A 57671-nucleotide genomic window follows, 5' to 3' on the forward strand; every position below is an offset into this window, starting at 1 on the left:
CTTGGTGGTTACGATGAGCCAGAAACCCTCCCTTATCAAATCGCCTCAAAATGTCCCATGAGCGCTGACGTCAGACAACCTATTCACCGATCTGATGGCGGCAAAAACGAATTCTACGAGAACATGCGCAGAGTACGTGTCGGAGACATCGTTTTCTCATTTGCTAACACAAAAATTCAAGCGGTGGGCGTGTGCTCAGCTCCGGCAATATTTGCACCGAAACCAAATGAATTTGGAGCTGCTGGCGATGCATGGAGTGATGAAGGGTGGCGCGTGGCTGTGGCTTTCGATCGCTTGGCGAAGCCGTTGCATCCCAAGAAGCACATGAGCATTCTCGCCCCCGTATTACCTCAAAAGTACTCGCCAATTCGCTCAACCGGCGACGGTAACCAGGGCGCATATTTGGCATCCGTTCCTCAGGCAATGGCAGATGTCATAATTTCTCTATTGGGAGAGCAGTGGTCCGCCTTAGCGTCGCTGTCCAAAGATTGCCTCGAGACTGAAGAACTTGCTCTGGAACGGGCAGAAAAGACAGTCGAGAATGTAATCAGGAATAAAACTGACATTACTGAAACCGAGAAAATTCAACTTGTACGATCGCGTATAGGGCAAGGAATATTTCGTCGGAACCTGGAAAGCTTAGAAAGTGAATGTCGCGTTACGGGAGTTTCAAATCTCAGGCATTTGAGAGCTAGCCATATCAAACCTTGGCGAGCATCTACAAACTTCGAAAAGCTCGACGGCAACAACGGCCTTCTTCTGAGCCCACATGTCGACCACCTATTTGATCAGGGGTACATCAGTTTCACAGACCAGGGTGAAATCTTGATTTCAAACGAAACAGACAAAGAGACATTGGCACTCTGGAATATCGACGTTTCCGTCAAGTTTAGTGACTTTCGGACGGAGCAATTGTGTTATCTAGCCTTTCATCGTGAGAGCGTTTTTAGAAGCTGAAACCTACCGTCATTATGTCTGACGTCTCACCTAAGGACGCGGGTGTAGCTCAGGGGTAGAATAAGAGACTTTAGGTGCAAAAGCACCAAAGTCCTCGCCAGAGCAGCATGCTCTGAGCACCTTGCCATGTCTCTAGGATTCGAAATGAATAGTGATTTGGTCAAAATCTAGATTAGGCGTTCACACCCATTTGTGTGAACGTCGTTGATTTCGGTGGCAATTGGAGCTACACAAAGACCCGTAAGTCTTTGATTTAATTGGAGCGGGTGATGAGATTCGAACTCACGACATTTACCTTGGCAAGGTAACGCTCTACCCCTGAGCTACACCCGCGTCCTTGGGTGAGGCGTGAGATATAAACTCTGGCGGTTCCCTGCAAGCGAAAATCGCATCCGGGGTGGAAATTTTTCGATACGCGCGGTGCGATACGGCATGGCTCTTACAAAAATCGCCGAAAGCGGCCGTGTCCCGGCAATACCAAAGTCGCAGCGGGCTAGGCGATATCTGACTTCTGAAGAGGGTGGAAACGCGCTACGCTGACAGTCAGAGGCGCCGGGAAGGCGCGGTATGGACATAAGGGAGAGAACTATGGCCGTTTACCTAATTGCACAGGTCAAAGTTACGGATGATGCGTGGATACCGGACTACGCCGCGAAAGTGCACGACATTGCCGCCAAGCACGGCGGGGAATATCTGAGCCGTAGTGCCAATATCACGCCTTTGGAGGGCGATGCGCCTGATGCAGACGTGGTTGCCCTGATCGAGTTTCCATCCGTGGACGCCGCACAGGCTTTCGCCGCAGACCCTGAATACGCCCCCTTTGCCAAGGCCCGGCAAGACGGGACTGTCAGCAGCCTTTTCGTGGTGGATGATACTGATGCGACTGGTGGTATTCCATATCTTCCATCAGGCGCCACCTGAGACAAAGAAAACCGGCGCCCGCAACGGGGCGCCGGTCAGCTTGATGTGATTTACCCCGATCAGAGATTGCCGCGCGACACCTCGCCAGCGATATGTTCGGCTTGGCGGATTGCCAGGGCGACAATCGTCAAGGTCGGATTCTCGGCGGCCCCGGTGGTGAATTGAGAGCCATCCGAGACGAACAGGTTATCAATATCATGGGTCCGACCGTTGCTGTTGACCACGCCGTCCCTCGGGTTTTCCGACATCCGGTTGGTACCCAGGTTATGTGTGGACGGGTAGGGCGGTGTCGGGAATGTGCGTGTAGCACCCACCGCATCGTAGACCGCAGCGCCTTGTTTGTAGGCATGGTTGCGCATGGCGATATCGTTGGGGTGATCGTCGAAATGCACATTCGCCACCGGCATGCCGAACTGATCCTTGACGTCATGGTTCAGCGTCACGCGGTTGGTTTCCTGGGGCATGTCTTCGCCGACGATCCACATGCCTGCCATATTTTCATAGCTGTCGAGTGCAGTGGTGAACTCGCGCCCCCAACCGCCCGGATCAAGGAAAGCGGCCATGAAGGGTAGACCAAGGCCCAGTGTTTCCAACTCGTAGCCACCCACAAAGCCACGTGACGGATCATGTCGCGCCTCGTCCTGGATGATGCCCGCCATCGTCGTGCCGCGCCACATCCGGACCGGTTTGTCGAAAACACCGTAAACCGACCCGGTCATGTGACGCATGTAATTGCGCCCAACCTGGCCAGAGCTGTTTGCCAGCCCGTCGGGATACATTGACGTCGCCGAGTTCAGCAGAATGCGCGGGCTCTCATACGAGTTACCTGCAACGCAGACAGCCCGCGCCATCTGTTTGTGTTCATTGCCATCGGCATCGGCATAGATAACGCCGTTGACTTTGCCATCATCCCCATGCTCGATCCTGAGAACATGCGCTTTCTCGCGTACTTCCAGGTTACCGGTGGCCTCGCCGTTGGGGATGTCCGTGTAGGCCGCAGACCATTTGGCGCCCCATTTACATCCCTGGAAACAGAAGCCGGTTTGCTGACAGGCGGGGCGGCCATCATTGTCCTGGCTGTTGATCGCCATGCGACCGGTGTGAACCTCTTCATACCCAAGCTTTTTGGCGCCGGCCTCGAAAACCTTGTAGTTGTTGTTCCCGGGCAGGCCGGGCATGCCGTGGGTTCGCGTGACACCCAGCTTTTTCTCGGCCAGATCGTACCAAGGCGCCATTTCAGCGCCATCTATTGGCCAATCGAGCAGGTTTGCGCCCTGAACCTCGCCATAGGTCGTTTTCGCCTTCCACTCATGCTCCTGAAAGCGCAGCGAGGCACCAGCCCAGTGGGTGGTGGTGCCACCGACCGCCTTGACGATCCAGGCGGGCAGGCCGGAAAAGTCCTTGGCGACGCGCCAGTCGCCGGAGGTGGTGCGCGGGTCAAGCCAGGCCAGTTGCCCGAAGCTCTCCCACTCGTCGTTTACGTAATCCTCGGGCAGGTATCTGCCGCCCGCCTCAAGCGCGACGACGCTTACGCCGCGTTGCGCCAGCTCGTTGGCCAGAACGCCGCCACCGGCGCCTGTTCCGATCACGACAATTACATTGTCGTCGTTCATATCAAATGGTGCAGCCATAGTCTTAGTCTCCTTCGTTGGCTATGGCTTAAAGCCAGTTGATGTCGTCAAATCCGCGATCGATGTAACCGCCCTGGGAATAGGATTCGCCCTCATACCCAAAGAGTGGCCAAACAGCCTTTTGGTTATAAAGGCCGGTCACCAACCCGCCGCGAATCTGCTGGAAGAACGCGCTGTTTTCCATGTCGCGCAGGATGTCGACACGATCACGTTCCCACCCGATCGAGAGGTAATCGGCATGCCCTTTGCCGCGCGCCGCCGCATTAAGTGCGGCGATCCCGGCCTCGATCCCCTCAGCGGCCTCGGCGGTGTCATAGCCCTTGACGGCTGCCGCGTAGTATTCATCTGCCACTTGATCATGCGGGTAGATGTCGCGCGCCATCTGGATCAGCGTGGCCATGGTTTCAGGCTTCAACGCGGCCGTTTCCATCGCCCAGGCCGCATCGGCACCAGCCACAAAACCGCCGCCCACCACAAAGCTGGCGCCTGCCGTTATCGAGCGCGACAGCAGCTCTCGCCGTGTCAGCCCTTTCGGGTCTGCCATATCTTTCATATCGTTTCCTCCCTTATGTTTTGTCATTTGAAGCGCCCCCCGCGTTGCAACACTTCGATCTCGTAACCATCTGGATCGGCGACGAAAAAGAACTTTCCGACGAGTTCTCCATCGGGTGCGAATTCCACGATTTTTCTGGGGTTCAGACCTCCGGCAACAAACCGTGCATGCTCGGCTTCCAGATCTTCGACCAGAACAGCGAAATGGCCGTAACCATTGCCAAGATCGTAGGGATCGGACTGCCCCTTGTTGACGGTCAGCTCCAGCTCGAAACTGCTTTCGGAGTTGCTCAGGTAAACCAGCGTGAAGTTTTCGAAATCCAGCCGGTCGGCGACATCAAGGCCGAATGCGCGGTGATAGAAATCCAGCGATCGCGCTTCATCGAGCACACGAATCATGCTGTGGATGGCTTTGGCCATATCCTCCCTCCGGACTGCTATTGGTCCGGAAAGATTACCAACGCCTCAGCTTGCCGGGTAGTAAATGATTACTACGTGGGGGAATTCAGCTACTCAGCGGCGATCTGTGCGGTGTCGGATGCTTCGTTTGCTTCGCGATGGACCAGGCAGGTGCATCGCAGCAATGATGTGAAATTTTTGGGTTCACCATGTAATTCAAGCACTTCCGAGTGCAGTTTCGATACAAATGCCGGGGTTGTCAGGTCTTCGCTGCTGGCGATTTCGTCAATGATCCCCCAAAAGGACTTTTCCAGCCGGATGCTTGTGCTTTGGCCGTTCAGCCGCATACGGCGGGTTTCAAGCGCGTAACGTTCCGGGTCCTGTCCGGCAAATATTTGGCACATATGGTCTCTACTCCTGTGGCGTAACGGTCCGGTGATCCGGGCGCCGTGGCTGAGATAGAAAATAGCATGCTGGCAGAAAATTTCACCCGGAAAACCCGGTGCGGCTTTAGCCGCCTGCACGCCGACGCTTCTGGCGCAGCAGATTCAACCCCTCGACCGCACCGCCAAAGACCATCGCAGCATAGATAAAACCGCGTTCGACATGATAGTGAAAGCCGTCAGCCACCAGCGCCATGCCGACCATGACCAGGAAGGCAAGCGCCAGCATTTTCGTGCTGGGATGGGCCTCGACGAAATCGGCAATCGGGGTTGCGGCTATCATCATTACGACGATTGCCACACAGACCGCTGCAATCATCACTTCAAGGTGGTCGGCGATCCCGACCGCGGTGATGACTGAATCAACCGAAAACACCAGATCCAGAATCATGATCTGGAAGATGATCCCCAGAAAGACAGCCTCGACAACGCGCTCTTCGGCGGTGTCAATCTCGTCTCCTTCTACCTCATCGAATATCTCGGTGCTGGCCTTGTAGATCAGGAACAACCCGCCCGCGATCAGGATCAGGTCGCGCCAGGACATCTCCCACCCCATGATTGTTACGATGGGGGCGGACAGCCCAACAATCCACGAGATCGAAAACAGCAGAGCAATGCGCAGGACGAGCGCACCCATCAATCCCAGAAACCGCGCCTGTCGGCGCTGATGCTCCGGCAGTTTGGACGCGGCGATGGAAATGAAAATCACGTTATCCACACCCAGAACTATCTCGAGTATCGTCAGGGTCAGGAACGAGGCCCAGACCGCCGGATCATTCATTAATTCCAACATGGTGCAGGCCTTCCTTAACTAAGAGCGTGGCCGATATTCGCCAGTGCGGTGAGCAGCAACATCAGGAAAGTCAGTACCATGCCCACTTGGCGCATGGGCATCACCTGCGGTGTCGACCCCAATCCGAAGGCATGGATCAGGCGGCCTGCCAGCAGCATGACGCCTAACAGATGCAAAACCCATACCGGTGCGCCCTGCAATTCGGCCATCGCCAGCAGGATCAGCCCGATGGGCGCATATTCTGCGCAATTGGCCTGAACGCGCATGCGTTTGAGCAGGTTTTTGTCTTCGCCATCACCAAGTGAGACATGGGCGGCGCGCATGCGCAAAATGACACGTGCGCTGAGGAAAACCAGCAACAGGCCGATCAGACCGCCGTAAAGGGGGGTGATGGTGAGGCTCATGTCAACGACCTTTCGAAAAGAAGAGATGCGCGAACCATAGCGGATTCGCGCATCTTCGAAAGTTTTGACGTTAGGGAAAGCTGAACGCGCTTATTCCAGTTCGATCAGCAGATCCTTGGCATCAATCTGGCCGCTGGCCTGAACGTGCACGGCTTTGACCACCGCGTCACGTTCGGCGTAGATGCCGGTTTCCATCTTCATCGCCTCGATGGTCAAGAGCAGGTCGTCGGTCTTGACCTCTTGCCCTGCGGTCACGGCGACGCTGGCCACCACGCCAGGCATCGGCGCGCCCACGTGGTTGGCATTGCCCGGCTCGGCCTTGGGTCGCTGTGCGGTCTGCGATTTGACCAGACGGTTGGGCACGCGGATCACGCGGGGCTGGCCGTTGAGCTCAAAAAACACACGCACTTCGCCATCGTCCTGGGTTTCGCCCACAGCTTGCAGTCGGATTTCGAGGATCTTGCCGGGGTCGATCTCGACGCTGATCTCCTCGCCCGGCTCCATGCCGTAGAAGAAAGTGCGGGTGGGTAGGGTGCGGACCGGCCCATAGGTTCGGTGGCGTCCCATGTAGTCAAGAAACACCTTGGGATACATCAGGTAGCCGTTGAGGTCCTCGTCATCGACGGGCTTGCCCTCCAGTTCCTTGCTGAGCGCGGCGCGGGTGGCCTCCAGATCGATCGGTTGCAGATGCTTGCCGGGACGTTCGGTATTGGGCTTGTCGCCCTTGAGCACCTTGTTGACGATGGTGTCGGGGAAACCGCCTGGAGGCTGGCCCAGATTGCCACGCATCATGTCGACGACCGAGTCGGGGAAGGCCACGTCGACGTTGGCGTCCTCGACCTCGGCGCGGGTCAGGTTCTGGCTGACCATCATCAGGGCCATGTCGCCCACGACCTTCGAAGAGGGCGTTACCTTGACGATATCGCCGAACATCTGGTTGACGTCGGCATAGGTGCTGGCGACCTCGGGCCAGCGTTCTTCCAGTCCGACCGAACGCGCCTGCGCCTTGAGGTTGGTAAACTGGCCACCGGGCATTTCGTGCGAATAGACCTCCGAGGCAGGCGCAGCGAGGCCCGATTCGAACGCCACATACTGCGCGCGGACCTGTTCCCAGTAGTCGGACATTTCGCGCACATGTGCCATGTCGAGGCCGGTGTCACGCTCGGTATGGGCGAGCGCCTCGACAATCGAGCCGAGACAGGGCTGGCTTGTGCCACCCGAGAACGCGTCCATCGCCACATCGGCCGCATCAACCCCTGCATCCGCTGCCGCCAGAACAGAGGCGCCGGCAATGCCCGAGGTGTCGTGGGTGTGGAAATGGACGGGGATTTCGATGTCGTCCTTGAGCGCCTTAACCAGCACGCGCGCGGCGGCGGGTTTCAGCAATCCAGCCATGTCTTTCAGGCCTAGAATATGCGCGCCGGCATCCTGCATCTCCTTGGCCATTTTGACATAGTATTTCAGGTCATACTTGGCGCGGTCCGGGTCGAGGATATCGCCAGTGTAGCAGATTGTCCCTTCACAGATACGACCGGTATCATTCACCGCATCCATCGCGACGCGCATGTTTTCCACCCAGTTGAGACTATCGAACACGCGGAAGACATCAATACCGGTTTCTGCCGCTTGCCGGACGAATTCCTGCACGACGTTATCGGGATAGTTGGTGTACCCGACGCCGTTCGAGGCCCTGAGCAGCATTTGGGTCAACAGGTTGGGCATGGCGCGACGCAGGTCGCGCAGGCGCTGCCACGGGCATTCCTGAAGAAATCGGTAGGCCACGTCAAAGGTTGCTCCGCCCCAGCATTCGACGCTGAAAAGCTGCGGAAGGTTGGCGGCATAGCTGGGCGCGGCTTTCACCATGTCGATTGACCGCATGCGGGTGGCGAGCAGCGACTGGTGCCCGTCGCGCATGGTGGTATCGGTCAGCAGCAGGCGTTTTTCACCAAGCATCCAGTCGGCAACCGCCTTGGCGCCTTTTTCCTCCAGCAGCGTCTTGGTACCAACCGGTACCTCGCCTTGTGGGGCAGGGGGTTTGGGCAGTTTCACGTCCGCCGCTGTGCCGGCGCGCCCCTGGGTTTCGGGGTGTCCGTTCACAGTGATGTCGGCGATATAGGTCAGCACCTTGGTGCCGCGATCGCGGCGCTTGCCGAAATTAAAAAGTTCCGGCGTCTGGTCGATAAACTTGGTGGTATAGGTGTTGTCCAGAAACGTTGGGTGTTTCAGCAGGTTCTCGACGAAGGCGATATTGGTGCTGACCCCGCGAATACGGAACTCGCGTAAGGCGCGGTCCATCCGGGCAATCGCCGCGCCGGGGGTCTGGGCGTGGGCGGTGATCTTGACCAGCAGGCTGTCATAGTAGCGTGTGATCACACCGCCGGAATAGGCGGTGCCGCCATCCAGCCGGATGCCCATGCCCGTTGCCTCGCGGAAGGCGGTGATGCGGCCATAATCCGGTATGAAGTTGTTTTGAGGGTCTTCAGTGGTGATCCGGGTCTGCAGGGCGTGACCGTTGAGGCGCACATCATCCTGCGTCGGTTTGCCGGTCGCCTCGGCCAGGGTCTTTCCTTCGGCGATCAGGATTTGGGCCTGCACGATGTCCACATCGGTCACCTCTTCGGTGACGGTGTGTTCGACCTGCACACGCGGGTTCACCTCGATGAAGTAGAACTGGCCGCTGTCCATATCCATCAGGAACTCGACAGTGCCCGCGCACTCATAGTTCACGTGCTTGCAGATCTTGTAGCCAAGCTCGCAGATTTCTTTGCGCTGCAATTCGCTTAAGTATGGGGCGGGTGCGCGTTCAACCACCTTTTGGTTACGGCGCTGGACCGAGCAGTCACGCTCAAAGAGGTGGTACATGTTGCCGTGCTTGTCACCGAGAATCTGCACCTCGACATGGCGCGCTTTCAGGATCATCTTTTCCAGATAACCCTCACCATTGCCAAAGGCAGCTTCAGCCTCGCGGCGGCCTTCCAGCACTTTTTCTTCCAGCTCTTCAGGCTTCATGATCGGGCGCATGCCGCGTCCACCACCGCCCCAACTGGCCTTGAGCATGAAGGGATATCCGACCTCGTCCGCCTGCTGGCGGATAACGTCCATATCGTCGCCGAGAACGTCTGTGGCGGGGATCACGGGTACGCCAGCCTCGACCGCGACTTTGCGCGCACTGGCCTTGTCGCCGAGCGCGCGCATGGTTTCGGCCTTGGGGCCGATGAATGTAATGCCGTTGGCGACACAGGCATCAACGAAATCAGGGTTTTCCGACAAAAGGCCATAGCCCGGGTGGATCGCGTCCGCACCACATTCCTTGGCGACGCGGATGATCTCGTCAATCGAGAGATAGGCGGCAACAGGCCCCATGCCTTCGCCGATGCGATAGGCCTCGTCCGCTTTGAAACGGTGCAAGCCCAGCTTGTCTTCTTCGGCGAAGACCGCGACGGTGCGTTTACCCATTTCGTTGGCGGCGCGCATGATGCGGATGGCAATCTCGCCGCGGTTGGCAATCAGGATTTTCTTGAATTCTGCCACTGGCCGGTCCCCTGTTGTCCCAAATTTTCGCGTTAGGAACGGGGCTGGCGCGGGCTGAGATTTGCTGCGTTGCAGCGCCATTCCTGCCGCCTTGTAAGATTTGTGAAAGCTTTGCGCAATGCCCCAGCGTTAGCGGGTAACCCGTTCGCGACAGAACTTACCCGAAAGTGCGGTGTAAAAAGTCACAAGAGTGTTGATCAAAAATATTTAACATCAAATATATGAGTATCAAAGTTAATGTTTATAGGGTGGAGCGGACTACTCGCTCTCGATCACCCGATTACGGGCATCTGCCAGTGTCTTTGTCCCCAACTGCCCCATATTGGATTGCAGATCGGCGCGCAGAATGTTGATCAGATGCGCGGGGCCTTTGTCACCAAGCGCGGCCAGCGCATAGTGCCACGCGCGGCCCAGCATAACAAAATTTGCCCCCAATGCGACGGCACGCAAGATATCAAGCCCGCCCGAGAGGCCGCCATCAAGGATGATCGGCAGTTTTGTGGCTGCCCGAATGCCGCCCAGAACGTCAATCGTCGCCGGCACGGCATCAAACTGGCGACCGGCGTGGTTTGAGATCCAGATTGCGTCAATGTCTTCGGCTTCAAGGCTTTCCGCGTCCTCGGCGCGCAAGACACCCTTGATGATCATCGGGCCCTTCCACGCATCGCGTAGCCAGCGCAAATAGTCCCAGTCAGGCGAGGTGCGCAGCATATAGCCTGCGTGGCTGTTGGAGGGCAGGCCTTTGGTTTCACCTGCATAGCTGTCAATCAACCGCATGCGGGGCATCCCCATTCGCGCCATTCCCATGGTCCAGGCGGGGCGCAGTGCGATCTGCGCCAAAATGCGCGGGGTCAGGCGTGGCGGTGTCATCAGGCCCGATCGTACCTGCCGTTCACGTCTGGATGCCACCGGCACATCGACGGTCAGTATGAGCGTCCGAAACCCTGCAGCGCGGGCGCGGTTCAACATATCGGTTCGGATGTCGGGATCGCGCGGCGGGTACATCTGGAACCAGCCATGATCGCCCATCACAGGCCCAACATCTTCGGGCGTGCGGCTGGCCACGGTCGACAGGCAATAAGGTATGCCGGCATCGGCTGCGCTGCGCGCCAGAATACGCTCGGCATCCGGCCAGATCAGGCCGGACATTCCGACCGGGGCGATGCCAAAAGGCAGCGGTAGTCTCTGCCCGAGGAAATCTACGCTCAACTCCGGCTCAAACTCGCCATGCAGGATGGATGGCATGAGTAGTCGCGCATCCAGTGCCGTCCGGTTCCGGTCGCGGGCCTTTTCAGCGCCGGTGCCGCTATCGAGAAACTCCCAGACAAAATGCGGCAGTCGCTGTTTCGCCTTCTGGCGCAAATCGTCTAGTGCCGGGTATCTTGACATGAGGTCCATGCCCTGTTGTCCGTGCAGAAACGGGGCTTGTCCATATGGAATTTTACGGCAGGTTCGCTATTCCGCGCCCAGGCTGTGCGGCTTTTTCGGTGGCGGGTTCTGGGGCGTGGCTTCGGTGGGCTCTGAAAGCTCTGCGACAACCACCTGGTTACGCCCGTTATCCTTGGCTTTATAGAGCGCCTCATCTGCGACCCGCAACAGATCCTGCGGCATACGCCCATGTGCCGGATAGCTGGCAATACCAGCGGAAATGGTGATTTTGGGCAAGGCTTTCTCACCATAGCGAACCGATATCGCAGTGACTTCGCGGCGCAGGGTTTCAATACGTTCCTTCAAGTTGTCGAGGGTCAGGTTCGGCAATAGCAGCATGAACTCCTCGCCCCCCATCCGGCAGGCAACTTCATCGCCATCGCACTGCTTGATCAGCAGGTCGCCCACCGCCCGCAGCACCATATCGCCTGCATCATGCCCGTGGTTGTCGTTGAATTTCTTGAAGTGGTCCACATCGATATAGACCGTGTGGAGAGCTGACCCGTTGCCATCCGCCTGCGCGATCAAGCGACGCATGCTGTCAAGCATGTGGCGGCGGTTGAAAAGTCCGGTCAGAGGGTCCCGGATGGAGCGGTCCTCCAACTGGTCGCGCATGCGCACATTGGCGATTGCCATCGAAATCTGCTCGGCACACATCTGCGCCAGGCGGCGGCTGTCCTCGAACGCCTCTTCCGTGGCATCCGCGTGTCTCTTGAGATGCATGAGGCCAACAGTTTCCCCCAGAGCGAGGATGGGAAAGCAGAAATAGGGCCGCCCATCGTTCGGCTCGGTATGTTCGCAGGCGAAATCCACTTCGCTTTGTCCGTAGTGATAGGAACGCCCGCGCCGCAAACCCCAGCACGCTTCGGGGTGAATATGATCACGATGCGAGCCACCGTTCCACGAGGCGGAGCCATCCAGCACATCGCGCGAGTTTGAGTAGACATAGAGCGATCCCTCGCTCTCCGGCAGAATGTGCAGCATGAACCGGGCAACCATGTCAAAAAGCTCGCTCAGCGACCGGCTCGATTGCAGCCATTCGTTCAATTCGCCCAACAGCCGCACTTCGCGCGCAAGTCGCATCTGACGTTGCATCATTTCGCGTTCTTCGCGAGTGCGGTTTTCCAGGTTTTTCAGCTGGATGCGTGACGACCGGATGATCAGCCCGATGGCGATCAGCATGAGCGACAGGATGATGCCGACCGCGACGGATATCCAGCGGCTGACGCGATCAAGGAATATGTCGTGAATCGACGAGACGTCCGTATGGAATTTCACGGCGCCCAACCGGGTATCTCCATCCATGACCGGCACATAGATTTCATAGACGGTACGATGGTCGCCATCGTATAAATGCACCCCGTGCCCGTCCATCTCTTCATTCTCACCGTGATTGACATGCAGATGCAAAAGAACCACCTCACCGCGCGCGAGCGCCTGACCGGTTTCATGCGACATGTCCGATTTGCCGATGTCATCGGGATGGCTGGACCAGAAGGTGTTTCCTTCGGTGTCGATGAATGTGAACCGATAGTAGTCTGACACTTTCGGGATCATCGAAAGCAGTTGGATATCGGTATCGGTCAGGATCTGGTTTTCAAAGGTGCGGGTGCTGTTTTCCAGCTGCGATAATGTGCGCGTGCGCCACTTTTCCGCCAGCGACCGGAATTCCGTTTCCAAGAGCCAGCAGACGATCGGTTCTGGCGCATGCCGGACAACGACGAACGAAGCGCCCAGGCTTGCCAGCAAGAATGCTGCCAAAAAGGCGGGCCGAAACCATGAGCGACCCGTGCCTGCATCTGTGTTCATCGTATTCTCCTGCGCATGTCCGCAAGGGGGCAGAATGCCAATGCTCTGTGTGCATAGGCTTAACGAAATCGGGCAATCATATGATTGATCGGTTGCATTCGATGCAATTTTGCAAAGTATTCATCATGCGGAACATTCTGCGAACGTCTCTTTCCCTTCGCAGCGGGTGGCGCTATTCTTGCCGACATGAGCAGTTTTGACGATTCCGACGCCTTTGAAGGCGCTTCACTGGCCGCCCGGGCGATGGCGGCGCGCCCGATGCCTTATCTGGACGGGCTGAACCCGGAGCAGCGCAAGGCGGTCGAGACATTGGAGGGCCCGGTTCTGATGCTGGCGGGGGCAGGGACCGGCAAGACCAAGGCACTGACCAGCCGAATCGTGCATCTGTTGAATACCGGCACGGCGCGACCCAATGAGATCCTGGCGGTGACTTTCACCAACAAGGCCGCGCGCGAGATGAAAGAGCGTGTCGGACGGATGCTGGGGGAGGCGGTTGAAGGCATGCCCTGGCTAGGTACTTTTCACTCGATTTGCGTGAAGCTGCTGCGTCGCCATGCCGAACTTGCGGGTCTGAAATCTAACTTCACCATTCTGGATACCGATGATCAGTTGCGGCTGCTGAAACAATTGGTTTCGGCGGCGAATATCGACGACAAGCGCTGGCCCGCACGGGCGCTAGCCTCCGTCATAGACAATTGGAAAAACCGCGCCTGGACGCCCGATAATGTGCCCGCATCCGAGGCCGGGGCTTATGACGGCAAGGCCCCCGCTCTCTACAAGCTTTACCAGACCCGGCTGAAAGAGCTGAACGCCGTTGATTTCGGCGATCTTCTTTTGCATGTGGTGACGATTTTTCAGACCCATGACGACGTGTTGCAGCAATATCAGCGCTGGTTCCGCTATATTCTGGTGGACGAGTATCAGGACACCAACGTCGCGCAGTATCTGTGGCTTCGGTTGCTGGCGGGGGGGCACAAGAACATTTGTTGCGTGGGGGACGACGATCAGTCGATCTATGGCTGGCGCGGCGCCGAAGTGGGCAATATCCTGCGGTTTGAAAAGGATTTTCCCGGCGCGCATGTGGTGCGGTTGGAGCAGAACTACCGCTCGACCCCGCATATTCTGGCGGCCGCCTCTGGTGTGATCGCGGGCAACAAGGGACGTCTGGGCAAGGAGCTTTGGACCGATGTGGAAGACGGAGAAAAGGTCAGGCTGATTGGCCATTGGGATGGCGAGGAGGAGGCGCGTTGGATCGGGGAAGAGGTTGAGGCGATGCAGCGCGGCACCCGTGGTTTGTGCGCCTTCGGTCTCAATCAAATGGCGATCCTCGTGCGTGCCTCGCACCAGATGCGCGCGTTTGAGGATCGGTTCCTGACCATCGGATTGCCCTACCGCGTGATTGGCGGGCCGCGCTTTTACGAGCGGATGGAAATCCGCGATGCCATGGCCTATTTCCGGCTGGTGACGTCGCCCTCGGATGATCTCGCGTTCGAGCGGATCGTGAACACGCCGAAACGCGGTCTGGGTGATAAGGCGCAGCAGAAAATCCAGATGGTGGCGCGGCAGAACGGGGTGCCGCTGATTGATGGCGCGCGGATATTGCTTGATGAAAAGGGCCTGACCGGCAAGGGGGCGTCCGAACTGGCCAAGCTGCTGGAGGGCCTGACTCGCTGGGGCCGCATGACCGGTGACAAGCAGATAACCCATATGGAACTGGCCGAGATCATCCTGGATGAAAGCGGCTACACCGAGATGTGGCAGAATGACAAGACGCCCGAGGCCCCGGGGCGACTAGAGAACCTCAAGGAGTTGATCAAGGCGCTGGAGCAGTTCGAGAATCTGCAGGGCTTTCTCGAACATGTCAGCCTGATCATGGATAATGACAGCCAGGAGGCGGGCGAGAAAGTCTCGATCATGACGCTGCATGCCGCCAAGGGGCTGGAGTTTCCCGCCGTCTTCCTGCCGGGATGGGAGGACGGGCTTTTTCCCTCGCAACGCTCGATGGATGAAAGCGGGCTCAAGGGCGTCGAGGAAGAACGCCGGCTGGCCTATGTCGGCATCACCCGCGCCCAGGAGGTCTGCACGATCAGCTTTGCCGGCAATCGCCGGGTCTTTGGGCAGTGGCAATCGCAAATGCCTTCGCGGTTTATTGACGAGCTGCCCGAAGCCCATGTCGATGTGCTGACGCCACCTGGGCTATACGGTGGCGGATACGGCGCGGCGGGGATGGAAAGCACGATCGAGACCCGGGCCGCCGAGGCCAATGTCTATAACTCTCCCGGCTGGAAGCGCCTGCAATCGCGCGCGGGCCAGCGGCCTGTTGCGCAGCCCGCCGAGAGCCGCCATTCGGTGATCGACGCGGAAGCGGTCAGTTCGCACACCGTAGGAGAGCGGGTGTTCCACCAGAAATTCGGCTATGGGGCAATTATCGGGATTGAAGGCGACAAGCTTGAGATCGCGTTTGAGAAAGCGGGCACCAAGAAGGTCGTGGCCCGCTTTGTCAGCAGTTCGGATGATATTCCGTTCTAGCGGCGGACACGTGCAGCCTAGTCCGGTGTGACAACGTTGAATTCGATTGACGCGAACCATGCGGCGAGATCTCGCACGTCGTCATCTGTCAGCGGCTCGGAAATCAGTGTCATGCGCCGGTCCTCGCGGGCGCCGTCGCGGTAATCCTTGAGGCTTTTCTCAAGATAGAGCGACGGTTGGCCTGCGAGGTTTGGCACTTCGGGGTCTTTTGAAAGGCCGAACTTGCCATGGCAGGCGGAACATTGACGGGCAAGTTTTCGACCGTTTTCCACATCAGCCGCACTGGCCGGAAATGTCAGTGACGCAAACAGGAAAAGACAGATAAACAAGCGGTACATGGCGGCTCCGATGCGGGAGGCTGGCCGGGACATCGCCCCGGCCAGCCTGTTCATTTATTCAGAATAGCTGATCCGGTAGATCGCATTGGCAAAATCGTCCGAGACCAGGAGCGATCCGTCCTTCATCTGGGCGACATCGACAGGGCGGCCATCATATTCACCGTTTTCGTCGATCCAGCCTTCGGCGAAGGGTTCCATCGTAGCATTGCCCTCATCGTCGATGAAGGTCACCATGACCCGCGCCCCGGCGGGCTCTGTCCGGTTCCACGACCCATGCTGAGCCGAGAATATGGCGTTCTTGTATTTCGCCGGGAACATCTTGCCGGTGTAGAAGGTCATGCCCAGATCGGCGGCGTGGGCGATGGTTTCCACCGCCGGATGAACAACGTCGACAGGGACTTCCTGACCGGCATATTCGTTGGTACGCACGGTGCCGCCACCAAACCATGGATGGCCGAAATGCTGGCCCTTCTCGGTCTGGCGGTTAAGCTCGCCGGGCGGAATATCATCGCCCATGCCGTCAACCTGATTGTCGGTCCACCAGAGCTCTCCGGTTTCGGGGTGGAAGTCATGGCCGACCGAGTTGCGCACGCCATAGGTGTAGACTTCGCGGTTTGACCCATCGCGGTCCATACGGATGATGCCGCCGATGCCGGTCTCTTTGTAGAGCTCGGCCTTTTCCTCCGGTGCGACATTGAAGGGCTGACCCAGCGACACATACAGCTTGTCGTCGGGGCCAACCTTGATCACCCGCGCGGTGTGGTTATAGCTTTCCTCCTCGACCGGGATCAGTTCTCCCTGCGGCACGATCGGCACGGCCACCACATCCGGGCTTTCGTGGAAAAACTCTGCCGCCGGATAGAGCATCAGACGATTGCGCTCGGCGATATAGAGAAAACCGTCCTTGGTGAAGGCGACGCCGTTGGGGATATCGAATTCGAGGCTGGGGGCGAAGTCCTTGACCTCATCGGCAACCCGGTCGCGATTGCGGTCCATGACCGCCCAGACCTTGGATTTCTTGGTGCCGACAAAAAGCACGGTTCCTTGTGGGGCCATCGCCATGTGGCGGGCGTCTGGCACCAGCGCATAAAGCTCGATCTTGAAGCCCGCGGGTAAGGAAATGCCTTTGAGCACCTCGCGGATGCTGTCGGCTTCAGGTGCTTTCTGGTCGATATAGGTATGGTCCTTTGTCCCGGTAACCTTGAACGCCCCAAGCTTTTCCAGATTGGATTGTGAAACAGCGGGGGCAGCAAGAAGACCGATCAAAGCGGTGGCACTTAACAAATATTTCATAATTCACTCCCTTTTTTGTCGGATCGCAAAAGGTTAGCGAAAATCTCGTATTATGTCGTCACGTACATTTGTCGTAACTAAATTACTGCTTGTCTGACGGCTGACTTTATCGCTGGCGTGCTTTCAGCCAAGCGGACCAGTTGTTTGGGCTTCCGGCAAAGACGTTCAGATCAACTTCTTTGCCGATTCCGTCGATGAGGCCGGTACCGCTATATTGCCAGAAGCTCCAGCGCTGCTGGGGATAGGCCTGTGCCGGTGTTTTCGCGGTGCTGCGCAGCCAGAATTCCTCGTTCTTGAGGCGGTCGAGGCCCGCATCGCGGTAGAATTGCGGTGTGGTGTAGATGATCGGGCGTTGGCCATAGCGACGCTCAACCATGTCCATGAACACTTTCATCTGGCGCCGCACCTCATGCCCCGGGGGGCGGACCTTGGCGCAGGTGGGCGAAAACGGGTTCCATTCCATGTCGAGCACCGGGGGCAGGGTGCCCTTGTTTTTGGGAACATTGCGGATGAACCAGCGGGCCTGCACTTCGGGCGGGGTGCAGAAATAGTAGAAATGATAGGCCCCGCGCGGAATGCCCGCCCGTTTGGCGCCGCGCCAGTGATCCTTGAACAGCGGGTCCAGCAGGTCGCCACCCTCTGTTGCTTTCATGAAGACAAAGCTGACCCCGGCGCGACGGGCCTTGCGCCAGTCGATCTCGCCCTGAAAACGCGCGACATCAATGCCGTGTATCTGGTAGCGGTCTGGCGCGCGCCCGGTCCAGTTGACCGGCTTGCTATCCCCAAAGCGGACGGTTGCGGGCGTGCCTGCGTCGGCTCTGGTCTGGGCATAGGCCGGCAGCGCGGAGGCGCAGGCAAGCAGGAAGGGAAGAAGCAAATGTGCAAGTCGTGGCATCAGGGTGTCTCCGCTGGGCGCTCACTGATCAGGGTCAGGTTGTTGGCAGGCATGTCAACTGTTGCGATGAGCGTAAGCCCTGCGTCGGCCAACCAGTGCCGAATGTCATCCAGATCCTTGTAACCGATTGCGGGGTCTGACGCCCGCAGGCTGGCGTCAAAGCTGGCATCACCATCGGAGATGGCTATGCCGTTCCGCAAGAAAGGGCCATAAAGGACGAAGCGCCCGTTTGGGGTAAGCGCTTGGCCTACCTCTGAGATAAGCGTGCGGGCCTCGGGCGTGCTGATCAGATGCAAGAGGTTAACAAGCACGATCAGGGTCTGCGCTGCGTGCTGGTTGGCCCATCCGACCTTGGTGGCGTCAAGATGGGTCGCGGGCAGAATGTTAGGCGCATCCGTCGCCCAGGCATCAATGCTGGCGCGCCTTTGCCCGTCCACATCGCTGGGCTGCCAGATCAGGCCGGGCAGGAGCGGTGCCCAATGCGCCACATGCTGGCCGGTACCGCTGGCAATCTCGATCGCGTTCCCGCGTTTGGGTGCGAACCTAACGACCACATCACAGAGGGCCTGCATGTTGCGTTCGGCCGACGGGGCGTGCAGCCGGTCGCTGTCGATCTTTTCCGCGACCGACGCATTGGGTGGTACTTGCCGACTTTGGTTCATGGCCTTGTTGTCCCAGATGCGAGGCTTCAGACTGTCACGGAGGCGCCCGAAGGAAAAGGCCGTTTTCAGGCTTTCAGCGACTTCTCTCCAGCTGGCGATGTTCCAGGGTATTAACCTGCAATTTACGAAATTTTTTTTCAGAAACCCGCGGTGATCCCGTGAGCCTGAATTTGAATGCGTTGCCCAAATGTAAGAGTACGCATGTTTTTTTGAGGATTTTTCGTATCGAATGCCGGGTTTGCATGCCCTGTCACAATCTGTCCACACTCGTACCTAATTTCCGGCGTATTAACCCTGAAATGTTATTACTTGAAGGGTATTGGAGGAGCGGACGATGGGCTTTGTCGCGGAACTGCCGACTGCAACAAGAACAGATAAACGTTATTTGACCGGTTTATGCGGCGAGGCGAACGTACGCACCCCGCTGGGCGCACGCCATGTTGAGATCCTGCATCCCGGTGACATGGTCGTCACCCGCGACAATGGATTGCAACCCGTGCGCATGATCTGGCGCCGCACCGTGAATGCCGCTGAAATGCGCGAACGGCCTGATCTGGCGCCCATCCGTCTCAAACCGCGCGCCGTGGGTCCGATGATGCCGATGCGCGATCTGCGGATCGCCTGCGGCCACCGCGCCCTGATCCCCGGCTACCGGATTTCCGGCGTCGCCGATGTGCAATCCTGCCTGATGCGTGTTGGCGCCCTGGCTGAGGTCAGTGATGACGCCTTCGTCGATATGGGCGAGGAAACCGTGACCTACTACAACTTGATCTTCGACAATCAGGAAGTATTCTGCGCTGAGGGGTTGCCGGTCGAAAGTTTCCGACCGTCTCCCAAGTCGATCGCCGAAATGGACGTGGCGGCGCGCGATGAGTTGATGGAGATATTTCCTCATATCTCGCCCAAGCGCTGCGCCTATCCCGGCTTGCCGCATCCCACTGCCCAGGCGCGCGCCTACCGGCCCGATTGCGCCTGAGCAAGAACCGCCCGAGCTAGAGGCCCAGGTTCGTTTCCGGGCTTTCCCGGTATTGCGATCGCTAAGGCCGGTTTTCGGGCCGGAATACCGCTCAGCTTCGAAATCACCAAGAATCGAGTTAATCTCCTGAATCATCATGGAATTTCTTGGCTGACTCATGTATGGCTTACGTATGGATTTGAGCCGTATAACGGGCCAGTTTGCGCGGGTTGTTAACAGGGCAACCATAAGGGCAGTACGGCGGCGGGCGCATGTTTATCCGCTGGAAGCAGGGCGCCGCGCGAAAGGTGGTTAAGCGTAGAAAGCCACCGTCAACATTTGGCACAACAGAGGGAGGTGCCCGGCCGCGGGTAGGCATCGGGACGCCTAAATCTGCTGCTTTATTGCGAGGTACTCATCCAACAAATGAAGGTTGCATTACGTCTTGAAGGAGCCCGCCCATGGGGCGACCGGGCTCTGCCCGGCGGTGCAAGCGCCTTGATTCCGGGCCGGAGTGCGAAATACGCCAAGGGCTCACAGCGACCACAGGTGATTTTGCCGGGTTTAGGATCGCCGCCCTTCGCTAGCATTCCCCAAAGCGGTACCGATCTTGGGTGGTGACCAACGACGCTGACCGCGAAGGACGCGGAACAGGCCACCTGTTGTATGTTAGTCTACAATATCCGTTGGACAGAAACGTCGGTCACCGCTTTTCCGCGTCGCGGACATAGCTGCCATTGGCCTTCGACAACCCAATTCCTGCTTCAGATTGCGTACACTGAAATCACATCAATATCTGGGGCGCAGACTTAGCTGGCGTAGGTCATTGTTGCGCACGGTATTCCAAGCTCTTAGACAACGTGCATGGTAAATGTCATTCAACAGTTCGAAAGCGCATTCACATGTGATGAATTTCCGCATGCGATGTTCTACGAATTCGAGATCGGCCTCCGCTTCGAGTTGGGTGGCGAGGAAGTTTCGACCTCTCGTCCGATTAAACGCTTCATCCAAGCCTTTGAACGAGCTGATGCTGTCTCTTCAGAGCTGTTTGAGAAATCAAAGTCCCTTTGGCTACTGTCCTCTTCGTATAGTGATGACTTGCCAAAAAAGAAGCGTCTTAAGCCCTTTAAACTTTGTGGGATTCGTAGCGCTTCATTTAGATACCTTGGGGCTACTCCTCAACAGGACGAAAACCAAAGCAAGGAGTTAGGCTCAGACCTTTATCGCCATTGGGACGCTGCGGAACTCGATGGACGGGATAGGCTTCGAGAGGTCCTTTGGCTCGCTCTGGGCTCAGAACTCGGGGTCAGGCCAACTGTTCAAGCGAAGATATACATCGTTGATTTTGAGAGGAACATTGCGCTCCATCCATATGACGATCGTGGAATGGATGTTGTCTCGATGGATAAGAATATCTCTCCGACCTGTATGAGACCCATAAATCATGGCTGCTCGAATACGACATCTCACGTATGAGGGCCGTTTTCGAAAGCAGCGAATGATACGAAGCCGACATACGCGCAGGCTGCAGCATTCTGTAATTCGGGCTCTTTGCAGAAATTCATACGCATCAGAAAACCCCCGCTTGAGCGGGGGTTTGGGTGATGGCGCGTCGGGGGTTATTGTGGAATGTCGCCTTCCAGCCCTTCGACATAGAAATTCATGCCTGCGAGCGTGGCGTCGTCTGCCGCTTCGCCATCGGCCAGCCAGTCGCTGCCGTCCTGCTTTTTCAGCGGGCCGGTGAAAGGGTGGTAATCGCCCGACGCGATCGCGTCTTTCATTGCCAGCGCCTCGGACTTCACGTCGGCAGGCACGGCATCGCTGATCTCGCCGATTTCAACCATGCCGGGGGCGATGCCGTCCCAGGTGTTCACGCTTTCCCATGTGCCGTCCATCACCGCCTGTGTGCGGGCGATATAATAAGGCGCCCAGTTGTCGATGATCGAGCTGACGCGCGGCAAGGGCGCATATTCACCCATGTCCGAGGCCTGGCCAAAGGTGATCACGCCGCCGGCTTTCTCGGCCGCCGCCTGCGGGGCAGTCGAATCCGTATGCTGCAGGATCACGTCGGCACCCTGTTCAATGAGCGCGGTGGCGGCATCGGCCTCTTTCGCGGGATCGAACCATGTATAGGCCCAGATGATCTTGAACTCGACATCCGGATTGACGCGTTTGGCGTGGATATACGCGGAGTTGATGCCACGGATCACCTCGGGGATCGGGAAGGAGGCGATATAGCCGATCACGTTCGACTTGGTCATCTTGCCTGCGATATGGCCCTGCACGGCCCGGCCTTCGTAGAAGCGCGCGGAATAGACCGACATGTTGGGCGCGGTCTTGTAGCCGGTGGCGTGTTCGAACTTCACGTCGGGAAATTTGCCCGCCACGCTCAAGGTCGGCTCCATATAGCCAAACGAGGTGGTAAAGATCAGGTCCGCGCCTTGCAGCGCCATTTGGGTGATTGCGCGTTCGGCGTCGGCGCCTTCGGGCACGCTTTCCTGATAGACGGTTTCTACCGCGTCACCGAAATGTTGCTCGACCGCAAGGCGGCCCTTGTCATGTTCATAGGTCCAGCCGCCATCGCCGATGGGGCCGACATAGATGAAGCCTACCTTGGTCTTGTCCTGGGCGCCGGCACTTGTCGCCAGCCCAAGGGCCAGCGCAGCGCCGGTCAGAAGGTTCGTCAGTTTCATATGGTTCTCTCCCTGTTTTGTCTTGTTGGGGCGTCAGCCCGAAGCGTGGAAGATGCGGCCAAGCGAGGCGGGTGCGCGGGCGCGGTCCGCCGACATGATGACCAGCACCAGAATGGTGATCAGATAGGGCGACATTGAAAGATACTCGACCGGAATATCAACCCCCGCCGCCTGCAGGTTGAGCTGCAGCACGGTGACGCCGCCGAAAAGATAGGCGCCAAGCAGCACGCGCCCCGCCTTCCAGCTGGCAAAGACCACGAGGGCAAGCGCGATCCAGCCCGCCCCGGCGGTCATGCCTTCGGTCCATTGCGGCACCCGGACGAGGCTGATATAGGCGCCGCCCAACCCCGCACAGGCGCCGCCGAAAAGGATTGCCATGACCCGCACCCGCACCACCTTGTAGCCAAGCGCATGGGCGGCCTCGTGGTTTTCCCCGACCGCGCGCAGGATCAGCCCGCCGCGGCTGTATTTCAGGAACGCCCAGACTGCGAGCACCAGCGCCAGGCCGACATAGACCATCAGGTCATGGGCAAAAAGGATTGGGCCCAGCACCGGGATATCGCCCAGCAGCGGGATATCGAGCTTGGCCGTCGGCGGCGGTTTGACCCCGACATAGCCCTGTCCCATCAGTGAACTCAGCCCCAGCCCGAACAGCGTCAATGCAAGGCCCGAGGCCACCTGATTGGCCAGCGCAAACTGGGTGAGCAGGGCAAAGAGGGACGAAAGGAGTGCGCCGCCGACGGCGGCGGCGAGAAAGCCCAGCAGCGGTGATCCGGTCTCGACCGCCACCGCAAAGCCGCAGATCGCGCCGGTGATCATCATCCCCTCGACGCCAAGGTTCAGCACGCCCGCGCGTTCGGCTACAAGTTCGCCCAATGCGGCGATCAGGATCGGCGTGGCGGCGACCATCAGCGAGGCCAGTAGCAGGATCGGGTTGATCGAGGAAAGATCCATCAATACAGTTCCGTGGGTAAACAGCGAACAAAGCGGTCTTGATCGTTCTTGGGTTGAGGTCTCATGATGAAGTCAATGGGGTCGCCCTGTGTAGCGCTGCCCAACCATTTGGTCTTATCAGGTGTGTTGCCAAGCTTAACATGAAGCATTTTGTTCGCTGCCTAGGTCCAATCACCGTTCGCTTCGAAGCCCGCCCCGTCAAACCACTTGCCACGGGCATTCACGATATGCTCTCCTGTTTCGGTCTTTCTAAGAGACAGCCGGAAAACCGCTTCTGACGCGATGTAGCTGTCCCTGTCACCAATTTGCGCGTCAAACCCCATGCATATGTATCCCGCAGATGTCGAAGTGGCGGCCATGATGACTAACGCGGCAAGGACGATATTGCTCACTGCGCCACCTCCACCTTTTTGAACCGAACACGGAAATTGGTCAGCACGTCCACCGCCAGCAGGAAGAACAGCAGCATGCCCTGAAAGAGCTGGATCGCGGCGGCGGGCAGGCCCATGTTCGACTGCGCAATCTCACCCCCGATATAGGTCAGCGCCATCAGCAGACCTGCCAGCAGAATGCCTACCGGATGCAACCGGCCCAGAAACGCCACGATAATCGCGGTAAAGCCGTAGCCCACATTGAAATCGATACTGATCTGTCCCGAGGGGCCAGCGACCTCGAAAAGCCCCGCCAACCCGGCCAATGCACCGGAGGTGCCGAGGCAGAAAAGGATCAGCAGGCGCGGGCGCACCCCGGCAAAACGCGCGGCGCGGGGCGCCTGCCCGGTGAGCCGGATATGATAGCCCAGAATGTGCCGATTGAGCAGGATATAGGCGAAGATCACCGCGATAAATGCGGCGACGACCCCCCAATGCATGCCCGATCCGGCAATGATCTCGGCATTATGCGCCGAGGGGTATTGCTGCAGGTTGCGGCTGCCCGGAAAACCGAAACCCTCGGGGTTTTTCAGCGGCCCAAGCGCCATTGCGGCCAGAAGCTGCTCGGCCACATAGACCAGCATCAGCGAGACCAGGATTTCATTGGTGCCAAAGCGCACTTTCAGCAGCGCCGGGATCATCGCCCAGGCGCAGCCGCCAAGCAGGCCCGCCAACACCATCAGCGGGAAAATAATAAAGCTTTCCGTGGGATAAAACGCAAGGCCCACGGCGGCGCCGCAGATCGCGCCGATGATATACTGGCCCTCGGCGCCAATGTTCCAGATGCCGGCGCGGAACCCCAGGCTGAGGCCGATGGCGATCAGAACAAGCGGCGCGCCTTTGACCAGCAATTGCGGGCGATAATAAAAGGAAAACTCGCCAAATATCGGCTCCCAGAAGATCGTGCGGATGGCTTCCAGCGGCGGCTTGCCCAGAAGGCCGAACAGCAAGCCGCCCGCGATCATCGTCACCACAACCGCAATCAGCGGCGTCAGCCAGGACCAGAAACCCGAGGGCTGGGGACGTTTCTCCAGCTTCAGCATAGCCGCGCTCCTGCTTCTTCTGGGCAAAAATAGTCAAAATCCGCACGATCAGACATGCGCGACCTCCATCCCGTGGGCGCCGCCCATCATCAGGCCGATCTCATCGACGCTCAGCCCCTGTGCCGGGCGGATGCCCGACAGCCGCCCCTCGTTCAACGCGCAGAACCGGTCGGAGATTTCCATCAGCTCATCCAGATCCTGTGAGATGCAGATCACCGCCGTCCCGCCTGCGGCCAGATCCAGCAGCGCCTGCCGGATCGAGGCGACGGCGGCGGCATCCACGCCCCAGGTCGGCTGGTTCACCACCAGCACCTCGGGGCGTTGCAGCACCTCGCGGCCGATCACGAATTTCTGCAGGTTGCCTCCCGACAGCGAGCGCGCGGCATTTTCCGGCCCCGGGGTGCGGACATCGAATTCCTTGATGATCTTCTCGGCAAACCCGCGCGTGTCGGCCCATTTCAGAAAGCCGCGTGTCATCAGGTTCTCACGTTGCGCCCCGGTCAGCAGCGCGTTTTCAATCAGGCTCATATCTGGCGCGGCGGCATGGCCCAGCCGTTCCTCGGGCGCGCTGAGCAACCCCATCTCGCGCCGCGCGGTCGGGCTCATGCGGCCGATCGGCTGGCCTTTCAGTTTCACCGCTTCCGCGTCACTCAGCAATTCACCGGAAAGCGCGCCGAGCAATTCGTCCTGTCCGTTGCCCGCCACCCCGCCAATGCCCAAGATCTCGCCCGCCTGCACCGAAAAGCTGACCCCCTTCAGCGAGGTGCCAAAAGCGCCGGGGGAGACCAGCGACAAATCCGCCACCTCAAGCGCCACTTCGCCCAGTTCACGACCAGCGCGGGCAGGGGCTTCGAAGGCGCTGCCGACCATCATCTCGGCCATTTCCCGCGCCGAGGTGTCACGCGGTATACAGGTACCGACATTCTTACCCAACCGTAGGATCGTCGCGGCATCACAAAGCGCACGGATTTCTTCGAGCTTGTGGGAGATATAAAGGATAGCTACCCCCTCGGCGGTTAGTTTGCGCAGGGTGGCAAAGAGGATTTCAACCTCTTGCGGGGTCAAAACGCTGGTGGGTTCGTCCATGATCAACAGACTGGGATCCTGCAAAAGACAGCGAATGATCTCGACCCGCTGGCGCTCTCCGGCGGAAAGGTCGCCCACCATGCGAGTGGGATCAAGTGGCAGCCCGTAGGTTTCGCTGACCTCGCGAATGCGCGTGGCCAGATCGCTTTGCTTGGGTGGAGTTTCCATACCAAGTGCTACGTTTTCGGCTACGTTGAGCGCGTCAAAAAGTGAGAAATGCTGGAACACCATCGCCACGCCAGCAGCGCGGGCGGCGCGCGGCTCGGACGGGGCAAAGCCCGCCCCCTTAAACGTCATTGTACCACTGTCGGGCTTGACCAGCCCGTAGATCATCTTGACCAGGGTGGATTTGCCCGCACCGTTTTCGCCTAGAAGCGCGTGCACTTCACCCGCGCCAATCTCAAAAGACACATTGTCGTTGGCAACAACGCCCGGATAAGCCTTGGTCAGCCCGCTGATCGTCAGGAGCGGTGTGCTCATGTGCCCGGCCTTGCCAGCAGGATGGCGCATATTTCCACTGTTTTCCCCCGCAGTAGAAAGAAGTCTTTCATCACGCGTATTCCGCCGCCTTACCTCCGCCTCTTTATCTGCGATCCTCGATGCGGCGCAGAGGATCGCGGGCTTTCCCGTCTGTCAGGCTACGCGGGCACATCCCCTTTTGGCAAGCATTGGATCAATCGCGCGTTTGAGTGCATGACCTCCTTTTGTGAGAGGCGGTCGCCGCCGATAAATCGAGCAAGTTCAAGCCGATTTGAGCTGATTGCTTCGATTAATCTGATCCGTTTGCAGGTCTTTAAACTTGAGCCTGAAAATATCCTTAGTCAGCCTGGTGAAAAATGCCGAAGAGAGGGGATGGTGGCAGGCCCGGGGCTGTCATAGGATGCCAGTCATGAGCTGTCAGACCCGATTCATCCACCTTCGTGTTCACACTGAATATTCCCTGCTGGAAGGGGCTGTACGGCTGAAAAAGCTGCCCAAGCTTTGTGCCGATGTCGGCATGCCCGCAGTGGCGGTGACCGACACCAACAACATGTTCTCGGCGCTGGAGTTTTCCGTCACGGCCAGCGGTGCGGGCATTCAGCCGATCATGGGCTGCCAGGTCGATTTCGGCTCTGCTCAGGCGGCCCCCGGTGAAAAGACCCAGCCGCCCGCGCCGCTGGTTTTGCTGGCGCAGAACGAGCGCGGGTATGAAAACCTGATGAAACTCAACTCGGCGCTCTATCTGCGCGATGACGGGCAATTGCCTCATGTCACGCTGACCGATCTTGAGGGCCATGCCGAGGGGGTGATTTGCCTTAGCGGCGGGCCAGATGGCCCGGTGGGGCGACTTTTGCAGGCGGGTCAGTCCCCGGCGGCAGAGGCGCTGATGCGCGAGTTGCACGCGGCCTTCGGCGACCGGTTTTATGTGGAATTGCAACGGCATCCCGGCGAGGATGGCGCGCCCGAGACTGAGCGGTTGACCGAGCGTGGGTTCGTCGAGATGGCCTATGGCATGGGTCTGCCGCTGGTGGCCACCAACGACGTTTATTTCCCCAAGGCCGAGATGTATGAGGCGCACGATGCGATGATCTGCGTCGCCGAGGGCGCCTATGTGGATCAATCTCAGCCGCGCCGACGGCTGACTAATCAGCATTACTTCAAATCGCCGCAGGAAATGGCGACGCTGTTCGCCGACCTGCCGGAAGCAATTGAAAACACGGTGGAAATCGCCAGGCGCTGCGCCTTTGGCACCTATCGCCGCGATCCGATCCTGCCGAAATTTGCCGATGACGAGGTGGACGAGCTGCGCCGTCAGGCCGAGGCGGGGCTGAAAGAAAGGCTGGCGGTCATCCCCCATGCGACCTCGGTCGAGGAATACGAGAAACGGCTGGAGTTTGAGCTGGGGATCATCGAGGGCATGGGCTTTCCCGGCTATTTCCTGATCGTTGCCGACTTTATCAAATGGGCCAAGGATCGTGACATCCCGGTGGGGCCGGGCAGGGGGTCGGGCGCGGGCAGCCTCGTGGCCTACGCGCTGACGATCACCGACCTTGATCCGCTGCGTTATTCGCTCCTATTCGAACGGTTCCTGAACCCCGAGCGGGTTAGCATGCCCGACTTTGACATCGACTTCTGCATGGATCGCCGCGAGGAGGTGATCCAATACGTGCAAGAGAAATACGGCCGCGACAGGGTGGGGCAGATCATCACCTTCGGTGCGCTTCTGAGTAAAGCGGCGGTGCGCGATATCGGACGCGTGTTGCAGATGCCATACGGGCAGGTCGACCGTCTGTCTAAGATGATCCCGGTGGAAGGCGTCAAACCGGTCAGCATCGAACAAGCGCTGGCGCAGGAAGATCGCCTGCGTGAAGAGGCGAGAAACGAAGAGGTCGTGGATCGGCTGCTGAAATACGGCATGCAGGTCGAAGGACTTTTGCGCAACGCCTCGACCCATGCGGCGGGCGTGGTGATCGGCGACCGACCGCTCGATGCGCTGGTGCCGCTCTATCAGGATCCGCGCTCGGACATGCCTGCCACCCAGTTCAACATGAAATGGGTCGAACAGGCGGGACTGGTCAAATTCGACTTTCTGGGGCTGAAAACCCTGACTGTGATCCAGAACGCCATCGAACAGATCCATGGCGAGGGTCGGGACCTGCATATAGCTGCCGATGGCAGCACGATCTATCAGCCGGCGCCGGGGGCTGAGAACCAGATCAACGCGATCCCGCTGGATGATCCCAAGACTTACGAGCTTTATTCGCGCGCCCAGACGGTGGCAGTGTTCCAGGTCGAAAGCTCGGGCATGATGGATGCGCTCAAGCGGATGAAGCCTGACTGCATCGAAGATATCATCGCGCTGGTGGCGCTCTATCGTCCGGGTCCGATGGAGAATATTCCGAAATTCTGCGAGGTGAAGAACGATCTTTCGGACCGCGAAACGCTGCACCCATCGATTGACCATATTCTGGACGAGACGCAGGGCATCATCGTCTATCAAGAACAGGTGATGCAGATCGCGCAGGAGATGGCGGGTTATTCACTTGGTGGTGCGGACCTGTTGCGCCGGGCGATGGGCAAGAAAATCCAGGAAGCGATGGATGCGGAACGGCCCAAATTCATCAAGGGCGCCAAGGAAAACGACGTCGATGACAAGACTGCGCTAGAGGTCTGGAACCTCCTGGACAAATTCGCCAATTACGGCTTCAACAAATCCCACGCGGCGGCCTATGCGGTGGTCAGCTATCAGACCGCCTGGCTGAAGACCAATCATCCGGTCGAATTCATGGCCGGGGTGATGAACTGCGATATCCACCTGACCGACAAGCTGGCTGTTTACTTCGAGGAAGTGAAAAAGGGCCTCGATCTGCCCTACGTGCCGCCCTGCGTGAACCGGTCCGAGGCGACGTTCAGCGTCAAGCAGGGCTCTTTGCATTACGCGCTGGGCGCGCTCAAGAACGTCGGGGCAGACGCCATGCGGCTGATCACCGAGGCGCGTCGTGCCGGAGCGCACGCTGGCGAGGCCACTGACAAACCTTTCGTCACGCTCTACGACTTCGCCCGGCGGGTGGACCTGAAGCGCATCGGCAAGCGCCCGCTGGAAATGCTGGCACGGGCAGGCGGGTTTGACGAGCTGGATCGCAACCGCCGCCGTGTGTTTGATTCTGTCGAGCGGCTGATGAACTATTCCGCCGCGATCCATGAACAGCGGAATTCCAATCAGGTGTCGCTTTTTGGAGAGGCGGGCGACGACCTGCCGGATCCGCGCCTGTCACCGATTGACGACTGGTTGCCTGCCGAACGGTTGACCGAAGAATTCAAAGCGGTTGGGTTCTATCTTTCGGGCCATCCGCTGGACGACTACATGACTGTGCTCCGACGCAAGGATGTAAAAACGCTGGATGAGGTCATGGCGCAGGCCGAACGCGGGGCTGCAGTAACCAAGATGGCGGGTGTCGTGGCGGGACGGCAGGAGCGTAAATCAGCCCGCGGCAACCGGTTTGCCTTTGTGCAGCTTAGTGACACGACCGGCGGGTATGAAGTGACGATGTTTTCGGAAACGCTTGAGAAATCGCGCGAATATCTGGACACCGGATCGCAGGTGGTGATCACCGTCGAGGCGACGATGGAAAGCGAACAACTCAAGCTTCTGGCCCGCTCGGTACAGCCGATTGACGGGATTGTCGCCGATGCCGGTGCGGTCGGCTTGCGCATCTTCGTGGAGACGCCCGAGGTAATCCCATCGGTCGCGTCGGTGCTGCAAGGGGCAGCCGATACGGTAAAGAATGTAGGCCGAGGACCAATCTTATTTTGCTTGTTGGATAGGGGCTTGCCGGGTGAAGTTGAAGTTGATTCCGGACAGGAATTTCCGGTTAACCCACAGATTAAAGGCGCCATCAAAAGCCTGGATGGCGTTGTCACGGTCGAAGAAGTCTGATCCGCATCGCGGCCCTAGCTCAAGTCGTACCGTAGTCCTTGTCTTTTCCTCAGACTAGACCTGCGACCCCCGCCTGCGCTATGGAGCGCGGGTGTAAAAGGTTAACGGTTTGTTTGGGGGGGGACTGGTGAGACATTTTATTGCTTTGTCTGCGGTTATGCTGCTCGTTGCCTGTGGGGATCCGATGGCGACCATGCCGCGCCTGTCTGACGCTGATATTCCAGAGGACACCACCACGCTAAGCGCGATCCCGGATGGCCAGCGTGAAACGGCGGAAGGTACGGGTCTTTTCTCGCGCCTCTTCGGCAGCAACGTGAACGATGAGCGTTCTGAGGATTCCAAGGCCACCCCGGCAGCCGTGGAGGAACCCGCCCCTGCCGACAAGGAGTTTCCGCCAGAGGCTTACGGCGTTACCGCCGAACTACCCGAGGTACCCAGGAAACCGGGCGGCATCCTCGCCGCGCTGTTTGCGCCTGACCGCAACGATGACACTGCCCCCCGGATCGCGCCCGGAAACAGCCAGAACATACGGCTTCCTTATGGCCGCATTGCCAGCGTCTGCGAATTATCGGAACGCAGCATGGGTAAGAAGGTGGCGCAATACCCCGAACGCCGCCCGCGCCATAAACTCTACGACAGCGACCCGGGCAATACGGTGCCGCACACGTTCTATCTGACCGGCTTTGCCGATGGCTGTGCCCGGCAGTTTACCGCGTCGCTGGCGGTGTTCGGATCGGTCGGCATGCATGAGCAGCTTCGCTATGGCCTGCCCGCCGAGGTGCAGCCCTATAGCGATACCGACAGGGCCTACGAAAAGGTCAAGGCGCGGGTGTGCGGCGTGCCGCGCAGGAAACCCTGTGGAAACAAGCTGGGCAGACTTGAAAACGATACGGTTTTCCTGAGCATCTATGAAAATTTTGGCGACAATCAGCGCTGGTCGAACCTGCTGTTGCATAGCGGAAAACTGATGGCGCAGGATATCAAGGGCTAGCGCGGCCGGATCTGCTTGGCTCTACCAGTGCGGTGGGCGTTCATCGCCGCCCAGCACGACCTGACCGCCCACATTGGCCTCTCGCTCGGCCTCGCGTTCCATCAGCATCTGTACGCGACGGGTGAGGATTGCCAATTCCGTTTCCTGACGCGCGATAACGTCCGACAGCTCGTCGACCGAGCGGGTTAGGTGGGCAATCTGTTCTTCAAGCCGTTTCATGGCCCCGATCTAGCGTTTTATCGGCGCACTGGCAATAACGCCGCCGCTTGCCCCCGCGCGGCCCATCCGATAGACCGCGCCGCAAAGACCAGCCGCAAGGAAAATGCCTCATGGCAAAGGATAAAAAACAGCCCCGCCCCAAGGCCGAGACGCCCAAGGGGTTCCGCGATTATTTCGGTGCCGAGGTGTCGGAGCGCGCCGAGATGCTGCAAAAGATCGCCGGGGTCTATCATCGCTATGGCTTTGACGCGCTGGAAAGCTCGGCGGTTGAGACGGTCGAGGCTTTGGGTAAGTTCCTGCCCGATGTGGACCGCCCGAATGAGGGCGTGTTCGCATGGCAAGAGGATGCCGCGGACGAGAAATCTGGCGAAATGCCCGGAGACTGGCTGGCGTTGCGCTATGATCTGACCGCACCGCTGGCGCGCGTCTATGCCCAGCACCGCAACGATCTGCCGATACCCTATCGACGCTACGCGATGGGTCCGGTCTGGCGCAACGAAAAACCCGGCCCGGGACGGTTTCGCCAGTTTTATCAATGCGATGCGGATACGGTCGGCACGACCTCGATGGCGGCGGATGCCGAGGTGTGCGCCATGCTCGCCGACACGCTGGAAGAGGTCGGTATACCGCGCGGCGACTATCTGGTGCGGGTGAATAACCGGAAGGTGCTGAACGGAATTATCGAGAGTGTCTTTTCCATTCAGCTGGACAATGCGTTTCCTGATGGTCTTTCACCTATGGGAAATCAATCTGCAACTCTCCTGCAAGAGAGAATGGCTTCGTTGACAGATGACGTGCTTAGAACGTTGGATAAGCACGACAAAATCGGCGATGAGGGCGTGGCAGAACTCTTAGGTGGGGGGCGTAAAGACCAATCTGGTGCGTTTATTCCGGGCCTAGATCTGCCAACATACATTATCGACGGTTTTTTAGCATTTATTAACGCTAGGGGTGAGAGCAACGAAGAAACAATTCAGCGACTTCGCGAAGTTGTTGCCCACAGTGATTTAGGAGTAGAAGGCGTAAACGAGCTTGAGCAAATCGCTGGTTTGTTGGAGGCGGGCGGCTATGGTCTCGACCGTATTGTAATTGATCCCTCTGTCGTACGCGGCCTCGGCTATTACACCGGTCCGGTTTTTGAGGCCGAACTGACCTTCGAGATTTTCGACGAGAAGGGACGCAAGCGGCAGTTTGGCTCGGTCGCGGGCGGGGGGCGTTACGATGATCTGGTCAAGCGGTTCACCGGGCAGGCGGTTCCTGCGACCGGTGTCTCCATCGGCGTTGACCGCCTGTTGGCCGCGCTGCGTGAAAAGGGCCGGATCGGCGGCACGGTCGTGGGGCCTGTCGTGGTCACGGTCATGGATCGCGACCGGATGGCGGATTATCAGGACATGGTGGGCAAGCTGCGTAAGGCGAATATCAGGGCCGAGATTTATCTGGGCAATCCGAAGAATTTTGGCAACCAGATGAAATATGCCGATCGGCGTGGCAGCCCGCTTGCGGTGATTGCGGGCAGCGATGAATTCGATCGCGATGTTGTCCAGATCAAGGATCTGATCCTTGGGGCACAGATTGCCGAGAACGCGACGCTGGAGGAGTGGAAGCAACGCCCCAGCCAGTTCGAAGTGCCGCGCGATCAGCTTGTGGCGAAGGTAAAAGAAATTCTGGACGGGCAGGGCTGATGCCGGAACGCGCGGCGATCAAGGCCGAAGCCGCACGGCTGCGCGGGCTTTTTGAGGCGGCGGGGGCGATGCCGGTCGAAGCCTCGATCCTGCAGCCTGCAGAGGTGCTTTTGGACCTTTATGGCGAAGACATTCGCGGACGTGCCTATGTGACGTCGGATGTCCTTAGAGGCGAGCAGATGTTGCGGCCGGATTTCACCGTGCCGGTCGTGCAGATGCATATGGCCCACGGGGCCGAACCGGCGCGTTACACCTATGCGGGCGAGGTGTTTCGCCGGCAGGAGGATGATCCCGAGCGGGCCAGCGAATACATCCAGGTTGGCTATGAGATTTTCGAGCGCGACGCGCCTGCGGCGTCCGATGCCGAGGTCTTTGCGCTGTTTCATCAGATGCTGGCACCGCTGGGCCTGCGGGCGGCGACCGGGGATATCGGTATCCTGATGGCCGCTGTGGACGGGTTGCAGACCAGTGACCGGCGCAAGGCGGCACTGCGGCGTCATATCTGGCGTCCGCGCCGGTTCAGGGCGCTGATCGACAGGTTTTCTGGCCGTGCGACGGTGCCCGAAAGCCGGGCCGCGCTGCTGGCCGCAGATGATCCGATGGCCGGGCTGGCGCCGGTGATCGGGCTGCGCAGCAAGGCAGAGATTGCCGCGCGGATCAAGGTGCTGCGCGAGGATGCAGTGACGCCGCCGATCTCGGCAAACGAAGTGGCGTTGATCGACGCGGTACTGGGCGTGCGTGAAACCAGCGGCTATGCCCTGGAGCGGCTGCGCGATATCGCTGTCGACCTACCCGCGATTTCAGGCGCGGTCGATCGTCTGGCAGGGCGGCTTGAGGCTCTGGCTGCGCGGGGCGTTGATGTCGAGGCGCTGGATTTCGAGGCCTCTTACGGACGCACCCAGATGGAGTATTACGACGGGTTCGTGTTTGGGTTTTACGCGGCCTCGCGTCCGGAATTGCCGCCGGTAGCCAGTGGCGGGCGCTATGATGCGCTGACCAGACAGTTGGGGCAGGGGCGCGAGATCCCGGCCGTGGGTGGTGTGATCCGCCCCGGGCTGGTCGTGGCCCTCGGGGGGGCGTCATGAGTATCAAGCTGGGCGTGCCCTCGAAGGGGCGGTTGATGGAAAAGACATTCGGCTGGTTCGGTGATCGCGGCGTGGTGCTGGGGCGCAGCGGGTCAGATCGGGAATATGCAGGCTTTGTCAAGGGGATTGGGAATGTCGAACTGGTGCTGTTGTCGGCCGGTGAGGTGCCGCGCGAACTGGCTGCCGGGCGCATTCATCTGGGTGTGACCGGCACCGATCTGATACGTGAAAAGCTGGGGCAGTGGAATACGAGCGTCAAGGAACTGGCGCCGTTGGGGTTTGGTCATGCAGATCTGGTGCTGGCGGTGCCCGCGGCCTGGGTTGATGTCAATACGCTTGATGATCTCGATGCGGTGGCGGCGGCGTTCCGTCAGGCGCACGGGTTCCGGATGCGGATTGCGACCAAGTACCATCGGCTGGTGCGGGATTTCCTGCGCGATCACGGCGTGGCCGATTACCAGCTAGTCGACAGTCAGGGGGCGACCGAAGGGACGGTCAAGTTCGAGACGGCCGAGGCGGTTGCCGATATCACATCGACCGGCGATACGTTACGGGCCAATCACCTTAAGCTGCTTGAGGATGGGCTGGTGCTGAAATCCCAGGCGACGCTGTATCAGTCGGTCGCAGCGCCGTTGGGACAGGAGAACCGCGAGACCATGCGCGCCATGAGACGCCTGTTGGGCATTGATTGATGCGAGAGTGGATCGTCCCGCTCGGACGCCCGCCCACCCCTCCCTGTCCGTCCTAGCGGGACGATGCGCCTGACGGCGCGGATTTGCCTTCTAACCAGTCTTTTGCAATGCTGTTGCCATGAAGATCAGGACCATCCGGGCCACCCCCGTGAACATCCCTTTCGTGGCACCATACAGGTTCAGCTATGGTGCAATTGCTTCGCTGACCAAGACCATTATCGAGGTGGAAACCACCGAGGGAGTGGTGGGATTAGGCGAATGTGCCGATGGCGACCGCAGCGCCGACGTGCTGACACTGGCCGAGCGTCTTATTGGTCTGGATATTCGGCTTATTTCCGAGATCGAGCGCAGGGTCGTGCCGGGCATGGCCTGCACGCCCTGGGATAACCTGCTGGCAAAGCGGCGCGCCTTTGGGGGTATCGAAATGGCGCTATGGGATGCGCGCGGCAAGTCCGAGAACCTGCCGATCTGGCATCTGCTGGGCGGCAAGCATCGCGACTTTGTACCGCTGACCGAATATTTCGCCTTTCGGTTGCCCGGACCGTCGCACCCCGGTGAGGCGACCCCGCTGGAGATCGCGCGGTTTTGCACCCGAATGATCGACGAGCATGACGCGCGGATTTTCGAGGGCAAGCTGGCGACCGTGGACCTGGACACCGAGGTTGAGATGATGCGTGAGGTTCGCGCGGCGATTGGAAATCGCGAGTTGCGGATGGATGCCAATGGTGTCTGGACGCTGCCGACAGCGAAGCGGGCTTTGACGCGTGTGGCACCCTACGACATCAGCTGGATTGAGGAGCCGGTTGAAAGTTATGAGGAAATGGCGGCTTTGCGCGAATTTACCGACATGAACCTGTCAAGCCACCGGATTGATCTGCGCCGCGCCGTTGAACTGGGCGCGCCAGACACTATCGTGACTAATCTGAATGAGCTGGGTGGGATTGCGGCGACAATGGCATTCATCCGATCATGCGAGACGTTTAATGTCGGTTTTCGGTTTCACAGTGGCGAGAGTGGTGTTGGGAGCGCCGCCTACCTTCAGGTTTCCGCCGCTGCCCGGCATGTGCATGACGCCAGCCAGACATTGCAGCGCTGGTATGCGGATGATGTGGTCGAGGGCGGACCAATGCAGCCGAAATCCGGCGGCTTATCTGTGCCGGACGGGCCCGGGCTGGGGGTGGTGCTTGACCATAAAGCCCTGATGCGCTGCCACGAACGCTACCGTGATGAGGGCGCCTTTCCAGCAGAGAGCACGTCCGCGCATTATGGCGGTAGCTTTCTGAAGCGATAATGTGTTTTCGCAGCTGTCAGGCTACCGCGGTCAAAACCGGAAGGTGCCGCGAACCTGTACAGTTGTGGCGTCAACGTCGGTCGCGGTTGAATTGAAGTTATCAAATTCATGATACAGCAATTCGCCGCCGAGGCTGAAATTCGGCGTCAGCGGCTGTTCATATCCCGCGCCGATAAAGTAGCCGTCATCGTCGCCCAGGGTGTCCGTATCGGCGTTGGCATATCCTGCCGTCCCATAGGCCAACCCCTGGCCGATCTTGTAGCCGCCGCGGAATTTGATCCGCCAGACCTCTTCAAGATCGGCGGTGGTGCCCAGACTGATGTCGGCAAAGTCGTAATCGGCACCCAGCCCGACAACCCAAGCGCCCAGATCCCAATCAAAGCCTGCGGTGATGCCCCCGATGCTGCCTTCGCCGTTTACACCGGCCAGGTTGGTCTCGACATCTGCGAATCCCAACTGAATCCCGGCATAGGCACCTGTCCAATCATTGGATTGCGCAAAAGCCGATGCTGCCGGCAACACGGACAAAACGAGAAAAGCGGCAATCTTTTTCATATCCGGCGACCTTCTTAAAACGCGCGCAAGCCCGTAAACGGGCAGTGCGCCGAGGCTCTGGATGGAAACCTATTCAACACCAAACCAGTGTAGCATATAATCGTCACCTGGGTCTGGTTTCTTCAACAGATAGTGAAAATTCGGTGAACTGCGTAAACGAGAGCGCTTCGGTGCAGTATAATATTTTCATGTTTATATATTTATAACAAATACTTACGATGTAATATTGGTCTAGATGACGTGCTCACACAAGAACGCCCCCGGTGATTGCCGGGGGCGCGATGTTTGCCTGCGGTGAGGCGATCAGAAGCGGAAGGTGCCGCGCAGTTGAACCGTGGTGGCATCAACATCAACGCCGGTGGAGTTGAAATTGTCGAACTCGTGGTAAAGAACCTCACCACCCAGGCTGAAGTTCTGAGCGATCAGGTGCTCGTAACCTGCGCCGATGACGTAACCGTCGTCGTCACCGATGGTATCGGAATCTGCATAGGCGTAGCCAGCGGTACCGTAAAGCAGGCCCTGACCAATCTTGTAACCGGCCCGTCCTTTCAGGCGGCCAATCTGTTCGATGTCGCCACCGGCGAAATCGTAGTCAGCACCAACGCCCACAACCCAGTTTCCCAGATCCCAATCATAGCCGCCGATGATACCGCCGATGAATTCGTCTTCGTCACCACCGGGCGACGCGTTAAAGTTGCCGTAGCCCAGCTCGACACCGCCGTAGAAGCCAGTCCAGTCGGGCGACGCCGGAGCCGGAGCGGGTGCAGCGATGACAGGTTCCGTCGCGACGGGTTCAGGCGAACCCGCAAGGGCCGGTGCGGTTGCCAGGGCCAAGGCGGCGGTGGCGAGTGTAATCTTCTTGAACATGTTAACGTCCTCTTGATTTCGGTGCCCCTCGCAGGGCGGTTTTGCGCGGCATCCGGCAGGATCGCCGGTCTTTTGTGCCGTGTCTGATAAGGCGGTATTTGATGTGCCCATGAGGTAAAACAAGAGCGGGTCGGTAAAAGTTCCGATCACAAAATTTTGTGGTCAGATCTGCGCGGAAAATGGCTGTTTGACCGGCGGGTTTCCGCAGGAAATTGAGGCGTTTGCGCAACATTCTAGTGGTATTCGTGCGTGACCACTGGATCTAAAGGCGAGGTTTCCCATCTGACACGGTTTTGCGGGATTTACTCGGTGAGGATCGCCCCATTCGGGCGCCCGCCCACCCTCCCTGTCCGCCCTCACGGGGCGATTTGGGCGGCGTACCAATGTGTCAGAGCACGCCGATATCTGCCAGTGCCGCCGAAAGATCGTCTGGCAGCGTGTCATCACTCAGCCGCGTGCGTGGCAGGTCAGCCGGGGCATCACCCGGATCGAGATAGCGCCAGCCCTGGAACGGACGGCGTTTGACGCTCGTGGTGCGGATCAGCTCTGGCGCAAGCACGAAAGCGCAACGCCGGATGCCGTCGCTGCCGATCACCTCGTCAAACCGCAGAACGCGCTGGCGGCAGCGGATGAAGCCCTGGATCACCCAGAAGATGCTACCGCCTTCGAGGATTTCCGCCTCGCGCTTGGGCCACATGCGGGTGACATGGCGCGGCAGCCCATCGGGGCCTTGTGCCCGTTTGGTTTTATACCACTCGGCCAGCCCGTCGACGCTTTCGGTGCCGACGCTGAGTTTGAGCAGATGCATCATCGCCACAGAATCCCCCCTTGGGCCACATAGAGTAGTGGAAATGCCGCAGGCTTCAAGCTATTGTGGTTGCCTGCCGCCTTTTAAGGAATCGATTGATGACTCGTTTCGCTGCCCCGATCGCCGAACAGATCTGGAATATGAAATACCGCTATACGCCCTCAAACGGGGCGGATGGCGATCAGTCGGTCGAGGATAGCTGGCGGCGAATCGCGCGGGCGTTGGCAGCGGTCGAAGAGGCACCGGAGCTGTGGGAAGATAGATTTTACGCAGCGCTTGAAGATTTCAAGTTTCTGCCAGCCGGGCGGATCACCTCGGGGGCCGGGACCGGACGTGCCGTGACGCTGTTCAACTGTTTCGTCATGGGCACGATCCCTGACGACATGAGCGGGATATTCGATGGGTTGCGCGAAGCCGCGCTGACCATGCAACAGGGTGGCGGGATCGGCTATGATTTCAGCACCATCCGACCCAAGGGCGCCGAGGTTAAAGGTGTTGGTGCCGATGCAAGCGGGCCGCTGAGTTTCATGGATGTCTGGGACGCGATGTGCCGCACTATCATGAGCGCGGGCAGCCGCCGCGGGGCAATGATGGCGACGATGCGCTGCGATCATCCGGATATCGAGGAATTCATCAGCGCCAAGGCCGATGCAGCGCGGCTGCGCATGTTCAACCTGTCGGTGCTTGTGACCGATGCCTTCATGGAGGCTGTCAAGGCCGATGGCCCGTGGGAGCTGACTTTCGACGGCAAGGTCTATCATACGATCCAGGCGCGTGATCTTTGGAACAAAATCATGCAGGCGACCTATGATTTCGCCGAGCCGGGGGTGATCTTCATCGATCGGATCAATCAGGCCAACAATCTGAATTATTGCGAGGATATTGCCGCCACCAACCCTTGTGGCGAACAGCCTTTGCCGCCCTATGGTGCCTGTCTTCTGGGGTCGGTCAACCTGGCGCGGCTGGTCAGCGACCCGTTCGGAGATACCGCCGCGCTGGACAAAGAACAACTGAACGAACTGGTCAGCACCGCCGTGCGGATGATGGACAATGTGGTCGATGTATCGCGCTTCCCGCTGGAGGCACAGGCGCGCGAGGCGCAGGCCAAGCGCCGGATCGGGCTGGGCGTGACAGGGCTTGCCGATGCGCTGTTGATGGTGGGCCTGCGCTATGGTTCGGACGAGGCGGCGCGTCAGACGTCGGACTGGCTGCACGCGATTGCCCGCGCAGCGTATCTGGCGTCGGTGGCACTCGCGAAGGAGAAAGGCGCGTTTCCTTTGTTCGACGCCGAGGCTTATCTGGCCAGCGGTACGATGCAGGGGATGGACGAGGATGTGCGCAAGGCCGCGGCCGAACATGGTATCCGCAATGCGCTTTTGACCTCCATCGCGCCCACCGGCACCATCAGCCTTTACGCGGGCAATGTCAGTTCGGGCATCGAGCCGGTCTTTGCCTATTCCTATACCCGCAAGGTTCTGCAGAAGGATGGCAGCCGCACCGAAGAAGAGGTGGTCGATTACGCCGTGGCGCTCTGGCGGGAAAAATTCGGGGATGCGCCGCTGCCGGATTATTTCGTCAACGCCCAGACGCTGGCCCCTTCTGATCATGTGAAGATGCAAGCTGCGGCGCAACGATGGGTCGATAGCAGCATCTCGAAGACCATCAACTGCCCAGAGGATATTTCCTTTGAGGCGTTCAAGGATGTCTACCTGCAAGCCTGGGATACGGGCTGTAAGGGGTGCACCACCTACCGGCCCAATGATGTGACCGGCAGCGTGTTGAGCGTCTCCGAGAAAGACACGAATGCGCCTAGCGGGACTGCGCCGGAAGTTGTCGCCGATAGTGACGCCGAACCGCTCACCCCCCATGGTGACGTGATTTACATGTCCGAGCCCCTGGACAGGCCCAATGCGCTGGAAGGCAATACCTACAAGCTGAAATGGCCTGACAGCAACCACGCGATCTATATCACCGTCAACGATGTGGTGTTGGGCGGCCATCGCCGCCCGTTCGAGGTATTCATCAACTCCAAGAATATGGAGCATTTCGCCTGGACGGTCGCCCTGACCCGGATGATCTCGGCGGTGTTCCGGCGTGGTGGGGATGTGTCTTTTGTGGTCGAGGAGCTCAAGGCTGTGTTCGACCCGCGCGGCGGTGCCTGGATGCAGGGAAAATATGTGCCGTCTATTCTGGCCGCGATCGGCGGCATCCTTGAAAAACATATGATCCAGACCGGGTTTCTGGCGGGTGAGGGGATGGGTCTTAAGTCAGACCCGCAGGCCGAGGTTGTCAATCTGGGCGACGCGCCCCGGGGGCCGGCCTGCGCGGCCTGTGGTGAATTCGGGATGCGCATGGTCGAGGGGTGCATGACCTGCCCCAGTTGCGGTCATTCGAAATGCGGCTGATCAGCACGATAGACCCGATTTAGGAGCGGCAGAGCGACTAAACCTCAGGCGGAAGAAATAGGGCTGATTTTGGGCTTGAGCGGACGTTGACGACGGACGCCCCGCGCGGAACCAAGGCCGAAGGCCGCCGCGCGATCGCCAGACCGCCCCCCCGGGCTGGCGATTGGCTGGCGTTGGCGTAAGGTTTTGAGGTTCTTCTGACTTTGCCGAGATAAAGTGCACGCCATTGACGTTGGCCGCTATCCCGCGGTCTGGCAATAGCGCAGCTTGTCGCTGTCAGCGTTAATGCCCGCTCAAGGTTAATACCTGGTCGTCCTTCAGCTTAATCTACAGGTCGCGGCCCAACGCCCTTGCGATGGCGTGAAAGGCTGCCATGCAATCCCTCACCCGGCTGGGGTTGGTGAATTCGGGCCAGGTTGAAAGTTTGACGAAAACCATGCCGCGTTCCGGGGAGACATAGATCGTCTGCCCGAATACGCCGAGGCAAAGATGACCCGTCCGGTCACTATCCTCGATCCAGAACTGATTGCGATACCGGCCATTGGGAAAGTAATTCTGACCATAGTCGTTGAAAAGGCCGTGATCGCCGCTGCGGATGTCATCGACCCATGCTTTGGGGATGACCTGTTTACGGCCCACCTTGCCGTCGTTCAGATAGGCCAGTCCGACACGCCCGAGATCGCGCAGCGTTGCGCTGAACCCGCCACAGGACAGTCCGTAACCTGATGTGTCGACGGTGAAATTGGCATGTTCTTCGGCACCGATCGGGGCCCAGAGATGCTCGGACACGATCTGGGGCAACCGCTTTCCGGTGACACGTTCCATGGCATGGGCCAGAACATCGGTTTCGATTGAACGGTATTGGAACCGCGCGCCATGCTCGGCGTCTTTCACCTGCATCGAGAGGATCTGATCCCAGATGTTGCTGGGCCAGTATTCATGATCGTACCCTTCCGGCACCGGCTTCCAGCCGCTGGCCACGTCCATCTTGCCGATATCGCTGGCGCGGTTGGCATAGTCGGTCTCGTCGAAGCGCACACCCGAGGTCATATCCATGACCTGTTGCAGGCTCGCCCCCGCCCAGGCGGTATGGGCCAGTTCCGGCAGTGGCTCGGTCACCGGGGCAGACGGATCCAGTAACCCCTCTTCGATCAGGGGGGCGGCGGCGGTCGCGGTGATGGATTTCGATACCGATTGCACCAGGTGCAGCGTGTGCGGCTGCATCCCGTTCCAATAGCTTTCATGAGCGATCTTGCCGTCCTTCAGGATCAGCAGCCCGTCAGAATAGCTATAATCGATCCATTCGGCGATGGTGGCGGGACCATGCTGCGCCTCGAACGTTATATCTTCGATGGATTCATGTGCGTCCGCCAGTGGGGAGACTGTCGTTCCCCGACGCACCGGCGCCGTGGGCAGCAGTTCCTGGATGTGCTGAAAGCTCCAGCGGTTCCAAGGTGGACGATCCCAGTCAATCCGGGGCACACGCCAGTCCGGCGGCGGTGGGCTGCCCTGCATGATGGGCGGCGTAGGTTGCGAATTTACGTAGCTGTGCATCCGAATCTCCGAGAGTACCGCACCACTGTTCAAGTGTCGTGGGTCGTTCGGCACAGCATTTAGCATTTCAGGCGGTTTGTTAATCTAAAACCTGTTTGCGCCTCCCTGTCTGGAACCCCACGCGGTGATCAAGATGCCATAGGACAGATTGGCATAGATCACCGCGTGGCGCTGCACACCGGTCACCCGATTGGGATGATCATGCAGGATGGCCAGCTTTAGGACAGGAAAAAAGCTGGATCAGCGCATGACATCGGGCGAACGGGATTCAAGAGGCGGTGCTGGCCCCCCGTTGCTGCATAATATCGTAACCGCCTGCCGCGGCTGCGGTACCGCAGAATGCAATCAGGGTAAGGGCGGTTGCAAATAGCATCTTCCTCATTCTTAAGGCCGCTTGCTCTGTCAAAACCGGAAACATTACAGAAGAATGCCGACGAGGGTTGGCAGAAAAGGCCTGAAAATGCGGCGCGAAATAGGCGTTTAAACCGGATTTAAATCGAATGCGCTTGGTCGCGGGCTATCGGGCATCGCCGAGACGAGCGTCAGCCTTGTGACAGGTATTTTTCAGCCTCGCGGCGGGCAAACGGTTTCATGTGTTTTCCGTTGGCGGCCATAAAGGCGCGGACGCGGTCCGGGTCATGTTTGCTGAGGTCGCGCAGCCACCAGGCGACGGATTTCTGGATGAACCAGTTTTCGTCCCGTACATAGTTGTTCGCCCAACCCAGCACCCGGTCGCGAATGGCGGCATCGGCGGGCTTTGGGTGGTTCTGTTTGGTCCAGGGCAGGGTGATGACCATTGCCGCCCGGCGGGTCCAGTGGCTGTCGGATCTGGTCCAGCTCTCGACCTCGTCCAATCGTGACGGATCGGCCTGCAGGCGTTTCTGTCCGGCCACGCAGGCGTGATCGGCAATCGCCCAGCTGTCGAAATCGGGTACCCAGGATTTGATCAGCTCCCAACAGCTTTCATCGGGGCGGATGCGGGCCTGTGTCAGCAGTTTTGCGGCGGCCAGTCGGGCCTCGAAGACATCTGTTTGCCAAAGGCCGTCGGCCAGCGCGACACGGCCCTCTATCGTAAGCTGCCCGCGCCACTCTTTCGCGAGATCGTTGATCGCCGGGTTTGGAATGCCGAGATAGCGGCGTGGCACCTTATGATAAGCTGCCATCCCGTCGGATCGCCCAGGTTCGATATGGGTGCCCAGTGCATCAAGAGCCTGATCTGGAGTCATTTTTCGACAATACCGGTTGGCGCACCATCCAAGGTCAACGCGTTTCGTTCTGCCCAGTAGGCGGGAATGCTATCGCTACCCTTGTCTGCAGCCCAGTGTTTCAACGTGTCACGTTCCCCGGCGTGCTCAAAATAGGGCACCGCATAACCGCAGGATTTCTGCACCATCTCGATCTTCATGTCATAGATCTGCCGCATGCCCAGCTCTTCGGGGAAATTTGCCGCCAGTTCAGGCCAGTCGGCATCGCGCGGATGAATGGCGCGGGCGGTGCCATAGGCGCGCAGGATCATCGGCTGCTTGCTGAAGGAGCACCACATCAGAGTCATCCGGTTGTTCTGCGCCAGATGCCCGGCGGTTTCATTGCCGCTGCCGGTGAAATTACGCCACAGAATGCGGTTCGGTCCCAGAACCCGCAGGCTGTCCATGCCCTTGGGTGAGACGTTGACCTTGCCTTCCGGGCCAGCGGAACCTGAGAAGAACAGGTGTTGCTGGCCGATGAATTTGATGTGCTGATCGCTCAGGCTGTCATACTGGGTGCCCATATTTCACTCCACCGTCACGGATTTGGCTAGGTTGCGAGGCTGGTCTACATCGGTCCCTTTGGCGATGGCGGTATGATAGGCCAAAAGTTGTGCGGGCAGGGCATAGAGAATCGGTGTCAGAATCGGATCGACCTGCGGCAGGATAAGGCTCTGCCAAACCCCGTCGCCTGCCTCCTCAGCGCCAGCGGTATCGGTGATCAGCATGACTTTGCCGCCGCGCGCCATGACCTCTTGCATGTTCGAGACGGTCTTGTCGAAAAGCCCGTCACGCGGGGCCATCACAACAACAGGCATCTTCTTGTCGATCAGCGCGATTGGGCCGTGCTTCAGTTCTCCGGACGCATAAGCTTCGGCGTGTATATAACTGATTTCTTTTAGTTTAAGGGCACCTTCTAAGGCTAGGGGATACATCAGCCCGCGTCCCAGAAACAGCACGCTCTCAGCCTCGGCCAGGCGGCGCGCGGATTTCTTGAAATCTGCGTTGTTTTCAAACGCATGATTAAAGATGCCGGGCAAGGCGCGTAGCGATGAAAGCTTGTCGGCGAAATCCTCTGCACTGATGGCGCCGCGAGCGCGGGCCGCCTTGAGCGCCAGCAGCAAAAGCACCGTCAACTGGCAGGTGAAGGCCTTGGTCGAGGCGACGCCGATTTCGGTGCCGGCGTGGATCGGCAAGGCAAGATCGCTTTCGCGCGAGATCGAACTTTCGTCGACATTGACCACCGAGACGATCTTGTCGGCCTTGCCTTCGCAATAGCGCAGGGCGGCCAGCGTATCGGCCGTTTCGCCCGACTGGCTGACGAATAGAGCTGCAGTGCCGGGTTCGATTGGCGGTTCGCGATACCGGAACTCTGACGCTACATCGACTTCGACCGGCAGGTTTGCGATCTGTTCGAACCAGTATTTGGCAGTAAGGCAGGCGTAAGAGGCGGTACCGCAAGCCACCATCACCATCCGGTCGATCTTGCTGAAATCCAGCCCCTTGCCGGGCAGCACGATATCGGTGCCCTCTTTGTTGAGGTAGAAATTCAGTGCATTCGAGATCACCATCGGCTGCTCTGAGATTTCCTTGGACATGAAATGCTTGTGCCCGGCCTTGTCAACGCGGGCGCTGTCAATCTGGACGGTTTTGATCTCGCGATTGGCGATGTTGCCGTTGGAATCTGTCACCTCAAGGCTGGTGCGGGTGATCACCGCCATGTCGCCTTCTTCAAGATAGGTGATCTGGTTGGTTAGCGGGGCAAGCGCGATGGCATCCGAGCCTACGAACATCTCGCCATCGCCGTGCCCCACCGCCAGCGGACTGCCCTTGCGGGCGGCGATCAGCAGATCGGCCTCGCCATCGAACAGGAAACAGAGCGCATAGGCGCCTTCCAGCTTGGCGATGGTTTTGCGGGCGGCGTCGACTGGTGTCAGACCCTCTGAAAGGAAATACTGCACGGTCAGGGCTACGGTTTCGGTATCGGTGTCTGTTTCAAATCCAATCCCGTGGCTGGCCAGTTCTTCGCGCAGCTCGCGATAGTTTTCGATGATACCGTTATGGACCACGGCGACACGGCCCGCACGGTGGGGGTGGGCGTTCGAGACATTCGGCGCGCCGTGGGTGGCCCATCGGGTGTGGCCGATACCGGATTTGCCGGCGAGCGGCTCGTGTACCAGAAGATCGCTGAGATTGACCAGTTTGCCTACCGCGCGGCGGCGGTCGAGTTGATCGTTGTTTATGGTGGCGATTCCCGCGCTGTCATAGCCGCGATATTCAAGCCGTTTGAGCGCCTCAACCAAGGTCGGCGCGGCTTCGTGATGACTCAGTACCCCTACAATACCGCACATTATTCTGCCCCTTTATCGCGTTTTAGTTTCTTGTTTCGTAGTATTTCAAACAGCTTAACTGCAAATCCCGGCTTGTTGACCTGGCTGGCGCGTGCGACGGCCATCGCCCCCTCGGGCACGTCCTTGTTGATCACCGATCCCGACGCGGTCATGGCGTTGTCACCTACGTTCACCGGCGCAATTAGCATGGTGTTGGAGCCGATAAAGGCGTGTTTGCCCACGTCGGTGTGGTGTTTCATCACGCCGTCATAATTGCAGGTGATTGTTCCGGCGCCCACATTGGTGGCCTCGCCCAGATGGGCGTCGCCGATGTAACTCAGGTGATTGACCTTCGCCCCTTCGTCGATGATGGCATTCTTGATCTCGACAAAATTACCGATGCGGGTGTCTTCGGCCAGTTCGGTTCCGGGGCGCAGGCGAGCGTATGGCCCAACGGTGGACCCGCGCGAGACATGGCACCCCTCAAGATGCGAAAAGGCGCGGATGTGCGCACCGGATTCGACTGTCACACCGGCGCCGAAGACGACATTCTGTTCAATCACCGCATCGCGCCCGATCACAGTGTCATAAGCGAAATGTACGGTTTCAGGGGCCGGCATCGTGATGCCTTCTTCAAGCGCCTGCGCACGGGCACGTTCCTGAAAGGCAGCTTCGGCTGTTGCAAGTTCGGCTCGGGAATTGATGCCCATCGTCTCGGCTTCGTCACAGGCTATGGCCGTTGCTGAAAGCCCGCGGGAGCGCGCGATCTCAACGATATCGGTCAGGTAGAACTCGCCCGAGGCATTATCGTTGCCAACTGCGTCGATCAGCGCGAACAACTCTTTGGACTGCGCCGCGATCACGCCGGAATTGCAGAGCGTAATTGCGCGGGTGGCGTCATCGGCGTCCTTGAATTCGACAATCTTTTCCAGCGTGTCGCCTTGCATCACCAGACGGCCATAGCGCCCCGGATCGGCCGCGTCGAAGCCAAGCACCACCACGTCATGGCTCTTGCGGGCCTCGGCCATTCTGAGCAGCGTGGCTTCGCTGATAAAGGGCGTATCGCCGTAGAGCACGATGGCATCGCCGTCATGCTCTGCCAGTGCCGGGGCGGCCTGCGCCACCGCATGGGCCGTGCCCAGTTGCTCGGTCTGGCGGGCGATCTGGACATCTTCGTCATAGGCTTGCGCGGCTCTGGCCACGGCGTCGCCATCGTGGCCCACTACGACCACCGATGCATCCGGTTCAAGCACCTGACCCGCACGCATGGCATGCACCAGCATCGGGGCGCCGGCAATCTGATGCAGCACCTTGGCCTTGTCCGATTTCATGCGGGTGCCTTTTCCTGCCGCCAGGATGATCAGCGCTGTGCCCATGAGGTTTCTCTTTGTAATTACAATCCGCCCGTTTTATCCGGATACCAACCCGGCGCAAGGTCGTGCGGGATCAAACTAGGTTGCGGGATGTGACAGTGATGTGCAGAAAACCGCCTATCTTATTGAATTGAAGGGAAAACAAGGCTGATGCGAACAGTGGTTTTTGACCTGGACGGCACTTTAGCGGATACCAGCGGTGATCTGATCGCTGCCGCAAATGCCTGTTTTCAGGATATGGGCGTGGGCAATCAGCTTGATCCGGCCAGGGATGCGGGTACGGCGTTGCGGGGCGGGCGGGCAATGTTGCGTCTGGGGTTCGAGCGTCTGGGCCGGGCCGATGAAGAAGCCGATATTGACCGCTATTACCCAGTACTTCTGGACGCGTATGAGGGGGCGATTGATACGTATACCATGCTCTATCCCGGGGCGATGGACGCGGTTGAATTGCTGCGAAACGATGGCTATGCGGTGGCGATTTGCACCAACAAACCTGAATACTTGGCGCGCCTTCTGATGACCCGCTTGGGTGTGTTGGAGGCATTTGGCGCGCTGATCGGCGCCGACAGTCTGCCCACGCGAAAACCCGACCCGGAAACCTTGTTCGAGACGGTGCGGCGCGCAGGCGGGGACACCGGCCGGTGCCTGCTGGTGGGGGATACGGTGACTGATCGCGAAACCTCGCGCCGGGCCGGGGTGCCGTCGATTCTGGTCACCTTTGGGCCCAATGGCGAAGATGTTGCGGCCCTCGCGCCCGAGGCCATGATTGATGCTTACGATCAGCTCTCCGGGGTGGTGCGACGCCTGATTGGCTGAGCGCCGGATGCTCTGCATTCGTGAGGCAACTATTGTTTATGAAAATCGTAATGAGCTTACAGGAAACGTGATGCGGGGCGCGACGCAGCGGGTCAGGCATTGACCTGTCGGTAAGCTGGCCTCAGAAATATGTCATGACAGAAGTATTTTCAGGCAACTTCACCCAGCAGGAGCCGATTCCCGATGAGGGGATCAAAGCGGCGCTCGAGGTGATGCAGAGCGGGCGATTGCACCGCTATAATCTGCAACAGGACGAGGTCGGAGAAACCGGCCTGCTAGAGCAGGAATTCGCGGCCTATGTCGGGGCGAAATATGCTTTGGCCGTGGCCTCGGGCGGATATGCCTTGGCAACGGCGTTGCGCGCGGTGGGCGTCAAGCCGGGTGACAAGGTGCTTACCAATGCATTTACCCTGGCGCCGGTGCCGGGATCGATTGCCAGCATCGGTGCTGTGCCGGTTTTTGTGGGTGTCACCGAGGATCTCACAATCGATCTCGACGATCTGGCAGCCAGGGCAGGCCAATCCAAGGTGCTTATGCTGAGCCATATGCGCGGGCATCTGGCCGACATGGACCGGCTGATGGAGATCGCGGATGAGGCCGGGCTGATCGTGATCGAAGATTGCGCTCATACGATGGGAGCTGCGTGGAACGGACGGGCGTCGGGGCGCGACGGGCTGATCGGGTGCTATTCGACCCAGACCTATAAGCACATGAATTCCGGCGAGGGCGGGTTTTTTGTCACCGACGATGATGAGGTGATGGCGAGGGCAATCATCCTGTCGGGATCGTACATGCTCTATGGCCGCAACGGTACTGTGCCGCCGCCAGAGGTGTTCGAGCGGGTGAAATATGAGACCCCTAATGTTTCGGGCCGGATGGATCATCTGCGCGCAGCGATTCTGAGGCCGCAACTGCGCAAGCTGGATAGTCAGTGCGCGGCGTGGAATGCGCGTTACGAGGTTGTCGAGGATGGGCTGCGCGGTACGCCGGGTCTGACTGCGATTAACCGTCCCGAGGCAGAAACCTATGTCGGCTCGTCAATCCAGTTTCTGTTGCTGGACTGGAGCAATGAGGCCATCGACGAGGTATTGCAGCGTTGCAAATCCCGCGGCGTGGAGTTGAAGTGGTTCGGTGGGGCGGAGCCGTCGGGCTTTACCAGCCGCTACGACAGCTGGCGCTATGCCCCGTCCGAGCGCATGCCCAAGAGCGACCGTATCCTCAAAGGGATCATCGATATGCGCCTGCCGCTGACTTTCAGCCTTGACGATTGCGCCCTGATTGCGCGGATCATCCGGGCTGAGGTGGGCGCGGTATTTCAGGCGACCTGAAGCCGTTTCAAAACGCCTCATGATTTTGCGGGATTGACCCGACTCACTTTTGCATTCTATAAATGAACAACTGTTCAATAAAATGCTGAGGACGCGACGGATATGTTCAATGCCGTGATGCAATTCGATCTGGGTGAAGATGTGAACGCGCTACAGGAAATGGTGCATCGCTGGGCGCAGGAGCGGGTCAAGCCGATGGCGGCTGAGATCGATACCTCGAACACATTCCCGAACGCGCTTTGGGCCGAAATGGGCGAATTGGGCCTGCTGGGCATCACCGTGCCCGAGGAATTCGGCGGCGCGGGCATGTCATACTTGGCGCATGTGGTGGCGGTCGAGGAAATCGCGCGGGCCAGCGCCTCGGTATCGCTCAGCTACGGGGCGCATTCGAACCTGTGCGTCAACCAGATCAAGCTCAATGGCACCGATGAACAGCGGCACAAATACCTGCCGGGACTGATCTCGGGCGAAAATGTCGGCGCCCTTGCTATGTCCGAGGCGGGGGCGGGCAGCGATGTAGTCAGCATGAAGCTGAAAGCGGAGAAGCGGAACGATCACTATCGTTTGAGTGGTAACAAATACTGGATCACCAACGGGCCGGACGCGAGCACGCTGGTGGTTTACGCGAAAACAGACCCCGAAGCCGGATCGAAAGGCATCACCGCCTTCATCATCGAAAAATCCATGACCGGGTTTTCGACCAGCCCGCATTTCGACAAGCTGGGCATGCGGGGCAGCAACACCGCCGAACTGATCTTTGACGATGTCGAAGTGCCGTTTGAAAACGTGTTGGGTGAGGAAGGCAAGGGCGTGCGCGTGCTGATGTCAGGGCTGGACTACGAGCGCGTTGTGCTTGCCGGCATCGGCTTGGGGATCATGGCGGCCTGTCTGGATGAGGTCATGCCATATCTGGCCGAGCGCAAGCAGTTCGGCCAGCCGGTCGGGAATTTCCAGCTGATGCAGGGCAAGATCGCCGACATGTACACGGCGATGAACTCGGCGCGGGCCTATGTCTATGAGGTCGCCAAGGCCTGCGACCGGGGTGACGTGACCCGTCAGGACGCGGCGGCCTGCTGCCTTTATGCCTCCGAGCAGGGCATGACGCAGGCGCATCAGGCGGTGCAGGCGATGGGCGGGGCCGGGTTTCTGAATGACGCGCCGGTCGCACGCATCTTCCGCGATGCCAAGCTGATGGAGATCGGGGCGGGGACAAGTGAAATACGCCGCATGCTGGTAGGTCGCGAGTTGATGGGGGCGATGGGGTGAACGTGTTTCGTAAAGCTAAGTTTCCCTGTCCTGTTTGCGGACATTTGCTTGGCTATCTTGCCGTCGCAAGTGCTGCCGAACAACACCCGAGCTGGCTATTGTCGCGAGGTCGAATAATAGACTGCCCAAACTGTGAGAGCGATCTGAAAGCCGAATTGCCCTACGCAGTAGTCATCTCTCTGATCTTGTTTGCAGTAATGATTGCAAGTGGGTTCTTATCGTCTGAAATCACGCGATTGGTTGTGCCGTTATGCATCGGGTCAGAAGTCTGGACCGGAGAAATTTTGGGTGCCACGGTCTCAATTGCCTGTTTTATAACGTTTTTTACCGCAACTTTTCTTCCAACCACGGTTCTACTTCTAAGGTCATCAATTCGGCTGCGGCAAGTCTGTGGAGTTACGGGGTAAATGCTGGAACAAGCCGCATCATACGAAGCGCTGAGCGACGGGTTTCAATGGAACCTGCCTGCGCGGCTGAACATGGCGGCGCAGGTCTGTGACGACTGGGCGGCGCGCGACCCGGACCGGGTGGCGATCATTGATCTGACGGACGGGCGGCGGGATGTCTCTTACGCCGAGCTGCGGCGACTTTCAGATGGGCTGGCGCATGCGCTTGTGGCGCGCGGTGTCAAGCGCGGCGACCGGGTGGGGGTGCTGCGCTCGCAAGGTGTGTGGACGGCGGCGGCGCATATCGCGATCTGGAAGATCGGGGCGATTTCGATCCCGCTCTTCAAACTTTTCATGCGCGACGCGTTGCTGAGCCGGGTCGCGGATGCGGGTGCCGATCTGATCATCACCGACACGCAGGGTGCGGCGCTGCTGGACGGGCAGACAGCGCTTTTTCCCGAGGATATGGACCTGAGCGACGCTCCGTTCGAGACCGCCGAGACCGGGCCGGAAACACCAGCGGTTCTGATCTACACCAGCGGCACCACCGGCAGCGCCAAGGGCGCGCTGCACGGTCACCGGGTGCTGACAGGGCATCTGCCCGGCGTGGAACTGCCGCATGATTTTCTGGGGCAGGAGGGCGATTGCCTCTGGACCCCGGCGGACTGGGCGTGGATCGGTGGGCTCTTTAACATCCTGATGCCAGGGCTCGCGCTCGGCGTGCCGGTGGTGGCTGCGCGAATGACGAAATTCAATGTCGAGGAGTGCAGTGCGATCATTCGCGAGGCCAGCGTGCGGAACATCTTCTTTCCGCCCACTGCACTCAGGATGCTCAAGGCGGCAGATGCCACGATCGACGGTCTGCGCACGGTGGCCAGTGGCGGAGAGCCGTTGGGTGCGGAAATGCTGGATTGGGGTCGGGGGGCCTTTGGGCTGACGATCAACGAATTCTATGGCCAGACCGAATGCAATCTGGTGGCCTGTAGTTCTCAAACGCTTTTCGACCCGAAACCCGGTTGTATCGGGCGTGTCGTGCCGGGACACGAGGTGGCTGTGCTGGACGTGGAGGGAAGGCCAACGGAAGGCGAGGGCGATGTGGCGGTCAAACGCGGCTCGGCCTCAATGATGCTGGAATACTGGAACCGCCCGGAACAGACGGCAGAGAAGTTCAAAGGCGACTGGATGCTGACGGGCGATCGCGGCATCTGGGAGGGTGAATATCTGCGCTTCGTGGGTCGAGAGGATGATGTGATTACCTCCGCCGGATACCGCATTGGTCCCGCAGAGGTGGAGGACTGCCTGCTGCAACACCCGGCGGTGGGGACCGTGGGCGTGGTTGGCAAGCCCGACGCATTGCGCACCGAGGTGGTCAAGGCTTACGTGGTCACAAAGCCCGGGGTCGAACCGTCTGGCGATCTTGCGACCGCGCTGCAGGATTTCGTCAAGGAGAGACTTGCAAGATACTCATATCCAAGGGAAATCGGATTTCTGGATGCCTTGCCGATGACCGTCACCGGCAAGGTGATACGCCGCGAGTTGAAGGCTATGGCAGCGGCGGAAACAGGGGCAGGACAATGACGGTTGATACCTCTGCGATGGTTCTGGATCGGGCCGTGGAAGGGCCTGATCCAATGAGATGCAACTCAGAATTTATGCACGTAGGCGACACCAAAGATCCACGGGTCGATCTTGGCCTTGCCGATATTGATGCCGTTGAGTTTGACATCGGATTCGATGTCGATCCAGCGCAGATCGGCGCGCAACGACCCCTTGGCGCTGATTTCATAGTCGAGCCCTGCATGCAGGGCGACACCCCAGGAATCGTCCAGGCTGAGCGTGCTGCCAGCAAGCGGGCCAACGGCCTTGTCCTCGGTGAAAGTGGTGTAGTTGATGCCTGCACCAATGAAGGGTGTGACGGGCGAGTTGTTGGTGAAGTGGTATTGCAGCGACAACGTAGGCGGCAGATGCTTGACCTCGCCGATCTTGGTGCCGCCGCTTTTGATGTCATGCTCGAACGGCCAGGCCGCAAGCAGTTCGATGCCGAGATTATCGGCGATGAAATATTCGCCGGTGATGGTCAGGCTGTAACCGTCCTGGACATCAATCGGGGTTGGTCCGGCAAGGACGCCGTTGTTACTAGTGGGAAAGACGCCTGCGACGCCGAGGCCGACGGTGATGTCGCCCTGAGATTGGGCGAGGACGGGTGCCGCAGAGCAGGCCAGCGCGGCGGCGAGGGTGAGTGTGGTGAGTTTCGTTTTCATCATTCCATTCCTTATCGAATGGCCCCGGAATATGCCGCAGTGCGGCAATCAGCTTTGATGTGTGTCAATTTGCAGAGCAATTCGCCTGATGATGCCTTTCTGCAACGCAGCGAGCCAGGCAATGATCATGTGTGAGGAAATATGAGAATAAAATCGCAGGCGATCCCGTCATCTGAGAGCTTTCAGGCCAATCGCCAGGGGCACCTGGAGGCTTTGGCTATTGTCGAAGAGGCGGCGGCACAGGCGGCCATCGGTGGTGGCGAGGCGTCGCGCGAGCGCCATCTGAGTCGAGGCAAGATGTTGCCGCGCAACCGCGTGGCGGGGCTTTTGGATCCGGGTTCGGCCTTTCTCGAGGTGGGTGCGACGGCGGCACATGGCATGTATGACGGTGCCGCCCCCTGTGCGGGTGTGATTGCCGGGATTGGCCGGGTGATGGGCGTTGAGTGCATGATCGTCTGCAATGATGCCACCGTGAAGGGCGGCACATATTATCCGATGACGGTCAAGAAACACCTGCGCGCACAGGAGATTGCCGAGGAGTGCCATCTGCCCTGCATCTATCTGGTCGATAGCGGCGGAGCGAACCTGCCCAATCAGGATGAGGTCTTTCCCGACCGCGATCACTTTGGCCGGATTTTCTATAATCAGGCGCAGATGAGCGCGAAGGGAATTCCGCAGATTGCCGTTGTCATGGGCTCGTGTACCGCGGGCGGCGCCTATGTGCCGGCCATGTCCGACGTCACGATTATCGTCAAAGATCAGGGCACGATTTTTCTGGCTGGCCCACCCTTGGTAAAGGCCGCGACGGGCGAGGAAGTGACGTCTGAGGATCTGGGCGGCGGCGACGTGCATACGCGGCTTTCCGGCGTGGCTGATTATTTGGCGGAAGATGATGCCCATGCGTTGGCGCTGGCGCGCCGTGCGGTGGGCAACCTGAACCGCTCCAAATCTGCGACGGTCAACTGGGCCACGCCGGAAGAGCCTGCCTATGACCCCGAGGAACTGTTGGGCGTCGTGCCTGCCGATCTGCGCACGCCCTACGACATTCGCGAGGTGATTGCGCGTCTGGTTGATGGGTCGCGCTTTGACGAGTTCAAGGCAAGGTTTGGCGAGACACTTGTATGCGGCTTCGCCCACCTGAAAGGCTGTCCGGTGGGGATTATCGCCAACAACGGTGTGCTCTTTTCCGAGGCGGCACAGAAGGGGGCACATTTTGTCGAACTGTGCAGTCAGCGCAATATTCCGCTGTTATTTCTTCAGAATATCACCGGCTTCATGGTTGGACGGAAATACGAGAATGAGGGTATTGCCCGGCATGGTGCCAAGATGGTGACAGCGGTGGCGACGACGAACGTGCCCAAGGTCACGATGGTTGTCGGCGGATCGTTCGGCGCCGGGAATTATGGAATGTCGGGCCGCGCCTATCAGCCGCGTTTCATGTGGAGCTGGCCGAATTCACGCATTTCCGTCATGGGCGGCGAACAGGCGGCAGGGGTGTTGGCAACCGTCAAACGCGATGCGATTGAACGCAAGGGCGGCAGCTGGTCCGCCGAGGAAGAGGCAGAGTTCAAGCGCCCGACGATTGAGATGTTCGAGCGCCAGTCGCATCCTCTCTACGCCTCGGCGCGGCTATGGGATGACGGTATCGTGGACCCGCGCAAATCGCGCGATGTGCTGGCGCTGTCACTGAGTGCCGCACTTTGTGCACCGATTGAAGAGACACGCTTTGGCGTGTTCCGCATGTGACGACAAACCATAGCGTCGCCTGCCGCCGTGCTTGGCGCTGAATGGGAATTTGGGACAAGATGAAGCTAGGGGTCATCGCTGCTTTTGGATGATGGAAAGAGGCCGGGATGTTTGACAAGATATTGATAGCGAACCGGGGTGAGATTGCCTGCCGGGTCATGGAAACTGCCCACAAGACGGGGGTACGCACGGTCGCGGTGTATTCCGATGCCGATAGCGCCGCGCGCCACGTGATGCTGGCGGATGAGGCTGTGCATATCGGGGCATCGGCGCCTGCGGAAAGCTATCTGAAGGGCGATGTGATCATTCAGGCGGCGCTGGATACAGGCGCGCAGGCAATCCATCCGGGCTATGGGTTCCTGTCCGAGAACCCGGATTTCGTCGAGGCGGTGGAAAAGGCCGGGCTGGTATTCATCGGCCCGTCAGCTAGCGCGATCCGTGCGATGGGCCTGAAGGACGCGGCCAAGGCGCTGATGGAAGAGGCGGGCGTGCCCGTCGTGCCCGGCTATCATGGTGACAATCAGGACGCGGCGCATCTGGCGGCCGAAGCTGGCAAGATCGGCTACCCAGTGCTCATAAAGGCCGTTGCGGGCGGCGGCGGTAAAGGTATGCGGCTGGTTGAGCAGCCCAAGGATTTCGCCGATGGGCTGGAAAGTGCGCGCAGTGAGGCCGCCAAGGCGTTTGGCAATGATGCGGTGCTGATCGAGAAATTCGTCGAAAAGCCGCGCCATATCGAGCTTCAGGTCTTTGGCGACGGCACTCGCGCGGTACATCTTTTTGAACGCGATTGTTCGCTGCAGCGCCGCCATCAGAAGGTGATCGAAGAAGCCCCCGCGCCGGGCATGACTGAAGAGGTGCGCATAGCAATGGGCCAGGCGGCGGTGCGCGCGGCCGAGGCGATTGGCTATGCCGGTGCCGGAACGGTGGAATTTATCGTGGACGGCTCGGATGGTCTGCGCCCCGACGGGTTCTGGTTCATGGAGATGAACACGCGGTTGCAGGTCGAGCATCCGGTGACCGAGGCAATCACCGGTGTCGATCTGGTGGAATGGCAATTGCGTGTTGCCAGTGGCGAGGCGCTGCCCGCGACACAGGAAGATCTGACGATCAACGGCCATTCCTTTGAGGCCCGGCTTTATGCCGAGGACGTGCCCAAGGGTTTTCTACCCGCAACCGGGACGCTGGCGCATCTGAAATTCCCCGAAGGTGCCCGCGCTGATACCGGCGTAGGTAGCGGTGACGAGATCAGCCCTTTCTATGATCCGATGATTGCGAAGCTGACCACCCACGGGCCAACGCGGGCAGTGGCGCTGCGGCGGCTTTCGACGGCGCTGGCAGAGTGTCAGGTGGCCGGAACTGTCACCAACCTCAGTTTTCTGGGGGCGTTGGCCGATCATCAGGGTTTTGCGGCAGGCGAGGTCGATACCGGCCTGATCGCGCGGGATCTCGATATGTTGGTGAAAGAACCGGTGCCGGGCCCGCCCGAGATCGCGCTGGCGGGGCTTGCGGCGTCGGGCGTGCTGGATCTTGCCGGAGCAGAGACGGGCTTTGCCCTTTGGGCTCCTGTCGGGCGCCTGCAGGCGTTGCGGCATGGTGGGGATACCTACGAGATGCGGATCAGGACCTTGTCGCGTGACGCTCATGACATCGTGCTGTACGATCAGGTGATCGAGGCCCGCAGGATCGGCGGTCGCTGGCAGGTTGCGGACAATGTCGCGCCCGAAACGGTGGTGAAAGATGGCCAGGTCACGGTGTTTGCGCAATATGGGCTGAGTTTTGAAATTGTCGATCCGCTGGATCGCGACAGCACCGCCGCAGGTGATGCCGCCGTGATCGAAGCGCCAATGCCGGGTTTGGTGAAATCGATCGAGGCAAGACCCGGACAGCGGGTGGTGCAAGGGGACCGCTTGGCCGTATTGGAGGCGATGAAAATGGAGCACAGCCTGCTGGCCGCGCGGGATGGTATCGTTGCCGAAGTGCTGGTGGCAGAGGGCGATCAGGTGACCGCAGGCGCGGCCCTGGTGCGGTTGGAAGAAGAGGCCGAGGCAGCGTAATGTCCGATGCCGGTGCAGAGCTGATCCTGACAGGCTACGACCACAGCGTTTACACACGCAGTGTTCGGATTGCTCTGGCCGAGAAGGGCCAGCACTATACCTACGTGGAACGTAACCCCTTTGACCCGTCGGATCTTCTGGACCTGATGCTGGTTCATCCCTTCGGGCGGGTCCCGGTGCTGAGTGACGATGGTTTTCGCGTGTACGAAACATCTGCCATTCTGGCGTATGTCGACGCCGCGTTTGAAGGGCCGTCGCTTACCCCGAGTGAGATACGAAAAGCCGCGCGGATGCAGCAGGTGATTTCCCTTACAGACAGCTATGTGTACCAACCTCATGTACGGCAGGCATTTTCGCACGGTGTCTACCGGCCGCTAATGGCAGAGTCGGCAGATACCGGTACGCTCAGGGCCGGTTTGGACGCCGCCCCGCGGGTGCTGGATGCGCTCGAGGAAATCGCGAGAGAAGGGCTGACCTTGTGTCCGGAACAGATGTGCCTCGCGTCATGTCATCTCTACCCGATGCTGGACTATTTCGACATGGTGCCCGAGGGA

The 57671-nt window shown here is 59.1% G+C and carries 47 protein-coding genes and 1 tRNA gene (1 of these 48 running past the window's edge); 19 read left to right on the forward strand and 29 right to left on the reverse strand.

From position 1 onward, the window contains the following. Window positions 1-957 (forward strand): HNH endonuclease (locus LC334_RS03115; protein WP_223412867.1); only part of this gene is annotated, 957 nt, incomplete at its 5' end. 258 nt (window positions 958-1215) lie between these two features. Here LC334_RS03115 and LC334_RS03120 read toward each other — a convergent pair. Beyond that, a tRNA-Gly gene (locus LC334_RS03120) sits at window positions 1216-1290 on the reverse strand. A gap of 255 nt (window positions 1291-1545) precedes the next feature. On the opposite strand from LC334_RS03120, the gene LC334_RS03125 reads away from it, so the two are divergent. Then, window positions 1546-1878, forward strand: a complete 333-nt coding sequence (locus LC334_RS03125) for a DUF1330 domain-containing protein (RefSeq protein ID WP_085798808.1) — start codon at window positions 1546-1548, stop codon at window positions 1876-1878. Between the two features lie 59 nt (window positions 1879-1937). On the opposite strand, the gene LC334_RS03130 is transcribed toward LC334_RS03125, so the two are convergent. The 9 genes from LC334_RS03130 to LC334_RS03170 all read right to left on the reverse strand — a co-directional run bounded on the left by LC334_RS03130 (window position 1938) and on the right by LC334_RS03170 (window position 12868). Then, the gene (locus LC334_RS03130; protein ID WP_085798809.1) at window positions 1938-3509 is read right to left on the reverse strand and encodes a GMC family oxidoreductase; all 1572 of its coding nucleotides are present in this window, start codon (window positions 3507-3509) and stop codon (window positions 1938-1940) included. Window positions 3510-3537: 28 nt separating this feature from the next. Then, entirely contained in the window at window positions 3538-4062 is a 525-nt protein-coding gene (locus LC334_RS03135; protein ID WP_085799144.1) for a Twin-arginine translocation pathway signal, read from the reverse strand. Window positions 4063-4085: 23 nt separating this feature from the next. Then, window positions 4086-4481 (reverse strand): VOC family protein, encoded by a 396-nt coding sequence (locus tag LC334_RS03140; RefSeq protein WP_085798810.1) that lies wholly within the window; start codon window positions 4479-4481, stop codon window positions 4086-4088. A gap of 89 nt (window positions 4482-4570) precedes the next feature. After that, window positions 4571-4864 carry a ribbon-helix-helix domain-containing protein gene (locus LC334_RS03145; RefSeq protein ID WP_085798811.1) on the reverse strand — a complete coding sequence of 98 codons (294 nt, stop codon included), beginning with the start codon at window positions 4862-4864 and terminating at the stop codon, window positions 4571-4573. Window positions 4865-4970: 106 nt separating this feature from the next. Continuing rightward, window positions 4971-5696, reverse strand: coding sequence for a TerC family protein (locus LC334_RS03150; protein WP_085798812.1), 726 nt, complete (start codon window positions 5694-5696; stop codon window positions 4971-4973). 14 nt (window positions 5697-5710) lie between these two features. Then, window positions 5711-6100, reverse strand: a complete 390-nt coding sequence (locus LC334_RS03155) for an MAPEG family protein (RefSeq protein ID WP_085798813.1) — start codon at window positions 6098-6100, stop codon at window positions 5711-5713. A gap of 90 nt (window positions 6101-6190) precedes the next feature. Beyond that, a complete protein-coding gene (locus tag LC334_RS03160; protein ID WP_085799145.1) occupies window positions 6191-9631 on the reverse strand; it encodes a pyruvate carboxylase in 3441 nt (1146 codons plus the stop codon). 258 nt (window positions 9632-9889) lie between these two features. Continuing rightward, complete coding sequence (locus tag LC334_RS03165; RefSeq protein WP_085798814.1) at window positions 9890-11029, reverse strand: alpha-hydroxy acid oxidase; 1140 nt, start codon at window positions 11027-11029, stop codon at window positions 9890-9892. A 57-nt stretch (window positions 11030-11086) separates the two neighbouring features. Continuing rightward, entirely contained in the window at window positions 11087-12868 is a 1782-nt protein-coding gene (locus LC334_RS03170; protein ID WP_085798815.1) for a sensor domain-containing diguanylate cyclase, read from the reverse strand. Window positions 12869-13054: 186 nt separating this feature from the next. On the opposite strand from LC334_RS03170, the gene LC334_RS03175 reads away from it, so the two are divergent. After that, window positions 13055-15397: an ATP-dependent helicase gene (locus tag LC334_RS03175; protein WP_085798816.1), complete on the forward strand. Its 2343-nt coding sequence runs from the start codon at window positions 13055-13057 to the stop codon at window positions 15395-15397. 17 nt (window positions 15398-15414) lie between these two features. On the opposite strand, the gene LC334_RS03180 is transcribed toward LC334_RS03175, so the two are convergent. The 4 genes from LC334_RS03180 to LC334_RS03195 form a co-directional block, all read right to left on the reverse strand. Beyond that, window positions 15415-15789, reverse strand: coding sequence for a c-type cytochrome (locus LC334_RS03180; RefSeq protein WP_223412868.1), 375 nt, complete (start codon window positions 15787-15789; stop codon window positions 15415-15417). After that, window positions 15790-17028: a PQQ-dependent sugar dehydrogenase gene (locus tag LC334_RS03185; protein WP_085798817.1), complete on the reverse strand. Its 1239-nt coding sequence runs from the start codon at window positions 17026-17028 to the stop codon at window positions 15790-15792. A 106-nt stretch (window positions 17029-17134) separates the two neighbouring features. Continuing rightward, window positions 17135-17923, reverse strand: coding sequence for a glycoside hydrolase family 25 protein (locus LC334_RS03190; protein WP_085798818.1), 789 nt, complete (start codon window positions 17921-17923; stop codon window positions 17135-17137). Beyond that, window positions 17923-18585 carry a DUF938 domain-containing protein gene (locus LC334_RS03195; protein ID WP_085798819.1) on the reverse strand — a complete coding sequence of 221 codons (663 nt, stop codon included), beginning with the start codon at window positions 18583-18585 and terminating at the stop codon, window positions 17923-17925. The genes LC334_RS03190 and LC334_RS03195 overlap by 1 nt, the downstream gene beginning before the upstream one ends. 334 nt (window positions 18586-18919) lie before the next feature. On the opposite strand from LC334_RS03195, the gene LC334_RS03200 reads away from it, so the two are divergent. Together LC334_RS03200 and LC334_RS03205 are read left to right on the forward strand one after the other, a co-directional pair. Beyond that, complete coding sequence (locus LC334_RS03200; protein ID WP_085798820.1) at window positions 18920-19561, forward strand: Hint domain-containing protein; 642 nt, start codon at window positions 18920-18922, stop codon at window positions 19559-19561. Between the two features lie 843 nt (window positions 19562-20404). Then, window positions 20405-21016, forward strand: coding sequence for a DUF3885 domain-containing protein (locus LC334_RS03205; protein WP_085798821.1), 612 nt, complete (start codon window positions 20405-20407; stop codon window positions 21014-21016). A 143-nt stretch (window positions 21017-21159) separates the two neighbouring features. Here LC334_RS03205 and LC334_RS03210 read toward each other — a convergent pair whose 3' ends face one another. From LC334_RS03210 to LC334_RS03230, 5 genes are all read right to left on the reverse strand, one after another. Beyond that, window positions 21160-22233 (reverse strand): BMP family ABC transporter substrate-binding protein, encoded by a 1074-nt coding sequence (locus tag LC334_RS03210; protein ID WP_085798822.1) that lies wholly within the window; start codon window positions 22231-22233, stop codon window positions 21160-21162. A gap of 33 nt (window positions 22234-22266) precedes the next feature. Then, window positions 22267-23187 carry an ABC transporter permease gene (locus LC334_RS03215; RefSeq protein ID WP_085798823.1) on the reverse strand — a complete coding sequence of 307 codons (921 nt, stop codon included), beginning with the start codon at window positions 23185-23187 and terminating at the stop codon, window positions 22267-22269. A gap of 161 nt (window positions 23188-23348) precedes the next feature. Further along, a complete protein-coding gene (locus LC334_RS03220; protein WP_085798824.1) occupies window positions 23349-23579 on the reverse strand; it encodes a hypothetical protein in 231 nt (76 codons plus the stop codon). Continuing rightward, the gene (locus LC334_RS03225; protein ID WP_085798825.1) at window positions 23576-24661 is read right to left on the reverse strand and encodes an ABC transporter permease; all 1086 of its coding nucleotides are present in this window, start codon (window positions 24659-24661) and stop codon (window positions 23576-23578) included. The genes LC334_RS03220 and LC334_RS03225 overlap by 4 nt, the downstream gene beginning before the upstream one ends. A gap of 48 nt (window positions 24662-24709) precedes the next feature. Then, entirely contained in the window at window positions 24710-26227 is a 1518-nt protein-coding gene (locus LC334_RS03230) for an ABC transporter ATP-binding protein (RefSeq protein WP_085799147.1), read from the reverse strand. Between the two features lie 409 nt (window positions 26228-26636). Here LC334_RS03230 and dnaE point away from each other — a divergent pair, with 409 nt between their 5' ends. After that, window positions 26637-30164, forward strand: coding sequence for a DNA polymerase III subunit alpha (dnaE, locus tag LC334_RS03235; RefSeq protein ID WP_085798826.1), 3528 nt, complete (start codon window positions 26637-26639; stop codon window positions 30162-30164). A 127-nt stretch (window positions 30165-30291) separates the two neighbouring features. Beyond that, a complete protein-coding gene (locus LC334_RS03240) occupies window positions 30292-31155 on the forward strand; it encodes a hypothetical protein (protein ID WP_139836284.1) in 864 nt (287 codons plus the stop codon). A gap of 21 nt (window positions 31156-31176) precedes the next feature. On the opposite strand, the gene LC334_RS03245 is transcribed toward LC334_RS03240, so the two are convergent. After that, window positions 31177-31374 (reverse strand): SlyX family protein, encoded by a 198-nt coding sequence (locus LC334_RS03245; RefSeq protein WP_085798828.1) that lies wholly within the window; start codon window positions 31372-31374, stop codon window positions 31177-31179. 110 nt (window positions 31375-31484) lie between these two features. Between LC334_RS03245 and hisS the strand changes: the two genes are divergently transcribed. The 4 genes from hisS (at window position 31485) to LC334_RS03265 (ending at window position 36124) form a co-directional block, all read left to right on the forward strand. Continuing rightward, the gene (gene hisS, locus LC334_RS03250) at window positions 31485-33056 is read left to right on the forward strand and encodes a histidine--tRNA ligase (RefSeq protein ID WP_085798829.1); all 1572 of its coding nucleotides are present in this window, start codon (window positions 31485-31487) and stop codon (window positions 33054-33056) included. Beyond that, entirely contained in the window at window positions 33056-34141 is a 1086-nt protein-coding gene (locus tag LC334_RS03255; protein ID WP_085798830.1) for an ATP phosphoribosyltransferase regulatory subunit, read from the forward strand. The genes hisS and LC334_RS03255 overlap by 1 nt, the downstream gene beginning before the upstream one ends. Next, window positions 34138-34833, forward strand: a complete 696-nt coding sequence (hisG, locus tag LC334_RS03260) for an ATP phosphoribosyltransferase (protein ID WP_085798831.1) — start codon at window positions 34138-34140, stop codon at window positions 34831-34833. The genes LC334_RS03255 and hisG overlap by 4 nt, the downstream gene beginning before the upstream one ends. 118 nt (window positions 34834-34951) lie before the next feature. Beyond that, on the forward strand, window positions 34952-36124 hold the full coding sequence (locus LC334_RS03265) for a mandelate racemase/muconate lactonizing enzyme family protein (RefSeq protein ID WP_085798832.1): 1173 nt from the start codon (window positions 34952-34954) through the stop codon (window positions 36122-36124). A 30-nt stretch (window positions 36125-36154) separates the two neighbouring features. Here the strand turns inward: LC334_RS03265 and LC334_RS03270 are convergent, their stop codons facing one another. The 3 genes from LC334_RS03270 to LC334_RS03280 form a co-directional block, all read right to left on the reverse strand. Then, window positions 36155-36679 (reverse strand): outer membrane protein, encoded by a 525-nt coding sequence (locus tag LC334_RS03270; protein ID WP_085798833.1) that lies wholly within the window; start codon window positions 36677-36679, stop codon window positions 36155-36157. A 303-nt stretch (window positions 36680-36982) separates the two neighbouring features. Then, entirely contained in the window at window positions 36983-37546 is a 564-nt protein-coding gene (locus LC334_RS03275; protein WP_085799148.1) for an outer membrane protein, read from the reverse strand. A gap of 388 nt (window positions 37547-37934) precedes the next feature. Continuing rightward, a complete protein-coding gene (locus tag LC334_RS03280) occupies window positions 37935-38357 on the reverse strand; it encodes a DUF1489 family protein (RefSeq protein ID WP_085798834.1) in 423 nt (140 codons plus the stop codon). A 95-nt stretch (window positions 38358-38452) separates the two neighbouring features. Here LC334_RS03280 and LC334_RS03285 point away from each other — a divergent pair, with 95 nt between their 5' ends. Continuing rightward, window positions 38453-40759, forward strand: a complete 2307-nt coding sequence (locus LC334_RS03285) for an adenosylcobalamin-dependent ribonucleoside-diphosphate reductase (RefSeq protein ID WP_085798835.1) — start codon at window positions 38453-38455, stop codon at window positions 40757-40759. 327 nt (window positions 40760-41086) lie between these two features. Here LC334_RS03285 and LC334_RS03290 read toward each other — a convergent pair whose 3' ends face one another. From LC334_RS03290 to glmU, 5 genes are all read right to left on the reverse strand, one after another. Beyond that, complete coding sequence (locus tag LC334_RS03290) at window positions 41087-42313, reverse strand: serine hydrolase domain-containing protein (protein WP_085798836.1); 1227 nt, start codon at window positions 42311-42313, stop codon at window positions 41087-41089. 542 nt (window positions 42314-42855) lie between these two features. Further along, entirely contained in the window at window positions 42856-43539 is a 684-nt protein-coding gene (locus LC334_RS03295; protein ID WP_085798837.1) for a DNA alkylation repair protein, read from the reverse strand. Beyond that, the gene (locus LC334_RS03300) at window positions 43536-44081 is read right to left on the reverse strand and encodes a pyridoxamine 5'-phosphate oxidase family protein (RefSeq protein ID WP_085798838.1); all 546 of its coding nucleotides are present in this window, start codon (window positions 44079-44081) and stop codon (window positions 43536-43538) included. Before LC334_RS03300 ends, LC334_RS03295 begins: the two co-directional genes overlap by 4 nt. A gap of 3 nt (window positions 44082-44084) precedes the next feature. Continuing rightward, window positions 44085-45908 carry a glutamine--fructose-6-phosphate transaminase (isomerizing) gene (gene glmS / locus LC334_RS03305; protein WP_085798839.1) on the reverse strand — a complete coding sequence of 608 codons (1824 nt, stop codon included), beginning with the start codon at window positions 45906-45908 and terminating at the stop codon, window positions 44085-44087. Then, window positions 45908-47263: a bifunctional UDP-N-acetylglucosamine diphosphorylase/glucosamine-1-phosphate N-acetyltransferase GlmU gene (gene glmU / locus LC334_RS03310; RefSeq protein ID WP_085798840.1), complete on the reverse strand. Its 1356-nt coding sequence runs from the start codon at window positions 47261-47263 to the stop codon at window positions 45908-45910. Before glmU ends, glmS begins: the two co-directional genes overlap by 1 nt. 147 nt (window positions 47264-47410) lie before the next feature. Here glmU and LC334_RS03315 point away from each other — a divergent pair, with 147 nt between their 5' ends. The 4 genes from LC334_RS03315 (at window position 47411) to LC334_RS03330 (ending at window position 52634) form a co-directional block, all read left to right on the forward strand. Continuing rightward, entirely contained in the window at window positions 47411-48076 is a 666-nt protein-coding gene (locus tag LC334_RS03315) for an HAD-IA family hydrolase (protein WP_085798841.1), read from the forward strand. 134 nt (window positions 48077-48210) lie between these two features. Further along, window positions 48211-49404 (forward strand): DegT/DnrJ/EryC1/StrS family aminotransferase, encoded by a 1194-nt coding sequence (locus tag LC334_RS03320; RefSeq protein WP_085798842.1) that lies wholly within the window; start codon window positions 48211-48213, stop codon window positions 49402-49404. A gap of 102 nt (window positions 49405-49506) precedes the next feature. Then, window positions 49507-50670 carry an isovaleryl-CoA dehydrogenase gene (locus LC334_RS03325; protein ID WP_085798843.1) on the forward strand — a complete coding sequence of 388 codons (1164 nt, stop codon included), beginning with the start codon at window positions 49507-49509 and terminating at the stop codon, window positions 50668-50670. A gap of 407 nt (window positions 50671-51077) precedes the next feature. Continuing rightward, a complete protein-coding gene (locus tag LC334_RS03330; RefSeq protein WP_085798844.1) occupies window positions 51078-52634 on the forward strand; it encodes an AMP-binding protein in 1557 nt (518 codons plus the stop codon). 65 nt (window positions 52635-52699) lie between these two features. Here LC334_RS03330 and LC334_RS03335 read toward each other — a convergent pair whose 3' ends face one another. Then, the gene (locus LC334_RS03335) at window positions 52700-53317 is read right to left on the reverse strand and encodes an OmpW/AlkL family protein (protein WP_085799149.1); all 618 of its coding nucleotides are present in this window, start codon (window positions 53315-53317) and stop codon (window positions 52700-52702) included. A 141-nt stretch (window positions 53318-53458) separates the two neighbouring features. Here LC334_RS03335 and LC334_RS03340 point away from each other — a divergent pair, with 141 nt between their 5' ends. The 3 genes from LC334_RS03340 to LC334_RS03350 form a co-directional block, all read left to right on the forward strand. After that, the gene (locus LC334_RS03340) at window positions 53459-55063 is read left to right on the forward strand and encodes a carboxyl transferase domain-containing protein (protein ID WP_085798845.1); all 1605 of its coding nucleotides are present in this window, start codon (window positions 53459-53461) and stop codon (window positions 55061-55063) included. 107 nt (window positions 55064-55170) lie between these two features. Beyond that, complete coding sequence (locus LC334_RS03345) at window positions 55171-57117, forward strand: acetyl/propionyl/methylcrotonyl-CoA carboxylase subunit alpha (protein WP_085798846.1); 1947 nt, start codon at window positions 55171-55173, stop codon at window positions 57115-57117. Beyond that, window positions 57117-57671, forward strand: the 5' portion of a protein-coding gene (locus LC334_RS03350; RefSeq protein WP_085798847.1) for a glutathione S-transferase family protein. 114 nt of this gene lie beyond the right edge of the window; the window shows 555 of its 669 coding nt (coding positions 1-555); its start codon is at window positions 57117-57119; the stop codon falls past the right edge of the window. Before LC334_RS03345 ends, LC334_RS03350 begins: the two co-directional genes overlap by 1 nt.

Source organism: Roseovarius aestuarii (genome assembly GCF_019966515.1).
GTDB lineage: Bacteria > Pseudomonadota > Alphaproteobacteria > Rhodobacterales > Rhodobacteraceae > Roseovarius > Roseovarius aestuarii.

Excerpts from the sequence above, each read along its gene's own strand:
- LC334_RS03290 (WP_085798836.1), bottom strand. The coding sequence starts at position 42,313 with ATGCACAGCTACGTAAATTCGCAACCTACGCCGCCCATCATGCAGGGC.
- LC334_RS03245 (WP_085798828.1), bottom strand. The coding sequence starts at position 31,374 with ATGAAACGGCTTGAAGAACAGATTGCCCACCTAACCCGCTCGGTCGAC.
- LC334_RS03330 (WP_085798844.1), top strand. The coding sequence starts at position 51,078 with ATGCTGGAACAAGCCGCATCATACGAAGCGCTGAGCGACGGGTTTCAA.
- LC334_RS03320 (WP_085798842.1), top strand. The coding sequence starts at position 48,211 with ATGACAGAAGTATTTTCAGGCAACTTCACCCAGCAGGAGCCGATTCCC.
- LC334_RS03340 (WP_085798845.1), top strand. The coding sequence starts at position 53,459 with ATGAGAATAAAATCGCAGGCGATCCCGTCATCTGAGAGCTTTCAGGCC.
- LC334_RS03125 (WP_085798808.1), top strand. The coding sequence starts at position 1,546 with ATGGCCGTTTACCTAATTGCACAGGTCAAAGTTACGGATGATGCGTGG.
- LC334_RS03335 (WP_085799149.1), bottom strand. The coding sequence starts at position 53,317 with ATGAAAACGAAACTCACCACACTCACCCTCGCCGCCGCGCTGGCCTGC.
- LC334_RS03130 (WP_085798809.1), bottom strand. The coding sequence starts at position 3,509 with ATGGCTGCACCATTTGATATGAACGACGACAATGTAATTGTCGTGATC.
- LC334_RS03170 (WP_085798815.1), bottom strand. The coding sequence starts at position 12,868 with ATGAACACAGATGCAGGCACGGGTCGCTCATGGTTTCGGCCCGCCTTT.
- LC334_RS03315 (WP_085798841.1), top strand. The coding sequence starts at position 47,411 with ATGCGAACAGTGGTTTTTGACCTGGACGGCACTTTAGCGGATACCAGC.
- LC334_RS03325 (WP_085798843.1), top strand. The coding sequence starts at position 49,507 with ATGTTCAATGCCGTGATGCAATTCGATCTGGGTGAAGATGTGAACGCG.
- LC334_RS03210 (WP_085798822.1), bottom strand. The coding sequence starts at position 22,233 with ATGAAACTGACGAACCTTCTGACCGGCGCTGCGCTGGCCCTTGGGCTG.
- LC334_RS03165 (WP_085798814.1), bottom strand. The coding sequence starts at position 11,029 with ATGGACCTCATGTCAAGATACCCGGCACTAGACGATTTGCGCCAGAAG.
- LC334_RS03150 (WP_085798812.1), bottom strand. The coding sequence starts at position 5,696 with ATGTTGGAATTAATGAATGATCCGGCGGTCTGGGCCTCGTTCCTGACC.
- LC334_RS03175 (WP_085798816.1), top strand. The coding sequence starts at position 13,055 with ATGAGCAGTTTTGACGATTCCGACGCCTTTGAAGGCGCTTCACTGGCC.
- LC334_RS03205 (WP_085798821.1), top strand. The coding sequence starts at position 20,405 with ATGGTAAATGTCATTCAACAGTTCGAAAGCGCATTCACATGTGATGAA.
- LC334_RS03225 (WP_085798825.1), bottom strand. The coding sequence starts at position 24,661 with ATGCTGAAGCTGGAGAAACGTCCCCAGCCCTCGGGTTTCTGGTCCTGG.
- hisS (WP_085798829.1), top strand. The coding sequence starts at position 31,485 with ATGGCAAAGGATAAAAAACAGCCCCGCCCCAAGGCCGAGACGCCCAAG.
- LC334_RS03300 (WP_085798838.1), bottom strand. The coding sequence starts at position 44,081 with ATGGGCACCCAGTATGACAGCCTGAGCGATCAGCACATCAAATTCATC.
- LC334_RS03255 (WP_085798830.1), top strand. The coding sequence starts at position 33,056 with ATGCCGGAACGCGCGGCGATCAAGGCCGAAGCCGCACGGCTGCGCGGG.
- dnaE (WP_085798826.1), top strand. The coding sequence starts at position 26,637 with ATGAGCTGTCAGACCCGATTCATCCACCTTCGTGTTCACACTGAATAT.
- LC334_RS03345 (WP_085798846.1), top strand. The coding sequence starts at position 55,171 with ATGTTTGACAAGATATTGATAGCGAACCGGGGTGAGATTGCCTGCCGG.
- LC334_RS03275 (WP_085799148.1), bottom strand. The coding sequence starts at position 37,546 with ATGTTCAAGAAGATTACACTCGCCACCGCCGCCTTGGCCCTGGCAACC.
- LC334_RS03185 (WP_085798817.1), bottom strand. The coding sequence starts at position 17,028 with ATGAAATATTTGTTAAGTGCCACCGCTTTGATCGGTCTTCTTGCTGCC.
- glmS (WP_085798839.1), bottom strand. The coding sequence starts at position 45,908 with ATGTGCGGTATTGTAGGGGTACTGAGTCATCACGAAGCCGCGCCGACC.
- LC334_RS03265 (WP_085798832.1), top strand. The coding sequence starts at position 34,952 with ATGAAGATCAGGACCATCCGGGCCACCCCCGTGAACATCCCTTTCGTG.
- LC334_RS03195 (WP_085798819.1), bottom strand. The coding sequence starts at position 18,585 with ATGAACCAAAGTCGGCAAGTACCACCCAATGCGTCGGTCGCGGAAAAG.
- hisG (WP_085798831.1), top strand. The coding sequence starts at position 34,138 with ATGAGTATCAAGCTGGGCGTGCCCTCGAAGGGGCGGTTGATGGAAAAG.
- LC334_RS03270 (WP_085798833.1), bottom strand. The coding sequence starts at position 36,679 with ATGAAAAAGATTGCCGCTTTTCTCGTTTTGTCCGTGTTGCCGGCAGCA.
- LC334_RS03140 (WP_085798810.1), bottom strand. The coding sequence starts at position 4,481 with ATGGCCAAAGCCATCCACAGCATGATTCGTGTGCTCGATGAAGCGCGA.
- LC334_RS03155 (WP_085798813.1), bottom strand. The coding sequence starts at position 6,100 with ATGAGCCTCACCATCACCCCCCTTTACGGCGGTCTGATCGGCCTGTTG.
- LC334_RS03230 (WP_085799147.1), bottom strand. The coding sequence starts at position 26,227 with ATGAGCACACCGCTCCTGACGATCAGCGGGCTGACCAAGGCTTATCCG.
- LC334_RS03190 (WP_085798818.1), bottom strand. The coding sequence starts at position 17,923 with ATGCCACGACTTGCACATTTGCTTCTTCCCTTCCTGCTTGCCTGCGCC.
- LC334_RS03145 (WP_085798811.1), bottom strand. The coding sequence starts at position 4,864 with ATGTGCCAAATATTTGCCGGACAGGACCCGGAACGTTACGCGCTTGAA.
- LC334_RS03215 (WP_085798823.1), bottom strand. The coding sequence starts at position 23,187 with ATGGATCTTTCCTCGATCAACCCGATCCTGCTACTGGCCTCGCTGATG.
- LC334_RS03280 (WP_085798834.1), bottom strand. The coding sequence starts at position 38,357 with ATGATGCATCTGCTCAAACTCAGCGTCGGCACCGAAAGCGTCGACGGG.
- LC334_RS03285 (WP_085798835.1), top strand. The coding sequence starts at position 38,453 with ATGACTCGTTTCGCTGCCCCGATCGCCGAACAGATCTGGAATATGAAA.
- LC334_RS03200 (WP_085798820.1), top strand. The coding sequence starts at position 18,920 with ATGGGCTTTGTCGCGGAACTGCCGACTGCAACAAGAACAGATAAACGT.
- glmU (WP_085798840.1), bottom strand. The coding sequence starts at position 47,263 with ATGGGCACAGCGCTGATCATCCTGGCGGCAGGAAAAGGCACCCGCATG.
- LC334_RS03180 (WP_223412868.1), bottom strand. The coding sequence starts at position 15,789 with ATGAACAGGCTGGCCGGGGCGATGTCCCGGCCAGCCTCCCGCATCGGA.
- LC334_RS03135 (WP_085799144.1), bottom strand. The coding sequence starts at position 4,062 with ATGAAAGATATGGCAGACCCGAAAGGGCTGACACGGCGAGAGCTGCTG.
- LC334_RS03295 (WP_085798837.1), bottom strand. The coding sequence starts at position 43,539 with ATGACTCCAGATCAGGCTCTTGATGCACTGGGCACCCATATCGAACCT.